The following is a 57,671-nucleotide window of genomic DNA, read 5'->3' as shown; positions in this document are numbered from 1 at the left end:
CTTAGACCAAAGGCGTCTAGGCACTCCCGAGCGGAGCAGACGCCGTGGGAGCGGACAGCCAGGTCTCGTAGGCCTGGAGGAACCGTGCGCCGGTCGCACCGTCGAGAGCCCGGTGATCCGCCGTCAGCGTGACGGCCGCTGTCTGCCGCCAGTCCAGCGCACCGCCGTCGGACGGCACGGGCACCCGTCGCGTGGTGCCGATGGCGATGATCGCCGCCTCTGGCGGGTTCACGATCGCGTCGAATCGGGTGACGCTCGTCATCCCGAGGTTCGAGATGGTGAACGTGCCTCCGGTCACGTCATCGATCGCGAGCTCGCCCCGACGGGCCCGCAGGACCAGCTCTCGTCGGCGATCGCTGATCTCCGTCAGGGTCAAGAGGTCGGCATCCCTGATCACCGGGACGATCAGCCCGGCGTCCGTGGCCACGGCGACGCCGATGTGCGCACGGTCGAACATGATCACGTGCCCATCGCCGACATGGACGTTGACGTCTGGAACCTGCCGGAGCGCGTGGGCAGCGGCAGCGATGAAGCAGTCGGTCAGCGTCACTCCCTCCCGTTCCGATGAGAACCGGAGCACCGCCGTCACATCGGGCTCGACGGTGAGGTGGAACATCGGCGCCTCCCAGGCCGCCACCATCCGCTTCGCCGCTGTCCGCCTGATGCCGCGCAGCCTGACCAGCGTGCCCTCGGGGTTCGGGGATTCGGCATTCTGGGTCTCCGTCATGACACTCCTTCGTCCGTGACGCCCTCGGTCGGGGCGATCGAATGAAGGCTCGCAGTCACGACCGCGTTCGCCGAGACTCAGACGTGTTTCGACTACCGGTCGCTGCTCGGACGCATGAACGGCCGTCGCCGGATGGGCGACTCAACGCGTCGGCGTTCCCATCCGCCACTCCATGGGCTCGGGCGCCGTCGCGCGGGAACGGTCATCGGCTCACCGCGGTCGGCTGCCGGGTGGCCGGGGCAGACCGAGGTTCTCTCGCAGGGTGGTGCCCTCGTACGCGGTCCGGTAGATTCCACGCCGTTGCAGTTCTGGGATCACCAGTCGCCCGAACGCCTCGATCGGTCCCCGGAGATAGGGGAACCCGATCGCGAAACCGTCCGCGGCACCCGCGTCGAGCCAGTTCTCGATGATGTCCGCGATGTCGGTGGCGGTGGCCGCGAGGATGCTGGGGCGCTGCTGCTCCGCCGGGCTCAGCAGGGCCGCGAACTCGCGTACCCGCGACTCGGCTTCAGCGCGGGTGTCTGCGACGAGGACGGCGGGGAACACGGCGAGCACGAGGAGGCTGTCGGGATCGCGGCCATGCGCTGCAGCACGCCTCCGGAGGTCCTCGCGAGTCTCCTTCGCCTGCCAGCCACCGCCGGGAGCGAGCGCCAGATCGGCCTCACGTGCAGTGAGCTCGCGACCTTCCTCGCTCATCCCCGCCTGGAGGATGACGGGGTGGCCTTGCGGTGGGCGGGTGATATCCAGCATCCCCGATACCTGGAAGTGCTTTCCGCGATGATCGAGGTGCCGGGCTTTGGCCAGGTCGACTGTCTGGCGGCCCTCCTGGTCGGTGGTGATCGCCTCATCGCCGACACTGTCCCACAGTTCCTTGACGATCGCGACGAACTCGTCGGCGATCTCGTACCGGATCGGTGAGCGCAGCATCCGCGGATCGATGCCGAAGTTGCGCGCTTCGGTCTCGAAGCGGGAGGTGACGACGTTCCAACCGGCGCGACCCGCGGAGAGATGGTCGAGCGATGCCAGCAGCCGTGCCAGCGAGGAGGGCTGGGTCAGGCTGGTCGAAGCGGTGGTGATGAGCCCGATGCGACTGGTCGCAGCCGCGACGGCGGCGAGGAGCAGTGTCGGGTCCGGCGAGTCGTTGACCATCGAGTCGTGCTGGTGCATCTCGTCCGGCCCCGGCATGACCCCGGTGGTCTCACCGATGAACACCGCGTCGAAAAGGGCGTTCTCCAACTCCCGGACGGCGTCGATGAACGCACGGGCGTCGGTTGCCGGTCGGGCCGGGGCGCTCGGGTGCCGCCATCCGCGCAGATGGGAGCCGGTCGAGTGGGTCGCGGCGATGAGGTGCGCCTGCTTCTTCGTGCTCACCTGGCATTCCTCTCAGGTCGGGACAGGCCGAGGACGTCGCGCAGGGTGGCGCCTTCGGTCGGGGCGAAGCGGCCCCGTCGGGCAAGCAGCGGCAGGACTTCGTTCAGGAAAGGGTCGGCGTCGGCGGGGCTGGACGGAAGACTCACAGCGAACCCGTCCGCGGCCCCGGCCTGATGCCACGCGCTGATCCGGTCGGCGACCTGTTCGGGTGTGCCGATGAGGAACGCCGCGCTCGCGTCTGCCGCGTCGCCGAGGGGCGATGCGCGCAGCTCGTCTCGCAGCGTCGTCGCCTCAGCCTCGGTGGAGGCGACGACGGGAGTGATCCTCGGCCACATCTGAACGTTCATCGGGCCCGTGCGAGCGGCGCGGAGTGAGTCGGCAAGCCGCGCCCGGGTCGCGAGCGCGGCATCGATCGATCGATCTTCGGTGAGGACGACGTCGGCGGATCGGTCTGCGAATGCTCGCGCCGCCGGGTTCCCGATCGTGTGGAAGATGACGGGGTGACCTTGGGGCGATCGTGACAGGTTCAGCGGGCCGGCGACCTGGAAGTGCGTGCCGGCGTGATCGAGCGGGCGTCGCCCGCCGGGCCGGAAGTACAGTCCAGAGGACTTGTCGGCGACGAGGGCGTCATCGGCGTAGCTGTCCCAGAGGCCGCGCACGACCGCCAGGAACTCGTCCGCGAGCTCATCGCTGTCGGGATGTGCAGCGTGCGCGCCTCGGGCGAAGCCGCCTGGGGCTTTCCACACGGCGTTGGCGTTGATGTTCCAGCCGGCTCTGCCGCCGGAGATGTGGTCGAGGGTGGCGAGGCGACGAGCGACGTGGAAGGGCTCGTTGACGTCCGTCGTCGTCGGCACGAGCCCGATCCTCTCGGTGAGTGCCGCGAGGGCGGACGCGAGAGTCAGGGGCTCGAAGGAGACCGCCTGCGTGGTCCGAGCCGGCGGGCCGAACCGGTCGCTCGTCGCGAAGCCGTCATCCCCGAGGATCAGCGCGGAGAACCCTGCATCCTCCAGCCGACGTGCGTATGCGGCGATTGCGGCAAGCCCCTGCTCATGCCTGAGCTGCGGCGACGGATCGCGCGAAGGTGCAGGGCCGACGCCGGGCGGGAGCACGATCGACGCGAACCTGAGTGTGCGCGCGGCGGTCATGCGACCGGCGTGAACTGTGCGGGCATCGGGTCTCCTCTTCGTGAAACGGGGAGTATCCCCACTTGTTGCCACTACACTAAACGGAGAAGTCCCCGTTTCACAAGAAGAAGGTGTCCGATGCCCGAGCGGACTCAGCGCGCCGACGCACGTCGCAACTACGACCTGCTCGTGAACGCGGCACGCGAGGCGATCGGTCAGAACGGCACGGACATCGCCATGGACGACATCGCCCGGCGGGCGGGCGTGGGCAGCGGCACGCTGTACCGCCATTTCCCGACCAGGCACGCACTCCTGGTGGCGGCCTATTCCGGTGTCGCGGAGGAGTATGCGGAAGTCGGGCGTCGGTTGCTCGCGGAGTATCGCGATGGTCGCGCGTTGCGCGCGTGGCTGAGCTTCCTGGCGTCGAGCATCGCCGAATGCCGAGGGCTTGCGATCGCCGCCCTGACCACCGGGACGGAGAGCACCACGCCCACGTGCGCGTTCCATGAGGAGCTCCAGAAGACAGCGGCCTTCCTGCTCGCCGATGCCCGAGAGCACGGGAAAGCTCGCCCGGACATCACCGCCGCGGACCTTCTGACGCTCGCGAATGCGATCGCCGGCGCCTGCGAGGCCGATCCGAAAGCAACCGAGCGTCTGCTCGACCTCGCGTATGCGGGAGTCGCTCCGCGCTGAGCACCTCGTCACGGGGAAACCGCTCCCCGCTTGGCGGCAGCAAAGAACCCGCCGCGGTTCACCCGACGAAATGACCGAAGAGCCGGACGGACCCCATATAAATGGGGATGATCCCCAACTATGGCCGGATAGACTGGCCTGCCCAGCGAGCCTCGGAGCACGGAGACACCATGACCACGGACGCGGGAACGGCAGTCCCGCATCGAGCGGACGCGCGCCGCAACCGAGAGCGATTGCTCGCCGCCGCGATCTCCGTGTTCTCCGCGGAGGGTGCGAACGCCCCTCTGGACAAGATCGCCCGCACTGCCGGCATCGGCAACGCCACCATGTACCGTCACTTCCCGACCCGAGAAGCGCTGCTGGAAGCGGTGCTGGGGGACGTATACCAAGAGCTCATCCTGCTCGCCGAACAACTCATGACAGAGACCCCCGCAGTCAATGCGGTCGAACGGTGGCTAAGGGCCTTCATCGACTTCTCGCAGTCCTACGTCCAGTTGCCCGAGCCGATCGTCGCAGCACTGTATGACGAGACATCGGCGCTCTATGAGTCGTGCGACGCCCTGCGAATCGTCGCCGGCCGCCTGATCAAACGGGCACAGGAGGACGGCTCTCTGCGAGCAGACATCAACATCGTCGACGTGACGGCGCAAGCCAGCGGAATCGCCTGGGTCACGCAGTTCTCACCGGACAAGCAACAGACCACACGCCTGCTGGGTGTCTTGATGGATGGACTGACCACCGGAACACGCGCCTGAGACTCGCGTCGATATGGCACGTTGACGACATCACATCGTGCAGGGTGTCCGATCCTCTGAGGCCGGAGATCAGCCGGGGGATGGCCGGGCGAATCCATCGAGAAGGCTGGCTGGGTGTTCCGCTCCGAGCCGGACCCTGCTCGCCGCGTCGCCGAGCGATCAACAAGGGCCTCACTCAGAAGACCGCGACCGGCGGAACCCCGGCGAAGCGCCGCTGGGCTGCCTCAACGTCCGGCGGCACACCCCGGAGGGACGCGAGCACCGCACCGTCGAGATCGACCCCGACTCGGTGATCCCCGCTCGCGCTACGGGCGACCACGCTCTTCACTTGGTGATGAGATGCGACTGCGTGATGAGGTCGTGCATCGCACGCCGGAACTCGTCTCGTCGGCGGGTGCTCCAGTCCGTCGTCAGAGCGTCGAAAACGCTTTCCTGCCAGGCGTGTGCCTGCGCCAGCACCTCTCGTCCGGCATCCGTCAACGACGCCTCACGCTTGCGTCGATCAACCGTCTGGCTGGTCATCATGAAATAGCCCGCTTCGGCGGCCTCCTTGATGAGCCTGGATGCTCCGCTCTGGTCGATCCCGATTTCAGCGGCGACCGCGTTCACCGTCGCACGCTCCTGGCGGGCATGCAGTGACGCCACCGCCTCAACTGCCTGCATCAGCCTTCCGTGACCATCCGTCATCGCATCCGAGGTCATTGGTCTGCGCGACCAGTGACGCACGAATGCGAACAGCAGTTGCCCGGTGCCCGACGTGCTCATTCCGTCGCGGCCATCTCTCGACAGATAAAGGCGAGATCAAGAGCGGCCCGCAGATCAGGGAGGCGCAGTGCGGCTGTGACCTTTCCTCCCGTTACCCGGAACACGGTGGCAACTCTGACGGGCTTCGGTGCATCTGGCCAGGTCGCGTCTTGCTCGACGACCATGAGACGGTCGCTCACCGGGTGCCATGAGCGCGGCACCAGTCGTATCCCCGACCGCTCCACCCAATCCGCGAACGATGGTGGCGTGATCGGGCCGGCCCCCTTCGGGCCGAGCACGACAACGGGGTCGCCCACTGCTGCCGCTGCCCGGCGGAGGTCACCCGTGTTCACGCTCTCGTGCCACTCATTGATCGCTGCTTCAAGGGTCGATTCCACGCCTCCAGTATATGCGAAACGCATACATATACGTGACGGCAGCACCTTGATCAGGTCAGAGTCCGAGCGTTGGGCCGTCGCGGCGCAAGGCGCTGTGCCCGAGGTCGTGGTCGAGTGGATCATGGGAACCGCTGAGCTTGCGGGCGCAAGCCTCACGCGCGAGACGCGCCCGTTCTGCCGCGTCGCGTTGTGTCTCGCGGCCTCCCGCACCGGCATACCTCGGAGCTGGGCGACTTCTTTGCACGCTTCCTCTGCGGTACGGCCAGCGGTGGCGGCTTCTACGGATGTCGCGTGTTCCCGTAAGACACTTTGGACGGAGCTTGCAGGAACTTACTCGAAACAACAGGGGTCGCGAAGCCGCACGGAATCAGTGGTCTTGCTACTTCAGGCGGCTGTGAGGTGTCGCGACGAGGCACTCGCTCGCCAGACACCTAGGTGCGTGGGTCAGATCCTTCCGTTAACGCGCCGGGGTGAATCCGGTGGATAGCGCGGGGTGCTGGGAGAATCGATTCATGACGGTGACTGCCAGCCTGGAGGGTCTGTTCGAGGTCGAGCCGGGTGAGGCGCGGGCGCCGGGCTCGGCTGCACCGGCGGGTGCGGGCAAGACGTTCCGTGGGTATGACCAGGGGCAGTGTTTCCTGCTCCCGCCGAGTCTGGATGACTGGCTGGACGAGGATGATGAGGCCCGGTTCATCTCCGAGGTCGTCGAAGAGCTCTTGGATCTGACGCCGGTCTACGCGTCGTACGCGTCCGCCTCGGGTGCGCCTCCGTATGACCCGCGGATGATGTTGAAGCTGCTGCTGTTCGCGTACGCGACGGGCGTGACCTCGTCTCGTGAGTTGGAGCGGCGCTGCAAGCGCGATATCGCCTTCCGGTGGCTGTCGGGCAACCAGGCGCCCGACTACCGGTCGCTGGCCCGGTTTCGTCGGCGTCACCTGGATGCCCTGCCGGGGTTGTTCCTGCAGGTGCTGCGGGTCTGCGCGGAGGCGGGGCTGGTGCGGTTGGGGCGTGTCGCGCTGGATGGCACGAAGCTGGCCGCGAACGCGTCGCGGCATAAGGCGATGAGCTACGACCGGATCGTGCCGAAGATCGATCAGCTCCAAGCCGAGGTCGCTGCGCTGCTCGCCGAGGCGGAGGCGGTCGATGAGGCCGAGGATCAGCAGTTCGGCCAGGACCGGCGCGGGGACGAGGTCGCCCCGGAGCTGGCCCGCCGTGAGGGGCGCCTGGCAAAACTACGTGCCGCGAAGGACGCGATCGAGGCCGACGCCGCCGAGAAGGCGGCAGCCGTAGCGCGGAAGAAGGCCGACGCCGCCGGTCAGCCCCCTGAACAGGCCGACGCGGCCGTCGCGACTGCAGTGGACACGGCGGCGCCGAAGCCGAAAGCGCAACGCAATTTCACCGATCCTGAGGCGCGGATGATGAAGACGGTCCGCGGCTTCGATTACGCGTTCAACGCGCAGGCCGTTGTCGATGAGGGCCACCAGATCGTGCTGAGCGCCGAGGTCACCCAGCAGGCCACCGATATCCAGCAGTTCGTCCCGATGGCCGAGCAGACCCTACGGAACCTCGACGCGGCAGGAATCGAGCGTTCCCCAGAGGTCGTCCTCGCTGACGCGGGCTACTGCTCGGAAGCCAACCTCGAAGCCGCCGACGATCTGGACGCACAGGTGTTGATCGCGACGGGACGGCAACGTCACGGCGAGAGCTTCCCTACCGCCGGCGCCCCGGACCCGGCCCCAGAGGACGCGAGCCGGCGGGAGCGGATGGCGCACGCGCTGCGCACCGAGCAGGGCCGCACCGACTACGCGCGCCGCAAAGCCATCGTTGAACCCGCGTTCGGGCAGATGAAGACCCGGCAAAACGCCGGACAGCTCCGGCTACGCGGACTCGCCGGCGCCCAAGGCGAATGGCTACTCCACACGATCTGCCACAACCTCCGCAAGCTCCGCGTCGCTACAGCCGCCGGGCTGGCGCCCGCATAGGCCTCCCCAGGGGTCCCGGGGCGTCACAGCACGCACCGACAGTCGCCACGAGCCCCTCGCCGTGCGATCCCGCACGCTCTCACACCGCAACGGCCCGCCCGTTCCCGTTCGCGACCGTCAGCGCGCGATGCCAGAGTCAACGCCGCGCGCCACGCCACCCGATTCTGACCCGCGCACCTAGCGAGAACAGAAACACGAGACCTGAAGAGAATAGAACCCCGGCGCGGCAACAAGTGCGTGCCCTGACGCCGGACGAGATCGATGAACTCGTCGCCATATACGAGGCCGATGACTCCACGCACACCCTCTCTCGGCGGTTCGGGATCCATCGCACCACGGTCCTGAAGCACCTGGAACGGCGCGGCGTCGCGATCCGCGTGAGGAGACGGACCGAGTCAGCTCCGCACCTCTGAGCACGGGCTGGTCACCTCGAGGAAGACGGCGAGTCTGTCTTGCGCATCACTAGGCAGCCCGGAGACTCACTCAAGGTGTGATGGCGCGAACGCTAGACGAAACAGCCAGAACGGCGCCGACTTGTTATGCGATCACCTGGCTAGGCGCGTCTCAGACTGACGTTGCCTCATATGCTGAGGCGATGCCGGCCCGTCCCACTCCCGAGTGGTTCCAGCACACCGACAGCGCCACGACGGAAGTCATGCATCGCGTCACTAAAGCCGTGACGGCGAACGAAATGTCACAGCAGGTGCAACACCTACCCACGCTCGCGCATTGGTTCGTCCTCGACTCGCTCTCGCTTGCCAACCAAGCGAACCGCGAAGGTATGCATGCGAACGCTCTCGCGCTGACCAGGCAATGCGTCGAGGCCATCAGCGTGATCGAGCTCGGGATCTGCGGACACCCCGGAGCAGAAGCAACGCTGCTGAAGTGGGAGGCAGACGAACTACCACCCGGGAAGCTCCGCGCATGGCTGCACGCCAATGTCTGGCCTCAGTACGGCACGGGGCTCTGGAGCGAACCCTGGTCCATCTTCATGCGAGAGTTCGCGGCAGCAGTCCAGCCTTACGCTCACTACAGCAGTCCGCTCGCACAGTGGCAGTACCGACTCCACCGTCTTTCACTCCCCGAAGCCCCTGCAGTAGACATAGCCACGGGCGACCTGCGAGCCGTTATCGAGATCGCCCCGCGCGCGTACGACGCGCAGAAGGAGACACGCATCACGCTCTTCAACACGCTCGTGGTCTATATCCTCGGCAGGATAACGATGGCGACCCGGCCCAACGACGCAGACCTCCAGCAGCTCATGGCACGTTTCGGCGATGCACTAGGCAAGTCCCGCTATCTCGATGGGCACAAAACCAACTGGAGCCAACAATTCTGGGCGATGGTCTGGGAACGAGACGGCAGCACGATCCTGGAGTAGCAGCTAGGCGCCAAGATTGCCGCAGAGCTCTGCCCGGATGAATACTGCTCCTATGCCTGTCACCCTCGTGCCTCTCGAAGCAGCAGACGCGCGCACAGAACTCGCCCCGGACGACTCGTACTCGCGTTTCAACTGGCCAGAACTCGCGTACAAGGCGCAGAACAAGGCACATTGGGTGCTCTATTCGATCCGCTCGGGTCGCGCTGAAGTCGGGCGGGCACGTACCCACCTCGCACTACCGACTACCCCGACGCTGATACCGCAGGCATGGTGCAGCTGGTCTACCTAGAGTTTCACCGCGATCAACATCGCAACGGATGGGGTCGGCAGGCACTCGGGGTGCTGCAAGACCAGTACGGAGCCTTCTTCACCTTCCCGAGCGAGATTGCCGAAGCGTTCCACACTAGGGCGGGCGGGACATTTTGTCCGCACGCAGAGGGTGCGCATCACACTCCACTCGTGGTGTTCAGATCGAAAAGAGGAGCACGAGATGCCGTGGGGCGCTGAGCACACAGCCAGTCTCTAGCACAGACCGGTGATCGGAGTGAAGTGAGTGTAAGCTACTCCTGTTCGGGGAAAGGTACGGACGCACGTATGGCCGAGGGCCACGTCCCGCTGAGTGGTGGTCTTTCGTTTCCACTCGATGATCAGCTGGTTGCAGTTTAGGCGGCCGTGATCTCGGGCAGCATCACCGCGTCCTCGACCGAGTTGGTGGCGGCGAGTTCGGCCATAGACGCTTCGGAGAAGTAGCGGCGGTCGCCGGCTTCCCATTCGTCGTGCTGCTCGATCAGAACGGCGCCGGTCAGGCGCAGCAGGCTGGCAGCGTTCGGGAACACTCCGACGACGTCGGTGCGACGTTTGATCTCCCGGTTCAGCCGTTCCAGCGGGTTCGTCGACCAGATCTGCCGCCAATGCCGGGCTGGGAAGTGCTTGAACGCCAGCACGTCGGCTCGGGCATCGTGGAGCATCTCAGCCGCCTTGGGGTGAACGCGGTCGATCATGCGTGCAACCTCATCGAACTGTGCATCAATGTGCTCAGCGTCGGGTTGGGCGAAGATCGTGCGGATGATCGAGGCGACCATCTCCTGCCGACCCTTGGGTAAGGCGGTGAGCACGTTGCGCATGAAGTGCACGCGACACCGCTGCCAACTGGCTCCCTGCAACACCACTGCGGCGGCTGCTTTCAAGCCAGCGTGTGCGTCGGAGATCACCAGCTTCACCCCGCCAAGGCCTCGGGCTTTCAGGGACCGTAAGAATGCTTTCCAGAACTCCTCGGTTTCGCTGTCGCCCACGTCGAAGCCGAGCACCTGACGGTGCCCGTCAGCGGTTATCCCGATCGCGACGACAACCGCTTGGGACACCACCCGACCGTCGATGCGAACCTTGCAGTAGGTGGCGTCCAGGAAGACGTAGGGGTAGGCGATCTGGGACAGGGAGCGGTCGCGGAATGCCGCAACCGTCGCGTCAAGGCCTTCGCAGATGCGCGACACCTCGGACTTCGAGATGCCGGTGTCGGCGCCGAGCGCTTTGACCAGGTCGTCGACTTTGCGGGTGGACACGCCGTGCAGGTAGGCCTCCATCACGACGGCGAACAGCGCCTGATCAACCCGACGGCGCCTCTCCAACAGCGACGGGAAGAAACTGCCGGCCCGTAGCTTCGGGATTCGTAACTCCAGATCTCCCGCAGTGGTCGACAGGGTGCGCAGCCTCGCCCCGTTGCGGGTAGCGGTGCGCTCGACGGTGCGCTCGTAGGGTCCGGCACCGATCACCGACGCGGCTTCAGCGTCGATGAGTTCTTGGTAGAGCCGTTCGGTCATCTGACGGATCCGGTCGGTGGTGTCGGTGAGTTTCAGCTCGGCGAGCAGCTCGAGCAGGGCAGACTGATTGAGGGCCATCGTGCGATCTCCTGTCGTGAGTAACTTGGTCGTTCTCACTGACCATCGCACGGTGGCCCCCCACGTCAATGACACGACGCTCAAGACCGGAAAGTCCACCACTCAACGGGACTCAGGCTGGCCGAGTCTCCGAGACCCGACCGGGCGCCGCTGTCACGAGACGAGATGATGCCCTGGATTGAGGCTGCGCAGGGTGTTCGCCTGAACGCTTACGCTCTTGAACTTCTTGGCCCGCCACTTGCCGGCTCGTTGCTGGGGCCCACTGACGACTCGGCGGGACTCCAGAACATGGCGGCGTGGTGTCGAGGTTATCTGGAGTCGGCTGCCGACCACATGATGTTGTGGTCCGATCACGTGGCGCCGCTCAAGTTCCACCTCGAAGCCACGATCGTGCACACGCTCCGCCCCTCGCTCACGCTCGCGCGCGCCGCGATGGAATCAGCGGCCCAAGCGATCTGGATCCTCAGCCCGGCGGAACCTATCGAGTCCGCCCGCCGCTATATCATGCTCGGACTCGCAGACCTCACCGAACAGATGAAGGCCGCTGATCAGCCTGATGAAAAGCTCCGGCTCAGACATACTCTCAACGAGTGCTTCGAAACTCTGGGACTGACTGCCCGCACGTTCAAAGCGCCCCGCTACATAGACATGGTGCGCGCCGCGTCGACCTTCCTGGGCCAGGACGCAGAAGAGCAGGCGCAGCAGCCGTGGATGGACCCTGATCGCGTAGAGCGTCTCTGGCGCTCCGCAGCGGGCGCCGCACATGGCAAGCAGTGGCCTGAGCAGGAGTACTCCAACGTCGAAGAGGAACCCGGCGGTATCGAGTACCTGGTGCCTAACCACATAGCGATGGCCGAGATCGTCGATGTTGCCGAGAAGTTCCTGTCCGCCGGCGTGATTCTCCTCGCTATTCGCTCTGGCCGGCGGGACGAATGGCAGAGCCTCTGGGACACTGCGACCGCGCGACTCGAGGCTGAGATCACACCTCGCACGGATCACGACAAGTGACACCTGACCGAGAAGAGACTCTATGAAGACTCAGACCGAGGCTCAGCTCAAGGGGCGATGGGGAGAGCTCGTGGCTGCCTTCGCCTTTCCTGCTCACTGGATAGTGCGCCCGCTCCCACATGATTTCGGTATTGACCTCCAGGTTGAAGTCTTCAAGGAGCTCCCACCCGACAGCAAAGAGCGGCAACGATACCGGGCTACCGGCGGCCACTTCTCTTGTCAGGTGAAGACCCAGGAGTCAGTCAGAACCAAGAGCGATACCGTCGTGTTTTCGGCATCGACCACGGATCTCCTACTCGCGGAGACGATGGGCGCCAGCGCACCGCTAGTTCTCCTGCTGGTCGACCGGGAGACCCGTGATCTCTACTACCTCTGCCTCACTGACTACATACCGTACGTGCTCGATGGCGCGGGGTCTGCATGGCGGTCGCAGGGGTCGGTGACCCTGGAGATCCCGACTAAAAAAGTAGTGCCCCTTAACGTGGTGTAGCGCGCGGTGGCTGCCGGTCCTGTCTTGGACGTGGGCGCGGTCACCGTGTGATCCTTCGAGGAAACTCTCACATCCCACTCGAAAGGCATCATCACGATGACCGCACCTCATATTGTCGACCCTGCCCGCCTGCTCGGTGAAGCCCTTGCCGACGGATCTCCCGATCTGATGCGGCAGTTGCTGCAGACGATGATCAACGCGCTGCTGTCCGCCGACGCGGACGCTGTTGTCGGCGCCGAATGGGGCAAGCCCAGCCCCGACCGCACCGCCCAACGCAACGGCTACCGGCACCGCGACCTGGACACTCGTGTCGGCACGATCGACGTTCAGATCCCGAAGCTGCGCACCGGAACCTACTTCCCGGAGTGGTTGCTGGAGCGCCGTAAGCGGGCCGAGACGGCGCTGATCACCGTGGTCGCGGACTGCTACCTCGCCGGCGTCTCCACCCGACGGATGGACAAGCTCGTGAAGACTCTCGGGATCCACTCGCTGTCGAAGTCGCAGGTCTCGCGGATGGCGGCGGACCTCGACGAGCACGTCGACCAGTTCCGTCACCGCCCGCTCGATGATGCAGGCCCGTTCACGTTCGTCGCCGCCGACGCGCTCACCATGAAGGTCCGCGAAGGCGGCCGCGTGATCAACGCGGTCGTGCTCATCGCGACCGGCGTGAATGGGGACGGGCATCGCGAAGTCCTCGGCCTGCGCGTGGCGACCAGCGAGACCGGGGCGGCCTGGAACTCGTTCTTCGCCGACCTCGTCGCCCGCGGCCTCGGCGGGGTCCGCCTGGTCACCTCCGACGCGCACGCCGGGCTGGTGGAAGCGATCTCGGCGAACCTGCCCGGAGCTGTCTGGCAGAGATGCAGAACCCACTACGCGGCGAACCTGATGAGCGTGACACCGAAGGCCATGTGGCCGGCGGTGAAAGCGATGCTGCACTCCGTCTACGACCAGCCCGACAAGGACGCCGTGCACGCCCAGTTCGACCGGCTGCTGGACTACGTCGACGGGAAACTCCCCGACGCGTTCGAGCACCTCGACGCCGCGAGGGCGGACATCCTCGCGTTCACCGGGTTCCCCGACGGGCTCTGGCAGCAGATTTGGTCGAACAATCCGAACGAGCGCCTCAACCGGGAGATCCGCCGCCGCACCGATTCCGTGGGCATCTTCCCCAATCGCGACGCGATCATCCGCCTCGTCGGCGCGGTCCTCGCCGAGCAGACTGACGAATGGGTCGAGGGCCGCCGCTACCTCGGCCTCGAGATCCTTGCCAAGTCCCGCCTCACCCTCGTCGCCGACACCGGAGAGGAGGTGAACACCGACACCGTCCTCGAGCTCAGCGCCTAACCGAAATCAACAACAGAAGGATCACCGTCCGCTACACCACGTCCCGGGGCTTGACCACTAAAAACCGTCTCGATGCCGATGCTCCTGCCAGGATGGAAGCACATTGGCAGTACTTCAAAGGGCTCGCTTTTCGCGCGAAGCTGTACAGCGTAAGCATCGCCTTCCAGCACACCGGCGTCGAACTCGACTACGCGCTGGATGGGTTTCGGGTATCAGCGGCCTCGGGCTCCGGACACGCACGTATCGCGTCCGATTTCGACCGATGCATGACAGCTTTCGATCAAGCGATTTCCGCTTGCTCCGCGGCAATAGCGCAGGAGCTGAGTGCATCTGATTCACCGTACTCTGGCCTTTTCCAACCGGTGGAGCGTTGGCTCGCCCATGCTCGCCCTCACCTGGATCGGGCACGGAACACGTTCAAGGACATCGATCCGACTCTTCTCTCTGCGGAGTGTCGACGGCGCTTGAGAACTGATCGATAGCGGCGCTCGAAAAGTGGACACTCAACGATTGGAGAGTGATCACTTTGGAAGACTGGGCGCTGATCAGGAGGCTGGCTTCGGACGGGGTTCCGAAAGCGCAGATCGCGGCGCGGTTGGGGATCTCGCGGACGACCGTGATCAAGGCGGTGAACTCCGACGGGCCGCCGAAGTATGAGCGGTCGCCGCGGCCGACGTCGTTCACGCCGTTCGAGGTGCGGGTGCGGGCGTTGCTCGCCGAGCATCCGCGGATGCCGGCGACGGTGCTCGCGGAGCGGGTTGGTTGGGAGGGCTCGATCCGCTGGTTCCGGGACAATGTCGTGAGACTGCGACCTGAGCATCACCCGGTCGACCCGGCGGATCGGCTCTCGTGGGCGGCGGGCGATGCGGCTCAATGTGATCTCTGGTTCCCGCCGCGGAAGATCCCGCTCGAGGACGGCACGACGGCGCTGTTGCCGGTGTTGGTGATCGTCGCGGCGCATTCGCGGTTCGTGACTGCGCGGATGATCCCGACCAGGAAGACGGAGGATCTGCTGCTCGGGCACTGGGATCTCATCCAACGGCTCGGCGCGGTCCCGCGGCGGCTGATCTGGGACAACGAGTCCGGCATCGGGCAGCGCGGCCGCCTCGCGCAAGGTGTTGCGGCGTTCGCGGGGACCCTCGCGACGAAGGTCGTGCAGCTGAGGCCCTACGACCCGGAATCGAAAGGGATCGTGGAGCGCCGCAACGGCTGGCTCGAGACCTCGTTCATGCCCGGCCGCACGTTCACTTCCCCGGCGGACTTCAACGCCCAGCTGGAGGGCTGGCTGGAGAGAGCGAACGCGAGGGTGGTGCGGACGATCAAGGCACGCCCGGTCGATCTGATCGGCCACGACCGTTCACGGATGCTCCCGTTGCCGCCGATCCCGCTGCAACTGGGCTGGCGAGAACGAGTCCGCCTCGGGCGGGACTACTACGTCCGCCTCGACGCGAGCGACTACTCCGTCGATCCCGCCGCGATAGGCCGGTTTGTCGACGTAATCGCCGATCTCGACCGTGTTCGGGTGCGCCTGGAGGACAGGCTGGTCGCTGACCACGCGCGGGTCTGGGCGCGCGGCTCCACGATCACCGATCCCGCACATCTGGAGGCCGCGAAACGGCTGCGGCAACAGTTCCAGACCCCACGTCCTGATCCCGTTGATGACCTGGCGCGTGATCTCGCGGACTACGACCGGGCGTTCGGGATCGAAGGAGTCGCCTGATGGCTACCTCGAAGACCAGCGAGTCGGTGAAGCAGATCACCTACCTCGCCGGCGCACTCAAGGCACCCCGGATCACGGAGGCCGCAGCCCGGATGGCGGACCAAGCACGCGACGCCGGGTGGTCGTTCGAGGACTACCTCGCCGCCGTCCTCGAACGCGAAGTGAGCGCTCGCAACGCTTCCGGCGCGGAGCTGCGGATCAAAGCGGCCGGGTTCCCGAGCCGGAAGACGCTCGAGGACTTCGACTGGGACGCGCAACCAGCCACTCGGCAGCAGATCGCGGCGCTCGCTTCGGGAGGGTTCCTCCTCGAAGCGCAGAACGTGGTCCTGCTCGGCCCTCCCGGAACCGGGAAGACCCACCTCGCGACCGCGCTCGGAATCGTCGCCGCCCGCCACGGGCACCGAGTGCTGTTCGCGACCGCGACCGACTGGGTCACCCGCCTCACCGACGCCCACCGGCAAGGCAACCTCCCGAAAGAGCTCGCCCGGCTGCGGCGTTACGGGCTGATCATCGTCGACGAAGTCGGCTACCTCCCGTTCGAACAAGACGCAGCGAACCTGTTCTTCCAACTCGTCTCCAGCCGCTACGAGCACGCGTCACTGATCCTGACCTCGAACCTGCCGTTCTCCAGCTGGGGAGGGGTCTTCGGCGACCAGGCCGTTGCCGCCGCGATGATCGACCGCATCGTTCACCACGCCGACGTCCTCACCCTCAAAGGCGCCAGCTACCGACTCCGCGGCCGCGGCATCGACAGCCTCCCCAGCATCCGCACCACCACCGACGAAACACCTAGCTAGACTGCCCGCAACCGTTCACTTTTCGAGCGCCGAAAGCGTCCAGAGTTCGAGCGCCGCCGACAGCGGAGAATGCGGAGCGACGTTATGCCGAGATGTCAAGAGAGCTCTTCTTCGCGCACGCGGGGTACTCGAGCTTGACTGCCATCCCACGGACCTACGAAGAACTACATCGGCGAGCGAGACTTACGAAGGCACCGCTCGAGTTCGAGTAAGCGTCAAGTCGGTCGCGCTGTGGACAGCGCGGCTTACCGCCCCGCCATGCCCTGCGCCAAACTAGGGGCTGGATGTTGCACGAGGTAGTGCACGCTGGGCCGAGGTGGACGATGTGCTCGTCTCGCTCGACGAGAGCGGCGCTGCGAGACGCACGTCACCGCCACGATGGCAGGGCAGGCTGTCATCGCGGCGTATCGCCCAAGCATTTACTGCCTCCGGTCGTGACCGTAAGGAGCTCTGTTGTGTAGCACCCGGTTCCCACGAGATCAGATGCCGACGCGCCGCTTGCGGGGCGGCTTGAGATGCTGAGCAAGTTCCGTGGGGAGCTGGAGCTCGTCCGACTTGCGGTCAAGGTCCGCCAGCAACGCCGTGTCATCAGTCAACCGTGCGAGCACCCATAGCGCCAACATGCAGGCGACCGCGCTGGCGTACGTGCACTGGAAGCGGTAGGCATACTCCTGCTCGTAGAGGATGTGGAGCTCGTCTTCACCGGGCTGCAGAAACGACGTCAGGCGCTGTGCGTAACGTGCACGTGCTGGGAGAGCACGTGGTAGGTCGTTTCGAGGAAGGTGCCCTGGTCAAAGTCGCGAACCATGGCCATGAACTTACCGAGGCGACTGCCGCCCGGGAGCGGTTCGAGTTCAGCGAGGGCATCGCGGAACTCGTCGTTGTCGAGCCACTCTGCGAGCTTTGTATAGTGCTCGACGCGGTCATGCGCGACGGAGTTCCGGTACTTGCTCACGCCACCGTCGACGACGAAGACCCACTGCAGCGTGACGGCGTGCTCCAGGGCGGCAGGCGCCAACGGCACCGCCTCTCCTTCCATCTCTGCCTCCACCAGCGTCAGGTAAGCGTTGCTGTAGCGGAACGTCCGCGCAATCAGACCATAGAGCAGCAGGAACTCGTCGGCGTGCGCCTTGTCGATGGTGAAGCCATCGACGTTGCGAAGGCTCGATACACAGGCGCGGATCCAGTCCTCGAGAGCTGCTTTTGGAACGTCGGACATAACCCCACCATAGGAGTGAATGCGGAAACCGGTCAATTGCACGAAGAAACCTGCGTGGCGCATACCAGCGGGTTTTTCAAGTTGATCGTTGGCTCAGCATGCCAGCGGGCCAACCATGGCCCCGGTGCCGAGCACCCAGACTGTTTCGAGCGCGTACTGCCAGAATCGCCGTGGGAATCGGATTGCTTGCATCTTCAGAGGGAATTGCTTCATCGGGAACCTCCAGTTCGCTGTCGTGCTGCCGGGCGTCAGCTCAGTGAGCATCCGGGTGACGGCAAGAGCCAGGAAAGCCGCAAGCACGCTTGACAGATGCAACGAATCGAACGTCGCACCGCTGGCCAAGCTCAACCAACGAGCACTATTGAATTTCGATACATCGATTCTACCGAAGATCTCCGACATTGAGCCGGTGACGCCGCGCGCTCGCAGGACAAAGCGGATGGCGTCGCAAGGACTAGGCTCAGGCGGCGCGGCTTCCGCCATCCGGTTCGTCTTCGGTCTGCGCGGCGTCCCAGTCCTTCTGGCGCTTCCTACGAGGCAGCATCCGCCGGGCTGCCGGACCCGGCAATCCAGGCAGCCTTCCAGGGCGCCTACACCACCAACACCGCCACAAAGCAGAAGGCCGCCCGAAAGGGCGGTCTTCCTGTTCCAACTGGCGCGACAGCGGCTTGGGCTTATCTCTTCACCACCTCTTCGTTGGATGGTGTTTCTAATAAGCCTCTCGGGGTGAGATGTTGGCGGACTCCAATCACATGCGCTGAAGCGGGTCGAGCGGCTGGAGGCCATGTGGGAACAGGCGAGACGGGGTAACGACGCGCCTGTGGAGACGCCTGCTGCGGAGCTTGTTGAGGCGGTGACGGAACCAACGAGACGAAGTCGAACTCCTTTGACGCCTCACCAGATAGACGCTATTCGCATGGCGCGCGACAACGGCGAGAGCGTCATGTCGATCGCCCGACGCTTCGGGCTCAGCCGGATGACGGTGTGGCAGAAGACTTCATTACCGGGTTAGCAAGACGACATATCCCAGTAACGCAGTCCGACAGCCAGGTGAGGTTGTTCGTTCTCTACTCAGCGGCAGTCAGGTTGTGTCTGACGGAACCTCTAACGCAGGAAACGACGACCTCCGCCCCGTAAGGCGCAGGTACTTGTGTTCAAGTCGATGCACTTGGCATGCAACATGCGCCTTGACGATGCTCCATTCGGAGAGACCGGAGGGCTCCCCTTCTCGCCTACAGCTGAGAGACGTTGTCATCTCCGAAAAGTCGTTTCGCGCCTGAGAGCGCGTCGGTGCTCAACGCCGATGTCGCGAGGACGACTAAGCCTCGATCCACCGATGTGGTGGGGTGAGGAACGGGCGTCGTGACACGGAAATGCCCCTCGGATCAGGGAAAATAGAGCTTGTCAAGGTTCTAAGTCCCAGAAACGAGAGGCATCTCGTAGATGCAATTCAAGCACGCTCCGGCCGCGGTGTCAGCGGTCTTCGATGACCCGAATCTCGTGTCCGCGGCCGGGCTGGTCCCGATGCTCCGGCTCGCGCAGCGCGCGGGGCTCGCGCAGCTGGCTCAAGTCCGGTTGAGCGTCCCGACGGACAGAGGCGCCAACGCCGGCTCGAAGGTGATGGCGCTGGTGGCGGGGATGCTCGCGGGGGCGGACTCGATTGACGACATGAACCTGATCCGCCATGGCGGGATGGGCCGCCTGTTCGACCGGACGTATGCCCCGTCGACACTCGGGTCGTTCCTGCGGGAGTTCCGGTTCGGGCACGTCCGACAGCTCGACGCGGTCGCCTCCCGGGTCCTCGCCAATCTCACTGTCGACACGCCGCTGCTCCGAGCGAACGATGACGCACGGGTGATGGTCGATCTGGACGACACCATCATCGAGGTCCACGGCTACCAGAAGCAGGGCGCCTCGTTCGGATACTCCGGCGTCCGCGGCCTGAACGCGCTGCTCGCGACCGCGTCGACGACCTCGTCGGCGCCGGTGGTCCTCGCCCAGCGGCTGCGGCAGGGGAAGACAGGATCCCCGAAAGGCGCCGCACGGATCGTCGGCGACGCCCTGGCGACTCTGCGCCGCACCGGCGTCGCCGCCGGGGCTCGGCCGTTACTTCGTGCGGACTCTGCCTTCTACGGGTACGCCACCATCGGCACCGCGATCACGGCCGGCGCCGACGTGTCGGTGACTGTCCGGATGGACCCTGCGGTGAGGGCCGCGATCGCGACGATCCCCGAGGATGCGTGGACGATGATCGAGTACACCGACTCGATCCGTGACGAGAGCACCGGGCAACTGATCTCCAAAGCCGAGGTCGCCGAGGTTCCGTTCACCGCGTTCCGATCGAGGCGCAAGGCTGAGCGCATCGAAGGGCGGCTGGTGGTGCGCCGTATCCCCGATCTGAACCCGAACAAGGTGGAGCAGCCGACACTGTTCGACGTCTACCGGCACCACGCGTTCTTCACCACCACCAGCAACGACGACATGGGCACCGTCGTCGCGGACAAGACTCACCGCGGTCACGCGATCATCGAACAGGTCCACGCCGACCTCAAGAACGGCCCGCTCGCGCACCTGCCCTCCGGGGTGTTCACCGCGAACAGCGCCTGGCTGGTCCTCGCCGTGATCGCCTTCAACCTCACCCGCGCCGCCGGCGTGATCGCCGACCACACGGGACGCCTTACGAGAGCCACGACCGCGACCATCCGCCGCACCCTCATCCACGTCCCCGCACGGCTGGCGCGGTCCGCGCGCCGGATCACGCTACACCTCCCGAAGGCCTGGCCATGGCAGACAGCGTTCGCGCGGCTCTTCGCGATCACGCACGCGCCGCCACCAGTCGCTCTCGCCTGACCACCGCCGCGACCGCGGCACGACCGAGGACCACGTGGACGACCGGGATGCGACGCCCGGAACTCACCCCTGCCCCCGACACATCACCGCCCGCCGACCACCCCGGCCCGGGCCGCCCGAGGCTCATCGGTGGATCGAGGATAAGTTCCGCATCGCTCGGGAGCACGACACGTAGAACAGATTCAGAGTCCGTCCATACTGGGACCTGCTGTTGTCGCCCACGAGCACAGCTTCAAACCTGTAGTTGTTCCAGAGCCGGTCGTCTAGCACCACGAGAACGTTCTCGTATTCCTCGCCCTTAACTCCGTGGTGAGTCGAGAAGGGAGTTTCGTCGTTGAGGAACTTCTCGAAGTTTGCGACTTGCTCGTAGGGCACGGCGTAGAGCGAGTCGAGGAAGGTCTGATCCCTGGCTGCTCGCTCTGGATCCTCTGCGATCCTGATGCGCTCTTCGAGATTGCTCACGCGACTTGGCTTCCGAAGAATACCGTCGCCCCAGACGAAGTCCAGCACCTCGCCAATCGTGGCCGTGTCACGCAATTCGTTAAGCCTCGTGATCTGTGCGACCGCCTTCTCCTTGTCGCTGTGGCTCTGGATCGGCCCGGTGCTCGTGGCGCGCTGCGCGAGGAAGTCGCCAAAGCGCCCTTCCTCGAATGCCTGAACCAAAGACTCGATGCCAGCGAACAGTTCTCCAAACTCATCGTCGCCTCGCCCAAAGTCTTCTGCGCTGAGCTGGCTTCGCGCTTGATATGCAGCAAGCAGGTCCGGCCACTTCTGGTCCGTCGCGATTCCACGGCGCGTGAGCATCAGCACCTTCTCATTGTCCTCAACCCAGCCTTCAGTTCGAAGCTGCGCGCGCAGCGTCGAGACTGCGCCGCTGTCGTTCGGATCGGCGTGGAAGAAACGCGCGGTCCCCGCGCTGTTGTCGCCACCTGGTATCTGTTGCAGCGTCGGGCGCAGCCTGTTCAGAACCTCGATTACCGCGACCGAGCAGCGATAGTTCTCTTCCTTCTGGATGACCACGAGTCCCTCGCGCTCAACCCTGCCGACTCCGGTGTTATAAATCTTCTGCATGTAGTCACCGAAGAGTCCGACCGTGATGCGGTGCGGATTGCCAGCGACGAGCACGTCAAGAAGTAGCCCAATGGTCTTCTCGTGGGTGTCCTGGTACTCATCCACGAAGATGATCGGAAACCTGTCCGCGATCAGTCGAGCCAGCTTCGGAAAGTTCTCGAACATCCATGCCGACAGCGCGATCACGTCGTCGTGGTTAATCTTGCCCTTCTCCCACTTGCGCGGGTATTGCCAATAGGTAATCGGCACGCCCGTGAGGTCGAGGTCAGGGATCTGCTTCCTCGCCTCGGCAGCAGCGTTCGCAGCGAGAATTGCAGCGCGAAGCTCCGACTGGAACGGCCCAATGACCGACCACAGGAAGTCGTGGATAGTGGCGACCTGGACAAGCGGGTCACGGTTGATGCGGGACATGATCTCGTTTGCGGCCACGTTCGTGTAGGTGATGCAGACGATCCGCTGCCCGCTTTGAAGGAGCTGTCGCGCTTTGGAGCCGAGAAGATAGCTAAGCGCGTCCACCAGGGTTGTCGTCTTACCTGAACCCGCACCGGCCTCGATGACGAAGCTCTGGTTCGCTTCCAGGCACTCGACTACTCGCTCGGAGGTGCTAGCCATTCCAGGCCTTCCTTGATGTAGTTCGGGATCTCCCATGTATTGAGCGTCAGGATGTCGAAGGCAAAGTCCGACTTGCTGTCGATCCGCCCGGCTACCGCGTAGGAGTCGGCTCGGATCGCCGCTGCATCGCGAGTCACGCCGCGCTCATCAACGAACGCATTTGCCGAAGCGAGATCCGAATCCGCGACAAGATGCTCGGCATTGGCGAGGATGAACGCTTCCTCAAAGCTCCGCCCAGTCCGCGCCCCTTCGGACTCCGGTACCTGGTAGGCGACCCGCACGTTGGTGTCAATCTTGTCCGTGTCGGCCTTGCCGAGGAGCTCGGAGATGGTGCTCGCCTGTGGCAGCCAGCTCTTGAGCGTCACGTTCGTCGTGACCGCTCCAGGTGTATCCGTGGGCGCCTTCTTGTGGTATCCGTTCGCTTCGGCAGAGTCGATGTCGGTCACAATGAGCGTCTGAACTTCGAGGAATTCGAGGAGTTTCCGGAACTTCACCGCATACGCTCCGCCGACCTCGATTACCGAGACGTACTGGAACTGAAGGTTGGAAGCCACCCGCCGAATCATCTCAGGCAAGAGCAGGCGCTCAACGGTGCCCTCGACCATGACGACCTTGTCAGCGAAGAACATGTCACAGCGGTGCAGCACCATGTATTGCTCTAAGAAGCGCAACGAGTCCTTCTCGGTACTCTCCAACTCATTGCGGAAGTGGTGCAGGTCCTTGACGGTGAGCTTTCCGTCTCGAACGTCGAAGTAGCGCAGCGCCCGGAAGCCGCTTTCCGCAACCACATGCGAAGAGTGGGTCGTCACGACAAGTTGGACGTTCCACTCCGGCTTCGACTTCAGATAGTCGTTAATATTCTTGATGAAGAGCGCCTGCATCTGAGGGTGCAGGTGCGCCTCCGGCTCTTCGAGAAAGAGTAGCTCCATGCCCGAGCGGGGCTCACGCTTTTGGTAACTCTCGAAGAAGGCGACGAACTGCAGGACGATGAAGATGAGCTTGCTGTAGCCGAGGCCGTTATGCGCCTCGGGCAGTTCGGCTCCGGAATCGTGCGCGTAGATGACCCGTGTACTGCCTTTGAGTAAGTCAGCGGCTCGGAACTCCGAGACCACCTTGACCTCTTGCAAGCTCGATCCGGTTCCGGCCCCGAATATCTTCAAGTCGCCGAAAACGGAAGCGAACAGGGTGGAGTACTCACCGTCCAAGTTCTCGGCAACTTTCGCGAGCGCTTCCTCGAGGCTAGCGACGGTTCCGTCGGTATTGGCAATTGCGCGGTAGTAGTTCTCGAAGCCTTTCGAGAGGCCGTGCCCGGTATCGAGAGAAGTGTCATCAAAGAGGTTCTGTGCATAGATGAAGTCGCAGAGAATCGCATCCTTGACCTCACCCGGTTTCAGTTCGTGGACGTTTTTTCGATCCGCCTTGTCGACCGCTCGAAACTTCCGCTCGAAGAAGCTCATGCGCTTTCGGGCAAAGGCCAGAATGTCCTCCATGCCGGACTTCTCGAAGGCTCGCATGAACTCCCGTGGCCGCTCCAGCGAGTAGTTGCAGACCAGCACCGCATCGTGCCGTGCGGGATCGAGGTCAAGGACGAGCTTCGAGATCGGAGCCAGCGATTCTGTCTCCTCGTAGCTGAACTCCAGTTCGAGCGAGATGCTCGGAAGCTTGTCGAGCGCTTCGGCTTCGAGGCGCTCGATCTCAGTCCTGTCGTCTCCCTTGGCTCGCTTGTCGACCATCTGCTTCCAGAGCAAGCCCGCCTCAGCGAAGTCAGTCAGGCGCGACAGCGTGAAGTCATCGATCGAGAACTGGTTCTTCTCCACCCCGAGGAACTTAACGAAGACCTCGACGAAGGAGGTCTTCCCGCTGTTGTTCCGCCCGACGACGATCGTGGTCGACTCCTCGAACGTGACCGTTTCGCCGTCCAGGAGGCGGAAACCGTGGACCGACGCCGATACGACACGCATCAGTGCGTCCTCTCCACTTGGAGCTCAATCGCTTCGGCCAGCCCCTCTCCGATTCTTGACGAATGGCCGTGAATTCTGCACATCGCATCACCAAGACAGGCTGCCATCAGCTGCTCCTTTGCGGTTCTCGCTCCGATCGGCGACCTGAGTCTGAGTCTTATGATTCTCCTCTGAAGCTCATACTGAGTCGAGCACAGTCGTGTCACACGTCTTTCAGAAGACGCGCGCGGCCACTCAGTGCCGCTGCTCCCTGCCGGTTCGCAACGCTTCGCTGCCGAAGACTGCGCCACTCCTGCGGCCTTCCGAGCAGGCCCGCTGTTGAGACGGCACGCCTCTTGCAGGTCGAGGTAGAGCCTCGGCTATCAGGCGGTGGCCAGGTCCGCTTGGATCTCGCGAATCGTCTGGGCGAGCACGCCAGACGCAAGGAGCCCCGCACCCAGTGGCCCGGATGAGTCTTTGCCCAAGAGCGGCAGGCGGGCCAACGCGGTACGAGTGGCTGGCGTCAGGTGATCCAGCTGCCAGCGAACCTCGCTGTAACGCGCGGTTTCCTGGTCGTCGGCAGCAAGTGACGCGGCCTTCGCTGCGTAGGCGGCGGCACCCAGCGCGTGAGCACCCATGGGCGCAACAGCAGACGCCTGGCCAGCAGCTCGGGCAGCCGCGATCGCCGCAGGAGACGTGACGGACTGAGCTGCGCGCCCCGCGAGGAGCCTTCGCTTGATCTCGCCAGCGGCATCGAGTTCACCACGCGCGTACGCGCGAGTCCGCTCGATGCCGTCTCGTGCTCGGTCATCGTCCGGAGCCTCCGCCTCGAAGAGCGGCAAGACTCGCTCGGCGCAGTCCGCTGCCCACAGGGCGACGAGACGGCGATCGGCGTCGTCGAGTGTCTGCGGAGAGGCCATGCATCAAAGCTCTCACGAAGCATTCATTCCTCGTTTGCAAGACGCGTGGCAGCCCTGGGGAGCGCTTCGTGGCAGCATCGACGAAACGCTCGGCTTGCGCCTCCGTGATTGTCTGCGCGGGACGGTTCACTTGGTGAACCGCAGGCTGCTGAGCAGTCTTCTGACGACGCGCTGGCGACGGGCGTTGTCCGGGTCGAGCCCCAGGGTTTCATCGGTGATGTCTATGGAGGCCATGAGCACCATGAGGTCGGCGGCGTCCACTGCTTTGTCGAGGTAGTTGCCGTCACGCAGTCGTTGCGTCAGGCGGGTGAAGGCAGCTCTGGTTCGTTCTTTGGCGGCAGACACCCCGCCGTCAAACTCCTCTTCGAGAGCGTGGGTGATGGAGCAGGTGATCTCTCGGATTCTCAGGTACTCGATCGCGAACGCCTCGAAGCCCTCCCACGAAGCACTGGTGTCGTGAGCATCGGCGGCCTCACAAACGTCATCGAGGAGGTCGATGACGGCAGCAGCGAGGAGTGCTTCCTTACTGAGCGCACGGCGGTACAGCGTCCCGACGCCCACACCCGCGGCACCCGCGATCTGCGCGGCCGACGGGTTGAGGTCTCCATCGATGACAAGTTCTCGAGTCGCTTCCAGCAGCGCACTGACGTTGCGCTCAGCGTCTGCCCTCGGAGGTCGCTCGCCGAGGAGGAGGGCGAGGGCGTGAGAGCTTCCGGTCATGGACCCATCGTAACGCAAGTGGACGATAATCTTCCGTTTGGAGTATGGCTGCAAGCGGAAGTCTATCGTCCGATTAGGAGTGGGAATGAGTGGAACTCGTCTGCGTTCCGTCGCAACCCTGGCCGCACTCGCGTCAGGGTTCGTGATGGCATCGATCGACTCGACAGTCGTCAACGTCGCGACAGTCTCGATCGGGCGCGATCTTGGCGGTTCGCTCAGCGAGCTGACTTGGGTCGTTGACGCCTACGTTCTGACCTTCGCCTCGCTACTCCTCCTCGGTGGCAGCCTCGCGACAAGTTTGGGGAGTCGCAGGCTCTACATCGCGGGCATGGTCGTATTCCTCGCCGCGTCGCTCGTCTGCGCGGTCGCTCCAACGGTTGCCGTGCTCATCGCCGCCCGCGCACTACAAGGAGCAGGTGCGGCGATGTTCATGCCAAGTTCGCTGGCGCTGTGAATCGCCCCGGGTTTTGTGGAGGCCCGGTTAGTTGGTTCCGGCCCCGGCGGGGACGTTCTCTTGAGCGTATCCGGCTGTGTTGGCTGATGCCCGGTGGAGGGCCTCGAGCTCGATGGGCGGGATGAGTCCGATCTCGCCGTGCAGGCGCCTGTGGTTGAACCAGTCGACGTATTCGGTGACGGTTATCTCGACGTCGCGGATCGACGCCCACCCGCCCTTGGGACGCATGACCGGGTTGCGGATGCACTCGGCCTTGAACAGCGAGTTGAACGCCTCGGTCATCGCGTTGTCGTAGCTGTCGCCCTTGGATCCGACGGATGCGACGACGTCGGCCTCAACGAGCCGCTCGGTGTAGCGAATCGCTCGATACTGCCTGCGTTCAACCGGTCGTTGCAACACCGGGTTGTTGAAGCGAGCGTAGCTGCTCTTCGAACACCTCGGCGGGTGTCTTCCAGTCGAGGGCCTTGCGTGGCCGGTTGTTCAGCGCGAGAGCGACTGCTTCGAGGTCTTCCGCGGACCACCGTGAGAGGTCGGTGCCCTTCGGGAAGTACTGTCGCAGCAACCCGTTGGTGTTCTCGTTCGTCGGGCGTTGCCAGGGCGAGTGGGGATCAGCGAAGAACACCTTCGTGCCCGTCTCGAGCGCGAACTGGGCATGCGCTGAGAGTTCCTTGCCGCGGTCCCACGTGAGCGTCTTCCGGAGCTGTTCGGGGAGCTTGGTCATCGTCGCGATGAGCGCGGCGTTCATCGCGACGGCGCCGTAGCCGCCCAGCGCAGGACCGTTCTTGACCGGTGGGATCTCGCCATAGCCTTCCAGCCGCGGCAGATGCACCAGCAGGGTCGAGCGGCTCTTGCGCTCGACGATCGTGCCGATCGCCGACCGGCCGGTGCCGATGATCAGGTCGCCTTCCCAGTGCCCAGGGACGGCGCGGTCCGCAGCCTCTGCGGGGCGTTCGGAGAACACGACATCGGCGGTGACGTGCCCTTGCGGGCGGTTCTGCGTTCGAGCCCGTGGCCGCCGGAGCGCACGGCCGGTTCGCAGGCAGGTGACGAGCTCGCGTTTGAGCGCGCCACGGCCTTGGATGAACAGCGACTGGTAGATCGCCTCGTGGCTGATGCGCATGGACTCATCATCCGGGAAGTCGATCTCCAACCGATGCGAGATCTGCTCCGGGCTCCACGCGATCGCCCACCGCCTGTCCTGCCGGTGCGGCTTGTTCCGCCCCTTCCATGCCAGCGGCTCCGGGCCAACGACGACGCTGCCATCAGGCCGGCGAACGTTGCCGGCGAGACGGTCCTGGACGTACTCGCGCAGCCTAGCGTTGGTCACCAATCTCGCCGCCTTCGGTCGTTTCGCCGCCTGCTGCGCCTTCCACTGCGCCACCAGCGCCCGGTATTCCTGCTTGCCGCTGCGCGTAGCGGCATTGCGGCGTAGCTCGCGGGAGATCGTTCCCGGGTCGCGGCCGATCCTGCGTGCGATCTCACGCACCCCGACATCCTTGGCGCGTAACAGCGCGATCTCCTCGCGCTCTTCGAAGGACAGGTAGCGGCCGGTGGGCTCGGCCAGTGAGATCGGTGGCATGCCGCCAGCGTGACGAAACCAACGGGTCCCGACCGGCACGGACACGCCCACCTTCAGCGCCGCCTCGGCCGAGGTGATGCCCGTCGCGATCAGACACCAGAACTGCCGCTGCACCGCCCGCGAGGGCTCAGGTCGTCCAGGCGAACGCATCGGCGGCCGCAACGCTCGATCCGCACGCCACTGCCGACGCGCACCCTCAGGAACCTCGCTCGTCTTCGCGAGCCAATCCTTTGTCGCCACTGCTGAACACCTCCACGATCAAGGTGTTGCGACGACCAGTTGAATTCGCCCAGGACTCCGCGGTCGCTGTGATGGATCAGCCCGGTGATGTCGTGGCCGGCGCGCTGGCGCTGCCAGAGGCCCATGTCCAGTGCGTCGAGGGCGAGGTCAGTGCGCAGGCTTGTGGAGGTCTGCCAGCCGACGACGTGGCGGGAGAACACGTCGATCACGAACGCGGCGTAGACCCAGCCAGAGTGGGTGCGGATGTAGGTCAGGTCCGCGACCCAGAGCTGGTTCGGAGCGGTCGCGGTGAACGCGCGCTTGACCAGATCGAGGGGCCGTTCGATCTCTGCGCCGTCGGCGATGGTCGTCTTGCGGGTCTTGTCGCGCCGGATGCCCTGCAGGCCGGCCTGGCGCATCAGCCGCTCGACGGTGCACCGCGCGACCGGGATGCCCTCCCGGTTCAGCTCGGCGTGGACCTTCCTGGCCCCGTAGACGCCGAGATTCGCTCTGTGAGCGGTGCGGATGTCCACGATCAGCGCGGCATCCCTGACCGCTCTCTCAGACGGCGGGCGCTTCTTGGCGGCGTAATAGGTGCTCGGGGCGACATGCAGGCCCCTCACGCAGGACAGCGCAGATCGGCTCGACCCCGAACCGGCCGCGGTGCCCGTCGATGTACTCGACGAGCACCGCGGTGGGCACCTCGGCTACTTCAGTTTGCGGTCGAGCTCCGCCGCGGCGAAAAACGCCGACGCGGTCTTCAGGATCTCGTTCGCGCGACGCAGCTCCCTGACCTCCCGCTCAAGCTCCGCGATTCGCGCAGCGTCCGCGGTCGTCACCCCCGGCGCCTCACCGGCGTCGACCTCAGCCTGGCGCACCCACGTGCGCAGCGCCTCCGGGTGAATGCCGAGCTGGTCCGCGATCCGCTTGATCGCCCCGACCTTGCTCGCCGGGTCGCGGCGCGCGTCCAACGCCAGCCGCGTCGCCCGCTCCTTTAGTTCCTCGCTGTACTTCCGTCGTGCTGCCATGACCCTCATCCTTCACAGGTTTGAGAGCCTCCATCAGACCCAGGGCGATTCAACAAGACCACCGATGCCCACGGGAAGCGCCTGGCGAACCAGACCATCACGAACGGCATCGAGATCGACGAAGACGAGGAGCACGCGATGCTCCGCCTTGCGGAGCCGTTCACCGTTGCGTCAAGCCGCCAAACCCATGTCAGGCATGTGACTACGTCTGAAATTGTGGAGCCTAGGAGATTCGAACTCCTGACATCCTGCTTGCAAAGCAGGCGCTCTACCAACTGAGCTAAGGCCCCGTCGCGCGGCAGCCCGCGCAGACAGACGTCAAGCTTAACAGGATCCGTACCTGCACGCGTGCGCAGCACAGCCCCGCACCACCCGTCCCCCGGACGCCGACAACACGCCGCGAACACCCCGCCGACACCCCGCCGACACCCCGACAGCCCCCACCCGCCCCCGTCCGATCGGGACGATAATCGGGGGATACGACGTGTCCTGCGAAGCGCACACAGTTGTTCACCCTGGGCTGCGACGATGCACGCGCAGGGCTCACAGGAAGGTGACGTCATGACCGACGCGACCGCACTCGCCTCACTCCGCGACGCGCTGGAGACCGTCGACCCGCCGCTCCGGCACGACATCGAGCGGCTGGTCAGACACGTCGACGCCGAGGAGATCGCCGCGCGCGAGCCCCGCGACGTCGTGGGCGCCCTGGCCTCCCTTCGCTCGCTGGCCACGCGGCGCGGCCGCGACGAGACGCTGATCAGCGTATTCACGCCCACGCTGCGCGAGCACGGCTGGACCTCGCGGCGCACGATCATCGACATCTGCACGGCCGACGCGCCCTTCCTCGTCGACTCCGTCACGGCGGCGATCGCCCGCCAGGGCCCCGCCGTGCACCTGCTGGTGCACCCCGTCGTCTCGGTGCTGCGCGACGACGACGGCATCCTGCTCGACATCGACGCGCACGGCGGCGACCTCGAGTCGTGGATCCACCTCGAGATCGACCGCGTGCCCACCGAGGAGGGCCGCGCCCAGCTCGAGGAGCGCCTGCAGCACGTGCTCGGCGACGTGCACGCCGCCGTGCACGACTGGCAGAAGATGCGCCGCGCCTGCCTCGACATCGTGACCGACCTGCGCACGGAGGCGCCCCCCACCGTCGACCGCGCCGAGATCGCCCGCACGGTCGAGTTCCTCAGCTGGCTCGCCGACGACCACTTCACGTTCCTCGGCTACCGCGAGCAGGCCCTCGTCACCGACGAGAACGGCGAAGACGTGCTGCGCGCGCTGCCGCACACCGGCCTCGGCATCCTGCGCGGCCTGCCCGAGGCGATCGCCCACCTCACCCCCGAGGCGCGGCGCACGGCCCGCGAGCCGCGCCTGCTCACGATCACGAAGGCGAACTCGCGCGCGACGGTGCACCGCGACGTCTACCTCGACTACATCGGCCTGCGCACGTTCGACGAGCAGGGCAACGTCACGGGCGAGCGCCGCTTCCTCGGCATGTTCACGTCGGCCGCGTACGCAGCATCCGTCCTCACGCTCCCCATCGTCGAGTCGAAGGTGCGAGCCATCCTCGACGCGTCGGGCTTCACGGCGACGTCGCACTCCGGCAAAGACCTGCTGCAGGTCCTCGAGCAGTACCCGCGCGACGAGCTCTTCCAGGACACGCCCGAGCACCTGCTCGAGGTCGCGAGCGAGGTCAGCCGGCTGCGCGAGCGCCGCCGCGCCCGCATCTACCTGCGTCGCGACGAGTTCGGCCGCTTCGCCTCCGCGATGGTCTTCCTCCCCCGCGACCGCTACAACACCACCGTGCGCCAGCGCATCGAGGCCCTGCTGCGCGAGGCGTTCGACGCCGACCAGATCGACTACACAACGCGCGTCGGCGACTCGCCGCTCGCGCAGCTGCACTACGTCATCCGCGCGCCGAAGGGCACCCCGTTGCCCGAGGTGTCGGAGGCCGAGCTGCAGCCACGCGTCGAAGAGGCGATCCGCGGCTGGGACGAGGCGCTCATCGACCTGCTGCACCACGAGCTGGGCGAGGACCGCGCCGCCCAGCTGCTCGCCCGCTACGGCGAGGCGTTCTCGGAGGCCTACAAGGAGAACGTCCCGCCCGCCGAGGCCGTGAGCGACATCACCCTGCTCGAGGCGCTCGAAGACGGCGGCGAGTTCGCCGTGCGCCTGAACGCGCCGGAGCGCGACAACCCTGCCAAGCGCGTGCTCACGATCGCATCGAACCGCCTCTACCCGCTCACCCAGGTGCTGCCGATCCTCACCGACCTCGGCGTCGACGTCGTCGACGAGCGCCCCTACACCGTGAAGACGGCCGGCGGCGAGGTGCACCACATCTCCGACTTCGGCCTCACCGCCGCCGGCACCGACGAGTGGGAGGATGCCGCGTGGGGCGCCGCGTTCGAGGCCGTGTTCCGCGCGGTGTGGACGGGCGAGGCCGAGAGCGACCAGCTCAACGCGCTCGTGCTGCTGGCCGGGCTCGACTGGCGGCGCATCGTCATCCTGCGCGCGATCGCGATGTACCTGCGCCAGATCGGATCGGCCTTCTCGGTCGAGTACATCGAGCAGGCGATCGTCGCGAACCCCGACATCGCCGCCGACCTCGTGCGGCTGTTCGAGCTGCACTTCGATCCCGCGTTCAGCGGAGACCGCGAGCCCGCGATCGCCGACCTCACCGCGGCGATCCTCGAGAAGCTCGAGCGGGTGTCGAGCCTCGACCACGACCGCATCCTGCGCTCGTTCGTCGGCGTGATCGAGGCGACCTGGCGCACCAACTTCTACCAGCGCACCGCCGACGGCACGCCCAAGCACTGGGTGTCGATGAAGCTCGACTGCGGTCGCGTGCCGGGACTGCCCAAGCCGCATCCCATGGCCGAGATCTGGGTCTACTCCCCCGAGGTCGAGGGCGTGCACCTGCGCTTCGGCAAGGTCGCACGCGGCGGCCTGCGCTGGAGCGACCGCCGCGAGGACTTCCGCACCGAGGTGCTGGGCCTCGTGAAGGCGCAGATGGTGAAGAACGCGGTGATCGTGCCGACGGGCTCCAAGGGCGGGTTCGTGGCCAAGCGTCTCCCCGCGCCGAGCGACCGCGCCGCCTGGCTGGATGCCGGAAAGTCCGCCTACCGCACCTTCATCCGCGGCCTGCTCGACATCACCGACAATCGCGACGGCACCGAGATCGTCCCGCCCGAGCACGTCGTGCGGCGCGACGGCGACGACTCCTACCTCGTGGTCGCCGCCGACAAGGGCACGGCGTCGTTCTCCGACATCGCCAACGGCATCTCGGAGCACTACGGGTTCTGGCTCGCCGACGCCTTCGCGTCGGGCGGATCGGCCGGCTACGACCACAAGGGCATGGGCATCACGGCCCGCGGCGCGTGGGAGTCGGTGAAGCGGCACTTCCGCGAGATGGGCCACGACACCCAGGCCGAGGACTTCACGGTCGTCGGCATCGGCGACATGTCGGGCGACGTGTTCGGCAACGGCATGCTGCGCTCCGAGCACATCCGCCTGGTCGCGGCGTTCGACCACCGGCACGTGTTCGTCGACCCCGATCCCGACCCGGCCACGACGTTCGCCGAGCGCCGCCGCCTGTTCGAGCTGCCCGGGTCGTCGTGGGACGACTTCGACCGCGCCGTCATCTCCGAGGGCGGCGGCGTGTTCCCGCTCGGCGCCAAGTCGATCGACGTCACCCCGCAGATGGCGCGCGCCCTCGGCCTCGACCCGGCCGTGACCAGGCTCACCCCGCTCGAGCTCAAGCGGGCCGTGCTGCTCGCCCCGGTCGACCTGCTGTGGAACGGCGCGATCGGCACGTACATCAAAGCCTCCGGCGAGACGCACGCCGAGATCGGCGACCGCGGCAACGACGCGATCCGCGTGAACGGCGACGAGCTGCGGCTCAAGGTCGTCGGCGAGGGCGGCAACCTCGGCGTCAGCCAGCGCGGCCGCATCGAGGCGGCGCTCGCGGGCGTGCGCATCAACACGGATGCCATCGACAACTCCGCCGGCGTCGGCACCTCCGACCGCGAGGTGAACATCAAGATCCTCCTCGGCGCGGTCGAGCGCTCGGGCCGGCTCGACCGGGAGGCCCGCAACGCGCTGCTGCACTCCATGACCGACGAGGTCGCGGTGCAGGTGCTGCGCGACAACTACGAGCAGAACGTGCTGCTCGGCAACTCCCGGTCGAACGCCGCCGAGATGCTGCCGTCGCACGAGCGACTCATCGAATGGCTCGAGCAGCGCGACGAGCTCGACCGCGAGCTGGAGTTCCTGCCGAGCGCGATCGAGATCCAGGAGCGCATCGCCGCCGGCCGCGGGCTTACCCGCCCCGAGTTCTCGGTGCTCGTCGCCTACGCGAGGCTGGCCCTCAAGGCCGACCTCGCGATCACCGACCTCGCCGACGACCCGTGGTTCGCGCGCACGCTCGCGGGCTACTTCCCCACGGCGATCCGCGACGCCTACGCCGACGATCTCGCCCAGCATCCGCTGCGCACCGAGATCATCGTCAACACCGTCGTCAACTCGATGGTCAACCGCGGCGGCATCACGTTCGCCTACCGCGCGGCCGACGAGACGGGCGCCTCGAGCGAGCAGATCGCCCGCGCCTTCGTCGTCGCACGCGAGATCTTCGACCTGCGCGGGCTCGTCGAGCAGATCGAGGCGACCGACAACATCGTGTCGACCGACGTGCAGACCGAGCTGTACCTCGCGTTCCGGCACCTGCTCGACCAGGCCACGCGCTGGTTCGTGCAGCGTCGCGTCGACGGCGTCGACATCGGCGCCGAGATCGACGCGTTCGCCGAGCCCGTCGCACGCTTCACCGCCCGGCTCGACGAACTGCTCCGCGACGCCGAGTGCGAGCGCTTCACCGCGCGGGTGCACGAGCTCGAGGCCGCGAACGTGCCGAACGCGCTCGCGCGCCGCGGCGCGGGACTGCTCCGGTCGCTGCCGCTGCTCGACATCGTCGAGCTGTCGCGCCAGAACGACGGGGATGCCGACGACGTCGCCGAGGTCTACTACGCGCTGTCGGTGCTCGTGCACTTCGACGAGATGCTCGCGAACGCGTCGGCGCTGCCCCAGGACGACCGGTGGGGATCCATGGCGCGCGCCGCGATGCGCGACGACCTGTACACCGTGATGATCGGGCTCACCGCATCCGTCATGCAGCGCACCTCGGCGGGCACGACCGACGCGCGCATCGCGGAATGGCTCGAGCAGGGCGGCGCGTCGGCGCAGCGGGCGCTCGACGAGGCCGTCGCGGCCGTGCGCGCCGACCAGGGCGAGGCCCTCGCGACCCTCTCCGTCGCGCTGCGCCGCCTCCGCTCGCTGGTGCGGTAGGGGTTCGGCGCCGCCTGCCGCCATCCTCGCCCCATACCTCCGTACCCCGCACCCCCGCCCCACACGCCCCGCTGGTTGAGTAGCCGCCGTAGGCGGCGTATCGAAACCCGTGTAACGGACCGATACATGGGTTTCGATACGCGCGCTGCGCGCGCTACTCAACCAGCGGGGATGGGGCGCGCAAAGTCAGCGCGGGGCGGGCGCTCGGGGTCAGCGGGAGGCAGGGCGCGCGGCGCCGACGGCGCTCGCGAGGCGGCGGATCGCCTCGTCGACGGTGCTGCGCGGGCAGCCGAGGTTGACGCGCATGTAGCCGTGGCCCTCGGGGCCGAACTTCGGGCCGTCGTCGAACCAGACCCGCGCCTCCGTGAGCAGGAAGCGCTCCAGCTCCGCCGGTGCGAGGCCGAGACCGCGGCAGTCCATCCAGGCGAGGTACAGCGCGTCGGCGGGCAGCACGTGCAGACCGGGGATGCCGGAGTTCACGGCATCCGCGAATCTCTCGTGGTTGCCGCGCAGATGTCCGAGCAGCCCGTCGAGCCACGGCTCCCCATGCGCGTAGGCGGCCTCGGCGGCGACCATGCCGAGCACGTTCACCAGCGGGAACGTGTTGCGCTCGTACTGGCGTGCGAAGGCCGCACGCACGCGGGCGTCGGGGATGAACACGTTCGCGCTCTGCAGCCCGGCCAGGTTGAACGTCTTGCTCGGCGCCGTGCACGTGATGCTGCCACGGGCGTACGCCGTGCCGAGCGACGCGAACGGCACGTGACGGCGCTCGGGATGCAGCACGAGATCCTGGTGGATCTCGTCGGCGACGACCAGGATGCCGTGGTGCGCGCAGATCTCGCCCATCGTGCGCAGCTCGTCCTCCGACCACGCGTTGCCGGTCGGATTGTGCGGGTTGCTGAGGATGAACAGCGTGGTGTCGGGCCGGATCGCCGCCTCGAACACCGCGGGGTCGAACACGTACCGGTCGCCCTCGCGGCGCAGCGGCGCCGCGACCGGGTGCCGGCCGTTGAGCAGCACGTCGTCGCGGAAGTGCGCGTACACGGGCGGCTGGATCAGCACCGAGTCGCCGGGCGACGTGAACGCCTGAACGATGGTCTTGAGCGCCGCGATGATGCCCGACGTCTGCACGATCCACTCGTGCGGCACGTCCCAGCCGTGCCGGCGCGCCTGCCACTCGGAGATCGCCCGGAGGTAGCTCGAGGGCGCGCCCGCGGGGTAGCCGAACACGCCCGCCGCGACGGCGTCGTGCAGCGCCTCGATCACGGGCTCGGGGGCGCGGACGTCCATGTCGGCGACCCACATCGGCAGCGGCTCGGCGGCCGCCGCCTCGGGCGGGAGCAGGTCGTACGACCACTTCATCGAGTTCGAGCCCCGGCGCTCGACGACCTCGTCGAACGGCGTCCGGGCCGGTGCGGCGTGCGTGCTCTGGAACATACCCAGGACACTAGGCCGACGCCGCGGCAAGGTGTTCCTGACATTCGCGCCGACGGCGGCATCCATGAATAGAATCCAACGCATGGATGCCGTTGACCGCAAGATTCTTGCTCAGCTGCAGGCAGAGGGGCGCATCACGCTCACCGAGCTGGCCACGCGCGTGCGCCTGAGCGTCTCGCGCTGCCAGCGCCGCGTGCGCGACCTCGAGGCGAGCGGCGTCATCCGCGGGTACCGTGCCGTTGTCGATCCCGCCGCCGCGGGCTTCGGGTTCGAGGTGATCGCCTTCGCGACCCTCGCCCGGCCCGACGTCGTCACGGAGTTCGACGCCGCCCTCGCCGCCGTGCCGGAGGTGATCGAGGCGCAGCGGCTGTTCGGCGAGCCCGACTACCTGCTGCGCATCGTCACGACCGACCGCGACGCCTACCAGCGCCTGTACGACGAGACCCTCACGCGGCTGCCGAGCCTGCGTTCCCTCAACTCCACGATCGTCATGAAGCAGGCCGTCGCCCCGCGCGGGCTCCCGCTGGGATGACGCGCGCCGCGCCGGCGGCTCAGGCGCCGGCGGCCTCCCGTGCGAAGCGCTCGAGCCGGCGGGCCGCCAGCTCCGCGTAGACCAGCGACGCCTTCGAGAGCATCGCCATGTCGAACAGCGCGTACGGCGAGTGGTTCATCGGCGCGGTCTTCGCATCGAGCCCCGGTTCCGAGGCCCCGTAGCCGATGTAGGCGCCCGGCACCTCGAGCAGCACGCGCGAGAAGTCCTCGGAGCCCGTGATGGGGTTGACCTGCGGCGTGTAGGCCTCGTCGCCGAGCACGGCGCGGATGGTCTCCTCCGCGAAGGCGGCCTCGTCGGCATCGTTGATGGTGGCCGGGTACTGGCGGATGAACCGATAGTCGACCTCGACGCCGTGCGCGGCGGCGATGCCGGTGAGGTACTGGTCGACGTACTTCTCGAGCTGGGGCGAGGTGTCGTTGGTCTGGCTGCGCACGGTGCAGCTGAACGTGACCTCCGGCGGGATCGTGTTGTTGGTGGAGCCGCCCTTGATCATGCCGACCGAGAGCACCACGGGGTCGAACAGCGTGAAGTTGCGGGTCACCATCACCTGGAGCGCCGTGATCATCTCGGCCGCCGCGACGACGGGATCCTTGCCGCGGTAGGGCATGGTGCCGTGCGTGCTCTCTCCCTTGACGGTCACGTGCAGGGCGTGGGACGCGAACATGAACGGACCCGGACGCGTCGAGAAGATGCCGGTCTGGTCGAAGGCGTGGGCGTGCATCGCGTAGGCGGCGTCCGGCTTGCGGCCCGAGACCTCGAGCAGGCCCTCCTCGAGCATGTGGCCCGCGCCGTCCCAGCCCTCCTCGCCCGGCTGGAACATGAACACCACGTCGCCCTTGAGCTCGTCCCGGATGCCGCACAGCAGGCGCGCCGCGCCGACGAGCCCGGCCGTGTGCATGTCGTGACCGCAGCCGTGCATGTTGCCGTTCGTCGACGCCCAGTCCAGCCCCGTCTCCTCGACGATCGGCAGGCCGTCCATGTCGCCGCGGAGCAGCACGGTGCGGGGGCTCGCGTCGTCGCGGGCACCGCCGCGGAGCACGGCGACGACCGACGTGAGGCTCTTGCCGGTCGTGATCTCGAGGGGCAGGCCCTCGAGGGCCTCCAGCACGAGCGCCTGCGTCTGCGGCAGGTCCAGCCCGACCTCGGGAACCTGGTGCAGCCTCTTCCTGAGGTCGGCGAGATCGTTCTGCATCGACTCTGCTGCGCTGGCAAGCGACATGGCGGGACTCCTCTGCTGCGTCACCGGATGGATGCGGCGGCCGGGCCGTCGTGGCGGGCGCCGCAAGGCCATTGTGCGCAACCGCGAGACCGTGGGAGCGCGCGGCGGGAGGACGTGCCGGGATTTGCGATCCAGGCCGTCACCGGCGCCGTTTTTTGCTGTCAGGCCGAGAGGCGGCGCGCCTTCGCGACTACGCTTGACGCACACGGCGGGAGGGAAGCGCGGGGTCGAGATGCGGCTGACCAGGCTCGATGCTCAGATCGTCCACGCCCTGCAGGTCTGGCCGCGCGCACCGTGGGCGCTCGTCGCGAGCCTGCTCTACGTCGACTCGAGAACCGTGGCCCGCCGGTGGGCGCGGCTCTCGAGCGCCGGGATCGCGTGGCTCAGCGCCTACCCGGCGGATCGCGCCTCGTCCACCGACGCCGTGGTCGAGCTGCGCGCCGCACCGGCCGCCGTGGCCCCGATCACCGATGCGCTGTGCGACATGGACGACGTGGCCATGGTGCAGAGCTGCATGGGGCACTGGAACCTGTCGCTGCACTGGCGGGGGAAGGACATCGCCGCGCTGGAGCGGTTCGTCAGCGAACGGCTCGCCGGCGTGGAGGGCATCGAAGCGCTCCGCTCGTTCCTCGTGCTCGACACGCCCCGCGAGGGCTCCACCTGGCGCATCGGCGCGCTCACCGCCGAACAGGAGAGCCTGCTGCAGCGCGAGGCGGACAGGTCGCTCGCCGACGCGGACGCGCAGGCGTGTCACCACGACATCGACGTCGAGCTCGTCGAGCTGCTCCGGGAGGACCCGCGGATGAGTCTGACGATGCTCGCGAAGCGCACCGCGACATCCGTCAACACCGTCAAGCGCCACCTCGGGCATCTGCTGCGCAGCGGGGGCCTCATCATCCGCTGCGAGCTCTCGAGACCCCTGTCGGACAACCCGGTGACCGTGCGGTTCTTCGGCTCGGTCGAACGCCGGCACGCGGAGCAGACCATCGCGACGATCGCCGGCCTTCCCGACGTCAGATCGTGCCTCGTGCTGCTCGGCGCGTACGACCTCACGTTCACCGCGTGGCTGGAGTCCGCGCGCGACGTCGGCGGCTTCGAGACCCGTCTCGAGCGCGCGGCTCCCGCGCTCTCGATCCGCGAACGGGATCTCGTGCTGAGATCCAGCAAGGTCGCCTGGAGGGTGATCGACGACGACGGACGCCGGCGCCGCTGAGCGCGGCCGGCTCGACCACCGGACGCCGGACGGAGGCGTCGTCCACCGGGATGGAGCTCTCGATCGTCTGCGCCGACATGCAGCGCTAGAAGCTCACGGATCGCCGGAAAGCTGCGTGATCCCGCCCCCGGCATCCAAAGTGTCGCGACTCTTCCGCCGGCCGTGTGGTGACCCGACGGGAAAAAGATAATGACATCACACCCCGCTTCTCGCCCAAGGAGACTCTCAATGACGACGAACGAGACCGACGTTCTGGGGCCGCTGGTGAACACCGCCGGCGTGCTCATCGAGGAGGAATGGGTGACGCCGGCCGACGGCGCGACCCTGACCGTCGAGGATCCCGGCACGGGTCGCACCATCGGCCGCGTCGGCGCCGCCGGCGAGGCCGAGGTCGATCGAGCGGTCGCCGCCGCACGGCGCGCGTTCGAGGACGATCGCTGGGGCGGCCTGTCGGGCCAGCAGCGCTCCGTGCTCATCTGGCGGCTCTCCGACATCATCGAGAAGAACGCCGAAGAGCTCGCGCGCCTCGAGAGCCTCGACGTCGGGATGCCGATCGCGCAGGCCCGGGGAATGATCGCGGGCGCCGTGACGATGTACCGCTACTACGCGGGCTTCGCCGACAAGCTGTACGGGGACAGCATCGAGATCGGCACCTCGCAGCTGCGCTACCAGGGCTTCACGCGCAAGGAGCCGGTGGGCGTCGCCGCCCTGATCACCTCATGGAACGCGCCCATGCTGGGCAACGCCATGAAGCTCCCCGCCGCCCTCGCCGCCGGCTGCACGTGCGTGCTCAAGCCCTCGGAGGAGGCCCCGCTCACGACCATCGCCCTGGGCCGGCTCGCGCTCGAGGCGGGCATCCCCGCGGGCGTCGTGAACGTGGTGCCCGGGCTCGGCGGCGTCGCAGGGGCCGCACTCGCCGCACACCGCGACGTCGACAAGGTGAGCTTCACCGGCTCCATCGGCGTCGGCAAGAAGATCCTCGACGCGGCGGGCGGCAACCTCAAGAAGGTGTGCCTCGAGCTCGGCGGCAAGTCGCCCATGGTCGTGCTGCCCGACGCCGATCTGGACACCGCGATCCCCGCGCTCGCGAACGCGAACTTCTGGAACACCGGCCAGATCTGCACGGCGGGCACGCGCCTGCTCGTGCACCGCTCGATCGCCGACGAGGTCGCGCAGGGCATCGCCGAGGTCGGCCGGTCGCTGCGGCTCGGGCACGGCAGCGACGCGGACACGCAGCTCGGCCCCCTCATCTCCCAGCGCCAGCTCGACCGCGTCGACGGCTACGTCGCCAGCGGCGTCCAGGACGGCGCGACGGTCGTCAGCGGCGGTGGTCGCGTCGGCGACGAGGGCTACTTCTACGCACCCACGGTGCTCACCGACGTGACCCCGTCGATGAAGGTGGTCAGCGAGGAGATCTTCGGACCGGTGCTGGGCGTCATGGCCTTCGACGACCTCGACGAGGCGATCCGCGTCGCCAACGACACCGAGTACGGCCTGGCGGCCAGCGTGTGGACGCGCGACGTCAACAACGCGCTCACCGTCGCGAAGCGGATCCGCGCCGGACAGGTGACCATCAACATCCACGGCGGAGGCGGCGTGCAGGTGCCCGTCGGCGGCTACAAGCAGTCGGGCTGGGGTCGCGAGCGCGGACCCGAGGGGCTCGAGGAGTTCCTCGAGACCAAGTCGGTGGTCACGCGCATCTGGGCCTGACCCGCTCGCGGGAGGCGATCCCGCACCGACCTCGGCCGGCGGCACACGGATGCCGCCGGCCGCCGGTCTCTGAGCCGCCCCGCACATTCCGATCCCGTATCGTGCTCGAATTGTGGGAGGGAGTGTGATGGACATCGAACTGGACATCCTCGATCAGCGGCTGCTGCATGCGCTGCAGATCTATCCGAGGGCGACCTGGCGGAGCCTGGCGCCCATCGTCGGCGTCGACCAGACCACGCTGGCGAGGCGCTGGGATCGGCTGACCGAGGAGGGCGTCGCCTACAGCACGGGATACCCCCAGACGCAGAGCTACACGATCATCGAGGTCCTGTGCGAGGCCAGCAAGCTGCCCGGCGTCGCCGCCGCGCTCACGATCGAGCCGGCCATCAAGCTGTTGGAGCACTGCACGGGAGACCGCTCGCTGCTGGCCCACGTGCTGCTCACCAACCGCAACGAGCTCTCCGACTTCCTCATGACGCGGCTCTCGGCGATCGACGGCATCGGCGCCACCCGCATCCACGCGGTCGACCACATCTACCTCAGAGGGGTCGAGTGGAAGCTGCAGGCGCTGACGCCGCACGAGGAGAGCATGGTCACGAAGCTGTCATCGTCACGACCCGGATCGTCCACCCACGTGTCCCCCGAGGTCGTCGACGCGATCCTGCGGGAGGTCTGGGTCGACGGCAGAGTGCCCGTGAACGTGATCGCCGAGCGCCACGGCATCTCGCCGCATCGCATCTCACGGGGTCTGGGGCGCATGCGCGAGGCCGGGATGCTCGAGTTCCGCATCGACGTCGCGAGGCCCGCGACCAACCGCCCGGTCACCGCCTGGTACTTCATCGAGGCGCCCCCGCAGGTGGCCGCCAACATCAACGAGTCGATCATCAAGCGGCCCGAGTCGCGCGTCGTGATGTCGGCGACCGACCGGCACAACATCCTCATCTGCGCGTGGCTGAAGACGTACGAGGAGAGCCACCTCTTCGAGGCCGTGCTCGAGCGGGGCCTGCCCGGTGCGCGGGTGACCGATCGGGCCACGGCGCTGCGCAGGTTCAAGCACCTCGACTATCTCATCGGTGCCGATGGGAGGGCGATCGGGCACGTCCCTCCGCAGGCGGGCCCGACGGTATGAGGGCCGGCTCCCCGCGAGGGCGGAGGATCGCGCCGCAGGGCCCGCCCCGTCAGACGAGGCGGGCCCTGCGGCGCGAAGGACCGGATGCCGGTTCCCGGACTCAGGACTCGAGGTACTCGGCGAAGACCTGCGGGATGGTCAGCCGCTCGGAGGTGACCCCGGTGCGATGGGCGATGTCCATGAACGCCTCGATCGTCCTCTCGTTCGTCTCGATGCCGTGCGTGTGGAAGTCGCCGCCGAGCAGTGCGAGCGAGTCGAAGATGTCGAAGCGGGCCCAGCATCCGCCGCCGAGGAAGGTGGGCAGGATCGCGCGATAGTCCTCGTCGGACTTCTTGAACGTCTCGGTCACCGTGCGGGCGAGCCACGGATGGCGCTCCCACACCTCACGACGCACGACGAGCAGATGGTTGATCGGCACGATGCCGGTCGAGCGGTGGTACGCGGACTCCACGGCCTTCACGTCGTCGAAGAAGTCGACGATCGGGCCGTTCTCCGCGTCGTAGCGCTCGCTGGGCGGATAGCACAGCAGCGCTTCGATCTCGCCCTCGAGCAGCAGGTCGGAGAGGCTCTTGTCGTCGGGGGCGACCTCGACCCCGTCGGGGAGCACGCCGAACTGCGGACCGCCCTTCACGTCGACGCCGCCGACCACCCACGTGATCTTCGAGGTGTCGACGCCCTGGCTCTCCAGGAAGTGGCGGTACCACAGGGTGCCGCTCGTCTGATAGGCGAGCATCCCGACCCGGGCGCCCTCCAGCTGCGACAGGCTGCGCAACGCACTGCCCGTGCGCACGTAGACGTCGCGCGCCGAGAACTCGCGCATGAAGAAGACCGGCAGCGCGACCAGGCTGCGGTCGCCCTGGCTGATCCGCGCGAGATGCGAGGAGAACGACGTCTCACCGCCCGCGATGGTCGGATCGTCCATCACACGCCTCGAGATGCTGATCCATTCCTGCGACGCGGCGCGCTGCTCCATGATCAGGTTGATGCCCAGGTTCTCCGCCTCCAGCCTGGCGCGGCGACGCGGCCCGACATCGGGCAGACTGCCCGTCGCGAGGGTGAGTTCGACATGCTCGTTCGACATGATGATTCGAGTTCCTTTCCGGGTTTCCGGGGTTCGGGGTTGCCGCGAGCGCAGAGGATCGCGGCGTACGCGTTGCCGTCGTACGTCTGCTGGGGCGTGGCGCTACTCGACCGTCAGCGACGGCAGCCACAGTGCGATGTCGGGGAAGACCATGATCAGCACCACGACGACGAACGCCGGGATCATGAAGGGGATCACGCCCCGGTAGACGGTGGCGAGCGGGACCTTCGCCACCGACGAGATCACGAAGCAGTTCATGCCGACCGGCGGTGCGACCAGGCCGATCTGCAGCAGGATCACGAAGAGCACGGCGAACCAGACGCCGCTGAAGCCGAGATCCGTGACGATCGGGTGCACGAGGGGGACGACGATGATCATCACGGAGAGCTCGTCGAGGAACATGCCGAGCGGGATCAGGATGAGCAGGATCAGGATGATGATCACCATCGGCGGCATATCGAGGTCGGCGACGAACTCCGACATCTTGAACGGGATGCGCGACAGCACCAGGAACGTCGAGAACACCGTCGCGCCCACCATGAGGATCATGGTCATCGTCGACGTGGCCGCGGTCTCCCGGGCCGACATCACGATGAGCTTCCAGATCGCCTTGATGCCGCTGCGGAAGTTCTCGAAGAACAGCATCAGCAGGGCGATCAGGGCACCGATCGCGGAGGACTCGATCACCGTGAAGATACCGGTGAACATGCCGACCATGATCGCCGTGAAGATGGCCGCGAGCCAGAGAACGGCCCGGAAGCTGCCCTTCGGCAGCCGGCTGCGAGGCGCCGCGTCGCCGTGCGCGTCCGCCAGCGCCTCCTCGAGGCTCAGCTCGGGCTTCTGCACGAGCTTGCGCGCCCGAAGGGAGGCGAAGACGGCGTAGGCGACGGCGCTCATGACGCCCGGGATGATGCCCGCGACGAGCAGCTGCGAGATGGACTCACCCGTCATGATGCCGTAGAGCACCATCGCCACGCTCGGCGGGATGAGGATGCCGAGAGTGCCGCCCATCGCGACGATGCCGGTCGCGAACGCGGCGGGGTACCCGTTTCGGCGCATCTCCTCGATCGAGATGCGGCCGACCGTGGCGGCCGTGGCGACGCTCGAGCCCGACACGGCGGAGAACCCGGCGCAGGCCGCGACGGTGGCGATGCCGAGTCCGCCCGGCAACGACCGGAGCGCGACGGCGCCGACGGCGTAGACCCGCTCCGCGAGCCGGCCGTGCACCGCGAACATGCCGAGGAGCACGTACAACGGGATGATGGCGAGGCTGTACGCCGCGATCGAGGAGTAGGGCGTGCCGGCCATCGCGGCGTTGGCCTGGGTCCAGTTGCCGAGGAGGAGGATGCCGAGTCCGCCGGAGCCGGCGAGCGCCAGGGCGACGGGCATCTCCAGCGCGAGCATGACGAGGAAGGCCCCCGTGACGAGGAGGACGATGATGTCGGTGCTCACGACCGCTTCTCCTTGACGAGCTCGGCGACGGAGTTCATCAGCAGGCTGACGAAGTACACGGAGAGGAGGACGAACCCGAGCGCCAGCACGATCTTGGTCGGCCAGACGGGAAAGACGACGAGACCCTGGATGACCTGGCCGCGCTGGGTCGACTTGATGGCTTCGAGCACCGTTCCGTACGCGAACCAGACGACCACCACGGTCGAGAGGATCTGGCCGAGGAACCGCACCCGGCGCGCCTTGAACGGAGAGAGGGCGTCGGTGAGCAGCGTGACGCGCGGGTTGGCCTGCAAGCGCTCGGCGCTCATGAGGCCGAACGCCATCACGAGCACGACGAGCGTCTCGGTCAGCTCGTACGAGCCGGGCACCGATCGGTGGGTGAAGACGTTCCTGGCGAGCACCTCGGCCACCATGAGCACCATGATGATGACGACCGCGATCGCCGAGAGCACGGCGGTGACGTCGGAGACCTTTGCCAGGACCTTGTTGAGAGTGTCCATTGGTGTGAAACCCTGCGTAGAGAGGCGAGAAGGATGGGATGTCTGGAACGGGGCGTCCTCACGGCCCGTCCCCGTTCCAGACGAAAAGCGGAGCGGCGGCGACGCTCAGACTCCTGCGGCCTCGCAGTGCTGCTCCAGGGACAGGGCGTCAGGATCCTTGTACTCGGCGACGAGCTCCATGTAGCGGGCGACGAAGGCGTCCACGTCGCTGATCTTGCCCGTCGCGTTCTCCTTGAAGCGCTCGACGATCACCTTCAGCGAGTCCTCCTTCCACTGCTCGCCGGTCGCGTCGCCGCCAAGAGTGCCGACGGTGCCGCCGAGGTCGGCGACGGCCTGGCACGACGTCACGAGCGCCGCGTCGATCTCGCTGCCGAGGATGTCGTCGTCGTGCATCGCCCGACTCGCATCGTCCATCGCCTTGCGCGCGCTCTCCGGCAGGCGCTCGTACGTGTCGAGGTTGATGTTGAAGTTGTTCGCGGCCTGGATGCCCGCGTCGTTGAGGCCGTAGACGTTGGGCGCGACCTCGAGGATGCCCTGCGCGGCGACGGTGGACAGCGTGTACACCTGGCCCTGGATGAGGTTGCGCTCCAGGCTGTCGTAGATGTCCTCGGGAGCGACGGCGACCGGCGAGGCGCCGAGCTGGTCCATCGCGATGCCGATGAGCGAGCTCGCCCCGATCTGCATGCCGGCCAGATCGCTGAGCTTCTCGGGCGTCGTCTGCTTGTTCATCGCGACGATCACGGGGTCGCCGCTCGTGAAGAACAGGCGCTTCTGGTTGCGCTGCGCGTACTCCTCGTCCATCTCGGGGTACTCCTCGGCGAGCTGCGTCAGCGCGACGGGGATGGCCCGATAGTCGAGGGTCTGGAACGGGATGAACCCGACGTTGTTGGCCGCCAGCTCCTGGTGCTGGTTGGCGGCCACGAAGACGATGTCGGCGGTGCCCGACTCGGCGCAGTCGACGGCGTCCGCCTGGCTGCAGAGCGAGGCGTTGTAGAAGGCCTCGAACTGCACCTGGCCGTCGGTCGCCTCCGTCACCCGATCCATCCACTTCTGGAAGGCCTTCGAGTAGAAGTGGTTCTCGTTGAGCACGGTGCTGTACTTGAGCGTGAAGGTCTCGCCCTCACCGCCTTCGGAGCCCTCCGAGCCGCCGCTGCAGCCGGCGAGGAGGAGCACGGAAGCGGTCGCGCCCACGGCCGCGAGCTTCCAGGTGCGGAAGCGGGTCTTGTTCGTAAACGGAGTCATTGTCCACCTGCAATGTGTCGGTTTTCCGGAAGGGAAGCGGGAACCGCGATACGCTGGGCGTCTCTCGTGCCGTGCGCGTTCGCAGCATGTTGAAGGATCAGGTCGCGCAGTTCTGCGTCGGCTTCGTCGCGCTGGCACTTAGTTTGCTGTCGGGAAGATGACGGTGCGGTTACGTGCCACAAAACCCGAGAAGTGCTCGAGAACGCGCCGGAGAACGACGTTTCGTCCGCATCGTTGCAGGAGGTCGTTCGTTCCGCCCCGCGTCGCTCCGAGCGACGCGGGGGAAATGACGAAGGCCAAGCGATGTCTCGCTTGGCCTTGTTCGGGGTGGGGCTACCAGGACTTGAACCTGGGACCTCTTCATTATCAGTGAAGCGCTCTAACCGCCTGAGCTATAGCCCCGTGCCAGCCATGCGGCTGTCAACCTCCAAGACTGTACAGGATTCGTCGGCCAAATCGAAATCGCGGCCGCCGCAACCCCCGCTGGTTGAGTAACAACCCCTGCTGGTTGAGTAGCCGCCGCAGGCGGCGTATCGAAACCCGTGTAACGGACCGATACACGGGTTTCGATACGCGCGCTGCGCGCGCTACTCAACCAGCGGGGTTGGTCTTGCTCAACCAGCGGGGGACGTGCCGGGGCGATCAGTTGGAGGTGAAGCCGACGAGGAGGCCGCCGGTCACCTTGACCATGAGGTTGTAGATGCCGGCGACCACGGCGCCGAGCACCGTGACGACGACGAGGTTGAGGATCGCGACGATCGCCGCGAACGCCATCACCTGCGGCAGGCTGATGACGTTGGAGAGCACGAAGTTCTCGTTGAACGCCGTGAGCAGCTCGTCGAGCTGCGCGAGCAGCGTCGTGGCCTGCAGGATCATGTAGACGAGGAACATCGACACGACCGTCACGATCGCCAGCGCCACGCCGGCCAGGAACGACAGCTTCACCGCCGACCAGAAGTCGACGTAGACGAGGCGCAGGCGCACCTGCTTGGCGTTCGTGCGGCTCGACGACTTCTTCGCGAGCTTGTCGGCTACCGTGCTCATGCGTCTGTACTACTCTCCTCGGGGCTCGCGGCCCCGGTCTCTGGGTCGGCGGGGGCATCCTCTGCGGATGCCGCATCTTCAGCGGCCTCGGCGAGCCCGCGCTCACCGTTTCGAGCGATCGCGATGATCCGGTCGTCGTCATCCGGACGGGCGAACACGACACCCATCGTGTCGCGGCCCTTCGCAGGCACCTCGGCCACGGCAGAGCGTACCACCTTGCCGCTGGCAAGAACCACCAAGACCTCGTCGTCCTCGCCGACGATCAGACCGCCTGCCAGATCGCCGCGATCCTCGTTGAGCTTGGCCACCTTGATGCCCAGTCCGCCGCGTCCCTGACGCCGGTACTGGTCGACCGACGTGCGCTTCGCGTAGCCGCCCTCGGTCACGACGAACACGAACTCGTCGTCGCGCGCGACCGACGCCGACAGCAGCGTGTCGCCCTCGCGGAACTCCATCGCCTTCACGCCCTCGGTCGAGCGTCCCATCGGCCGCAGCGTGTCATCGTTCGCGGTGAACCGCAACGACATGCCGTGCCGCGAGATGAGCAGGATGTCGTCATCCTCGTCCACGAGCATGGCGCTGACCAGCTCGTCGCCGCCGGCATCCTCGTCCCCCGCGTCGTCGTCGCTCGCACCGCCGCGCAGCTTGATCGCGATGATGCCGCCCTGACGGTTGGTGTCGTACTCGCTCAGCGCGGTCTTCTTGATCTTGCCGTCGCGCGTCGCGAGCACGAGATACGTCGCGACCTCGTAGTCGCGGATGTCGAGCATCTGCGCGATCTGCTCCCCCGGCTGCAGGGCGAGCAGGTTCGCGACGTGCTGCCCCTTCGCGTCGCGCCCGGCCTCGGGGACCTCGTACGCCTTCGCCCGGTAGACACGGCCCTTGTTCGTGAAGAACAGCAGCCAGTGGTGCGTCGTCGTCACGAAGAAGTGCTCGACCACGTCGTCGGCGCGCAGCTGCGCGCCCTTCACTCCCTTGCCGCCGCGGTGCTGCGAACGGTAGTTGTCGCTGCGCGTGCGCTTGATGTAGCCGTCGCGCGTGACGGTGACGACCATCTCCTCCTGCGGGATGAGGTCTTCCATCGACATGTCGCCGTCGAAGCCGTGCAGGATGTGCGTGCGCCGCTCGTCGCCGAACTTGGTGACGATCTCGGAGAGCTCCTCCGAGATGATCGTGCGCTGACGACCCGGCTTGGCGAGGATGTCGCCCAGGTCGGCGATCTTCGCCTCGAGCTCCGTCGCCTCGTCGACGATCTTCTGCCGCTCGAGGGCCGCGAGGCGGCGCAGCTGCATCGACAGGATCGCGTCGGCCTGGTCGTCATCGATGTCGAGCAGCGTCTTCAGGCCCTCGCGCGCCTCCTCGACCGTCGGCGAGCGGCGGATGAGCGCGATGACCTCGTCGAGCGCGTCGAGCGCCTTCAGATAGCCGCGCAGGATGTGCATGCGCTTCTCGGCGACGCCGAGACGGTAGCGCGTGCGGCGGACGATGACCTCGACCTGGTGCTCGATCCAGTACGAGATGAACCCGTCGAGCGCGAGCGTGCGCGGCACCCCGTCGACGATCGCGAGCATGTTCGCGCCGAAGTTCTCCTGCAGCTGCGTGTGCTTGTACAGGTTGTTCAGCACGACCTTCGCGACGGCGTCGCGCTTGAGCACGATGACCAGGCGCTGACCCGTGCGGTCGCTCGTCTCGTCGCGGATGTCGGCGATGCCCGTGATGCGGCCGTCGCGCGCCAGGTCACGGATCTTGATCGCGACGTTGTCGGGGTTCACCTGGTAGGGCAGCTCGGTCACGACGAGGCACGTGCGACCCTGGATCTCCTCGACGTTCACGACGGCGCGCATCGTGATCGAGCCACGACCCGTGCGGTACGCCGACTGGATGCCCTTGGTGCCGAGGATCTGCGCTCCCGTCGGGAAGTCGGGCCCGTGGACGCGCGACATCAGCGCCTCGAGCAGCTCCTCGCGCGACGCGTCGGGATGCTCGAGCGACCAGAGCGCACCCTCGGCCACCTCGCGCAGGTTGTGCGGCGGGATGTTCGTCGCCATGCCGACCGCGATGCCGACGGAGCCGTTGACGAGCAGGTTCGGGAACCGCGCGGGCAGCACCGTCGGCTCCTGCGTGCGGCCGTCGTAGTTCTCCTCGAAATCGACGGTGTCCTCGTCGATGTCGCGCACCATCTCGAGGGCGAGCTGCGCCATCTTCGTCTCGGTGTACCGCGGGGCCGCGGCGCCCTGGTTGCCCGGCGAGCCGAAGTTGCCCTGCCCGTCGGCGAGCGGATAGCGCAGCGACCACGGCTGCACGAGGCGCACGAGCGCGTCGTAGATCGGCGCATCGCCGTGCGGGTGGTACTGGCCCATGACCTCGCCGACGACGCGCGCGCACTTCGAGAACGCCTTGTCGGGACGGAACCCGCCGTCGTACATGCCGTAGATCACGCGGCGGTGCACGGGCTTCAGGCCGTCGCGCACGTCGGGCAGCGCGCGGCCGACGATCACGCTCATCGCATAGTCGAGATAGCTGCGCTGCATCTCGGCCTGCAGATCGACCTGGTCGATCTTGCCATGATTGTGCTCGGATGCCGGGTCGGGGCGCTCTTCGGTCATGTTCTTCGTTTCTTGTGGGCCGGCTGGGGGTTTTCGGGCTGCGGGATGCTCCGTTCAGGACAAGAGCGGGGACCCCGCCGCTTCGCGGCACCCCGATTGTCCTGAACGGAGCATCCCTTCGCCCTTCGCCTCGGCCGATGTGCGGTGCCTCACCGGCAGCCTTCGCTTGTGTAGTGGTGTGGTGTGTATCAGATGTCGAGGAAGCGGACGTCTTTGGCGTTGCGCTGGATGAAGGTGCGGCGCGACTCGACGTCTTCGCCCATGAGCACGGAGAAGATCTCGTCGGCCGCGGCCGCGTCGTCGATCGTCACCTGCTTGAGCGTGCGGGTGTTGTGGTCCATCGTGGTCTCCCACAGCTCCTTCGGGTTCATCTCGCCGAGACCCTTGTAGCGCTGGATGCCGCTGTCCTTCGGCATCCGCCTGCCGTTCGCGAGCCCGTGCTCGAGCAGCGCGTCGCGTTCGCGGTCGCTGAACACGTACTCGTGCTCCGCGTTCGACCACTTCAGCCGGTACAGCGGAGGCTGCGCGAGATAGACGAAGCCAGCCTCGATGAGCCCCCGCATGTAACGGAACAGCAGCGTGAGCAGCAGCGTCGTGATGTGCTGGCCGTCGACGTCGGCATCCGCCATCAGCACGATCTTGTGGTAGCGCGCCTTCTCGACGTCGAAGTCCTCGCCGATGCCGGTGCCGAAGGCCTGGATGATCGCCTGGATCTCGTTGTTGCCGAGCGCACGGTCGAGTCGCGCCTTCTCGACGTTGAGCACCTTGCCGCGCAGCGACAGGATCGCCTGCGTCTCGGGGTCGCGGCCGCGCACGGCCGAGCCGCCGGCCGAGTCTCCCTCGACGAGGAAGATCTCGCTGATCGACGGATCCTTGCTCGTGCAGTCCTTGAGCTTGTCGGGCATCGACGCCGACTCGAACACGCTCTTGCGCCGCGCCGTCTCGCGCGCCTTGCGCGCCGCGAGCCGCGCCGTCGCCGCCTCGATCGCCTTCGTGATCACGCGCTTGGCCTGCGCGGGATTGCGGTCCAGCCAGTCGGCGAGCTGATCGCCGACGATCTTCTGCACGAACGCCTTCGCCTCGGTGTTGCCGAGCTTCGTCTTGGTCTGGCCCTCGAACTGCGGCTCGCTGAGCTTGACGGAGATGACGGCGGTAAGCCCTTCGCGGATGTCGTCGCCCGTGAGGTTGTCGTCCTTCTCCTTGAGCAGGTTGTTCGCGCGCGCATACGTGTTGATGCGGGTCGTGAGCGCGGCGCGGAAGCCCTCTTCGTGCGTGCCGCCCTCGTGCGTGTTGATCGTGTTCGCGAAAGTGAAGACGTTCTCGGTGTAGCCCGTCGTCCACTGCATCGCGAGCTCGAGGGCGATGTGCCGCACGGTGTCCTCGGCCTCGAGCTCGATGATCTCGTCGTTGACGACCTCCGCCTTGCGCACCCGGTTGAGGTACTCGACGTAGTCGACCAGGCCGCGCTCGTAGAGGAAGTCGTTGTGCGGCTGCCGCTCGACGGTCGTGCCGTCGGGGCCGTCCTCCGCATAGGCCGAGTCGGCGCGCTCGTCGCGCAGCCGGATGCGCAGGCCCTTGTTCAGGAACGCCTGCTGCTGGAAGCGCGTGCGCAGGGTGTCGTACTCGAACTGCACGGTCTCGAAGATCGTGTCATCGGGCCAGAACGTGATGATCGTGCCGGTCTCGTCCGTCGCCTCGCCGCGCTCGAGCGGGCCCTGCGGCTTGCCGCCGTCGGCGAACGCCTGCCGCCACACGTATCCCTGCCGCCGGATCTCCACCTCGAAGCGCGCCGACAGGGCGTTCACGACCGACGAGCCGACGCCGTGCAGACCGCCCGACACCGCGTACCCGCCGCCGCCGAACTTGCCGCCCGCGTGCAGCACGGTGAGCACGACCTCGACGGTCGACTTGCTCGGATCGGAGGCATGCGGGTCGACGGGGATGCCGCGGCCGTTGTCGATGACGCGGATCGCGCCGTCGGGGAGGATCGTGACGTCGATCGTGTCGCAGTGGCCGGCGAGCGCCTCGTCGACGGAGTTGTCGACGATCTCGTAGACGAGGTGGTGCAGGCCGCGCTCGCCCGTCGATCCGATGTACATGCCGGGCCGCTTGCGCACGGCCTCGAGGCCTTCGAGCACCTGGATGGCGTCGGCCCCGTATTCGTTCGTCTCTTCTTCCGCGGAGGCTGCAGCCGATTCGTCGCGAACGCTGTCAGGGGATTCAGACGTCATAGATCTCGAGCGCTCCACATCGGTTTCAGGGACATTCGATTCTATCGTGAACGCGCCCTGAAAGGCTCGTAATCGGCCCTGTGGGGCCCGAAAAACTTTCCCGATACCCCCGCACGTACCTCATCCGTAGGTATCGCGAGGGCCCCGCCCTGGAACGGCTCTCGGCCCCCATTTCCAGGAGGGGACGTCCGGCCCGATGAAACGGATGCCGGTGACGCCCGCCTCCGGAAAGCGCCGCATGATCTCGGTGAGGATCACGGCGCGCATGAGATGCAGGTTCTTCGCCCACGCCGTCGAGTCGCAGCGCACCGTGAGCATGCCGTCGGTGAGGCCGACCGGCGACGAGTGCTGCGCCGTCTCGGCGCCGGCGACCTCGGACCACTGCCGCACGAGATCCTCGCGCGCCAGCTGCGACTCCCAGCCCGCGCTGCGGGTGAGGTCGGAGAGCACGTCGCCGACGCCCTTCGGGTCGCGACCGGCCGTGAACGGCTGGTTCTCGTCATCGGGATCGCTGCGGCGCCGGCGGCGGCGCGACGACCGTGACGACGGCTCGAGGCCGCGCAGCCGCAGATAGGTCGCGACGGTCTCCGGAACGCGCTCGGCGCCGGATGCGGGCATCCCGTCAGTCATCGGACGGCTCCCGGATCGTGCCCGCCTCGACCCACACCGTGCGGGCGCGCAGCGCCGGCGGCACGTCATTCTCGACGGCGGCCGTGACGATGACCTGCTCGAAGTCGGCGACGATGCCCGCCAGCCGGTCGCGGCGATCGGCGTCGAGCTCGGCGAAGACGTCGTCGAGGATGACGATCGGATCGCCGAGCACCGACTGCTCCCGCAGCAGCCGGGCGGATGCCAGGCGCAGCGCGAGGGCGACCGACCACGACTCGCCGTGCGACGCATAGCCCTTCACCGGCAGACCGCGCACCCGCAGCTGCAGGTCGTCGCGGTGCGGGCCGACGAGCGTCACCCCGCGCTCGAGCTCGCTCGAGCGCCGCGCCGCGAGAGCGGTGCGGAACTGCGCCGCGATGTCGTCGGCCGACGGGAGCGGCGATCTCGATACGCCGTCGCTCCACGACGGCACTCGATCAGCGAATTCCCCCGCGAACCCCAACCCCGATCCGGCAGCATCCCCCAGTGATCGAGCAGGCCCCCCGGCTGGCTGGACAGGAACCTCGGAGGACTGGGCAGGAACCCCTGGTGGTTGGGCAAGAACCCCGGAGGGGTGAGCAGCATCCCCGGGGCGGTGAGCAACATCCCCGGAGGGGTGAGCGGCATCCCCCGCTGATCGGGCAGGAACCCCCGCTGGTTGGGCAGGACCCCCGGGGGACTGGGTAGGACCCCCGGAGGGGTGAGCAGCATCCCCCGTTGATCGAACAGACCCCCCCGATGGTTGGGCAGGAACCCCCGCTGGTTGAGTAGCGGCCGCAGGCCGCGTATCGAAACCCGCCTCGTCGTCCTCGGCGTCCACGCCCGCGATGCTCAGCGCCCATTCGAGCTCGGGTCGGTGGTCCGCGCCGGCGATCGACGCGTAGGCCTCCGCCACCGGCACCGCGAGGGCGTCGGCCAGCGCGAGCCGCGCGCGGACGACATCCGTGCCGAGCTGCACGAGCTTGTCGTCCCACACCTCGAGCGTCGACAGTCCCTCACCGCGGACGCCGCGCGCCCGCGCCGACTTGAGCAGCGCATTGCGCTGCTTCACGACGCGGTCGTAGTCGGCGAGCACGCCCGCCATGCGCGGCGCGCGCTGCACCAGCAGCTGATCGGCGAACCGGCGACGCGACGACGGGTCTCCGCGCACGATCTGCAGATCCTCCGGTGCGAAGAGCACGACCTGCGCATAGCGCGGCAGCTCCGCCGTGCGCACCGGCGATCCGTTGACGCGGGCCTTGTTCGAGCCGGCGCGATTGATCTGCACCTCGAGCAGCACGCGACGCTCGCCGTGCGCGAGACGCGCACGCACGAACGCGGCATCCGTCGTGTCGCGCACGAGGGGCGCGTCGGTCGCGGAGCGATGCGATCCGAGCGTCGCGAGGAACGCGATCGCCTCGGCGAGGTTCGTCTTGCCCTGACCGTTGCGGCCGACGAACACGTTCGCCCCCGCCACCAGCGCCACGTCGACGGCCGCATAGTTGCGGAAGTCGGCGAGACTCAGCTGCTCCACGATCACCGCATCAGCCTATGCTCTGCCCCCGACACCCCGCCCGCCGGTCCGTGGGACGGGTTTCGATACGCCGCCTCCGGCGGCTACTCAACCAGCGGGGTTCGTGGGTGCTTGTCCACACCCCGCCGGCCGAAGGCCCGCCTCCCCCTCCGCTGGTCGAGTGCTCGCGGCGAAGCCGCGAGCGTATCGAGACCCTTCCCACGGACCGCTACATGGGTTTCGATACGCCGCCTGCGGCGGCTACTCAACCAGCGGGGGTGGGGGTGATGTGGGTGAGCACCCCGCAGACCGACTGCTTCCCACCCCGCAGACCGACCGCATCACACCCCGCTGGTCGAGTGCCGTCGGCGGAGCCGGCGGTGTATCGAGACCCTTGCCACGGTCCGTTACCTGGGTTTCGATACGCCGCCTCCGGCGGCTACTCAACCAGCAGGGGTGTGTGCGGGTGGCGGTGGCGGTGCGGTCAGCGGAGGAGCAGGTTGGGCTGCAGCAGGTAGCGGAAGCTCTCGGGGGTGCCGGAGGTCTGCGGGGTGATGAGCACGGGGCTCAGCTTGTTGGAGTTCTCGCTCGAGGTGAACGTGATGCGCGTGAACTCGCTCTTCACGGCCGTGAGCGCCTCGAGCAGGTACTGCGGGTTGAGGCCGAGCGTGACCTCCTCGCCCGTGAGGGTCGCGTCCACCGACTCCGTCGCGCGGGCGTGCTCGGTGCCCGAGGCATCCATCGACACGCCCTCGCCCGTGAACGTGAAGCGCAGCGGCGCCGACCGGTCGAGCACGAGCGACACACGACGCACCGCCTCGGCCAGCTCGGCCGTGTTCACGACCGCGTAGTGGTCGGTCTGCTCGGGGAACAGCCGGCGCACAGGCGGGAAGTTGCCCTTGATGAGCAGCGACGTCACCGTGCGGTTGCCCGCCGTGAACGCGATGATCTCGCGATCGCCCGATCCCGAGAACGTCACCTGGATGTCGCCCGAGTGCGCGAACGTCTTGCCGACCTCGGTGAGCGTGCGCGCCGGCACGAGCGCGGTCGCGGTCTCATCGCCGGCCACGCCTCCGCCGTCCCACTGCACGTCGCGCAGCGCCACGCGGTAGCGGTCGGTCGCGACGAGGCTCAGCTCGGTGCCCTTGACCTCGAGCTGCACGCCCGTGAGCACGGGGGTGACGTCGTCGCGCGACGCGGCGAAGGCCACTTGCGAGATCGCGGTCGAGAAGTCGTCGCCGGGAACGAGGCCCGCGTCGCCCGAGACCTCGGGGATCGCGGGGTACTCCTGCACCGGCATGGATGCCAGGGTGAACCGTGCGGAACCGCACGTGAGCACGATGCCGTCGTCGTCCTGCTGGATCTGGATCGGTGCGTTCGGCAGCCGGCTCGCGATGTCGGAGAGCAGCCGGCCGTGCACGAGGATCGTGCCGGGCTCGTCGACCGTCGCCTCGATGAGCGTGCGGGCCGAGGCCTCGTAGTCGAACGCGGCGAGCGACAGCCCCTCATCGGATGCCTCGATCAGCACACCGGCCAGGATCGGCTGCGGGTTGCGCTGCGGCAGGAGCTTGACGACGAATGACACGGCCTCGCTGAACACATCGCGATTCACGTGGAACTTCACTGGCGCTCCCTTGACGTCGGGGTTGGCTTCCCATGCTAGTGCCCTTGTCAGCGAAGGCTGCAGGGGCACCGGCATCCACAGATGTTCACCCACAGGGTGATCGGATGTCAGAGAGAAGAGAGATATCTGTCATCTTCATCTCTCCTGTGGAAACTGTGGATAACTCCGTGGATGCCAGTCGGGACACCGAAACCACACGCGTGTAAGTTGTGGGCCGGCTGGGGATGTCTCGAGAGCCGCGGATTCTCGCGGACGGATCGCCGCGGCGATCATCCACAGCGCCACCGGCATCCGTTCACAGAAACCCGCGCCCGCTGAGGATTTATCCACAGGTTGTCCACACTGTGCAGAACGTACGAGAGCAGCCCCGCCACGTCGGTGGCGAGGCTGTGGAAAGCGACAATCGTCAGCGGCCGTTGCGTCCCAGCTGCGTCGTGATCTCGGTGACCTGGTTGTAGATCGAGCGCCGCTCCTTCATGAGCTCGCTGATCTTCTTGTAGGCGTACATGACCGTCGTGTGGTCGCGGTTGCCGAAGAGCTGGCCGATCTTGGGCAGCGAGAGGTTCGTGCGCTCGCGGCACAGGTACATCGCGATCTGCCGTGCCGTGGCGACCGCCTGCGAACGGCTGGAGCCGTAGAGGTCGTCGACCGTGAGCCGGAAGTACTGCGCCGTCGCGGTGATGATGTCGGTCGGCGAGATGATGTTCGTCTCGTCTTGGTCCACGATGTCGCGCAGCACCGTCTGGGCGAGCGAGATGTCGAGCGTCGAACGGTTGAGGCTCGAGAACGCCGAGACGCGGATGAGGGCGCCCTCGAGCTCGCGGATGTTGCTCGACACCTTCGTCGCGATGTACTCGAGCACGTCGTCGGGCACCTGCAGCCGCTCGGACTGCGCCTTCTTGCGGAGGATCGCGATGCGCGTCTCGAGGTCGGGCGCCTGCACGTCGGTGATGAGACCCCACTCGAAGCGGCTGCGCATGCGGTCCTCGAAGCCCGTGAGGTGACGCGGCGGCACGTCGCTCGTGATCACGACCTGCTTGTCGTGATCGTGCAGCTGGTTGAACGTGTGGAAGAACGCCTCCTGCGTCTCGGCGCGTCCCTGCAGGAACTGGATGTCGTCGATCAGCAGGATGTCCACGTCGCGGTAGCGCGCCTGGAATGCGGCGCCGCGGTTGTTCGCGATGGAGTTGATGAAGTCGTTCGTGAACTCCTCGCTCGACACGTACCGCACGGTGATGCCGGCGTACATGGTCATCGCGTAGTCGCCGATCGCATGCAGCAGGTGCGTCTTGCCGAGACCGGAGTCGCCGTAGATGAACAGCGGGTTGTACGCCTTGGCGGGAGCCTCGGCGACGGCGACCGCCGCGGCGTGCGCGAAGCGGTTCGACTGGCCGATGACGAAGTTGTCGAAGCTGTAGCGCGGGTTCAGGCGGGTGTCGCCGCGGCCGGCGTGCGCGATCGGCTCGACGTACGTCTCGGTCGGACGCGGCGGCGGTGAGGCCGGCGGAGCGGAGGCGACGCCGAAGGCGTCGTCTCCCAGCTCGGGGTTGACGACGACCTTGAACGACGTGGCAGCCGGCTCGGCGGTGACCTGCGACAGCGCCTCCATGATCGGCATCCGCAGTCTCTTCGTGAACTGCCCCGCCGTGAACTCGTTCGGGACGTCGAGATAGAGCGTGCCCGCCATCACCCCCTGCGCGATCGCGAGATTCAGGAAGCCGTGCAGCTGCGGCGTGACGCGATCGTCGGTCTGGAGCACCTCGAGCGCGGCGCGCCAGACGGGCACGTCTGGAATATCCTGTGGTGTCATCGGCCCCCCCGGCTCGGTCGTGCGGGCACCCACCCCATCCGACCCGTACCGCGAAGCCTGTGGATAACCATCGCAGACACGCTAATCAGGTCGGGTGGCAAGAGCAAGCCGCACCCTCGTGATGACCCGCGTGTCGTCGCGGTCGACGATGTAGCGGCTGTGGATAATGATCGGTCAGGCACACGCGGTTTGGCAATAGGGGTCTACTCGACGTAACCTGTATCGGTTGACGTCTGCCCACACCGGGCAGACTCCCCTTGTACCCCTGTGTCCCCGGTCTAGAGCGTTCGGGTGACCCG

Annotated in this window: 45 protein-coding genes, 2 tRNA genes and 1 pseudogene; 17 read left to right on the top strand and 31 right to left on the bottom strand. The window is 66.8% G+C overall.

The features are described from left to right. Positions 1 to 16: 16 nt before the first annotated feature. From AOA12_RS00240 to AOA12_RS00230, 3 genes are all read right to left on the bottom strand, one after another. Complete coding sequence (locus tag AOA12_RS00240) at positions 17 to 727, bottom strand: 2-oxo acid dehydrogenase subunit E2 (protein WP_054678525.1); 711 nt, start codon at positions 725 to 727, stop codon at positions 17 to 19. Between the two features lie 210 nt (positions 728 to 937). Further along, positions 938 to 2,098: an NtaA/DmoA family FMN-dependent monooxygenase gene (locus AOA12_RS00235; protein ID WP_054678519.1), complete on the bottom strand. Its 1,161-nt coding sequence runs from the start codon at positions 2,096 to 2,098 to the stop codon at positions 938 to 940. Continuing rightward, positions 2,095 to 3,243, bottom strand: coding sequence for an LLM class flavin-dependent oxidoreductase (locus AOA12_RS00230; RefSeq protein WP_054678516.1), 1,149 nt, complete (start codon positions 3,241 to 3,243; stop codon positions 2,095 to 2,097). The genes AOA12_RS00235 and AOA12_RS00230 overlap by 4 nt, the downstream gene beginning before the upstream one ends. Positions 3,244 to 3,360: 117 nt before the next feature. Here AOA12_RS00230 and AOA12_RS23455 point away from each other — a divergent pair, with 117 nt between their 5' ends. Beyond that, positions 3,361 to 3,915 carry a TetR/AcrR family transcriptional regulator gene (locus AOA12_RS23455; protein WP_054678513.1) on the top strand — a complete coding sequence of 185 codons (555 nt, stop codon included), beginning with the start codon at positions 3,361 to 3,363 and terminating at the stop codon, positions 3,913 to 3,915. Positions 3,916 to 4,085: 170 nt separating this feature from the next. Continuing rightward, on the top strand, positions 4,086 to 4,670 hold the full coding sequence (locus tag AOA12_RS00220; protein ID WP_197281016.1) for a TetR/AcrR family transcriptional regulator: 585 nt from the start codon (positions 4,086 to 4,088) through the stop codon (positions 4,668 to 4,670). Between the two features lie 324 nt (positions 4,671 to 4,994). On the opposite strand, the gene AOA12_RS00215 is transcribed toward AOA12_RS00220, so the two are convergent. Then, complete coding sequence (locus AOA12_RS00215; protein ID WP_054678507.1) at positions 4,995 to 5,435, bottom strand: MarR family winged helix-turn-helix transcriptional regulator; 441 nt, start codon at positions 5,433 to 5,435, stop codon at positions 4,995 to 4,997. Then, on the bottom strand, positions 5,432 to 5,812 hold the full coding sequence (locus tag AOA12_RS22420) for a hypothetical protein (RefSeq protein ID WP_156366324.1): 381 nt from the start codon (positions 5,810 to 5,812) through the stop codon (positions 5,432 to 5,434). Before AOA12_RS22420 ends, AOA12_RS00215 begins: the two co-directional genes overlap by 4 nt. Positions 5,813 to 6,282: 470 nt before the next feature. Between AOA12_RS22420 and AOA12_RS00210 the strand changes: the two genes are divergently transcribed. Both AOA12_RS00210 and AOA12_RS00200 read left to right on the top strand, forming a co-directional pair. Further along, entirely contained in the window at positions 6,283 to 7,794 is a 1,512-nt protein-coding gene (locus AOA12_RS00210) for an IS1182 family transposase (protein ID WP_442922247.1), read from the top strand. A gap of 595 nt (positions 7,795 to 8,389) precedes the next feature. Next, a complete protein-coding gene (locus AOA12_RS00200) occupies positions 8,390 to 9,175 on the top strand; it encodes a hypothetical protein (RefSeq protein WP_054678502.1) in 786 nt (261 codons plus the stop codon). 662 nt (positions 9,176 to 9,837) lie between these two features. On the opposite strand, the gene AOA12_RS00195 is transcribed toward AOA12_RS00200, so the two are convergent. Then, positions 9,838 to 11,070, bottom strand: coding sequence for an IS256 family transposase (locus AOA12_RS00195; RefSeq protein ID WP_054678500.1), 1,233 nt, complete (start codon positions 11,068 to 11,070; stop codon positions 9,838 to 9,840). A 165-nt stretch (positions 11,071 to 11,235) separates the two neighbouring features. Between AOA12_RS00195 and AOA12_RS00190 the strand changes: the two genes are divergently transcribed. The 5 genes from AOA12_RS00190 (at position 11,236) to istB (ending at position 16,429) form a co-directional block, all read left to right on the top strand. Then, entirely contained in the window at positions 11,236 to 12,078 is an 843-nt protein-coding gene (locus tag AOA12_RS00190; RefSeq protein WP_054678497.1) for a hypothetical protein, read from the top strand. Between the two features lie 22 nt (positions 12,079 to 12,100). After that, entirely contained in the window at positions 12,101 to 12,568 is a 468-nt protein-coding gene (locus AOA12_RS00185; RefSeq protein WP_054678494.1) for a DUF4365 domain-containing protein, read from the top strand. Between the two features lie 96 nt (positions 12,569 to 12,664). Continuing rightward, complete coding sequence (locus AOA12_RS00180) at positions 12,665 to 13,912, top strand: IS256 family transposase (protein WP_054678492.1); 1,248 nt, start codon at positions 12,665 to 12,667, stop codon at positions 13,910 to 13,912. A 517-nt stretch (positions 13,913 to 14,429) separates the two neighbouring features. Then, positions 14,430 to 15,632, top strand: a complete 1,203-nt coding sequence (istA, locus tag AOA12_RS00175) for an IS21 family transposase (protein WP_082405821.1) — start codon at positions 14,430 to 14,432, stop codon at positions 15,630 to 15,632. Then, a complete protein-coding gene (gene istB / locus AOA12_RS00170) occupies positions 15,632 to 16,429 on the top strand; it encodes an IS21-like element helper ATPase IstB (RefSeq protein WP_054678490.1) in 798 nt (265 codons plus the stop codon). The genes istA and istB overlap by 1 nt, the downstream gene beginning before the upstream one ends. Before the next feature lie 721 nt (positions 16,430 to 17,150). Here istB and AOA12_RS00165 read toward each other — a convergent pair. Then, positions 17,151 to 17,648 (bottom strand): DUF5677 domain-containing protein, encoded by a 498-nt coding sequence (locus tag AOA12_RS00165; protein WP_156366323.1) that lies wholly within the window; start codon positions 17,646 to 17,648, stop codon positions 17,151 to 17,153. A 93-nt stretch (positions 17,649 to 17,741) separates the two neighbouring features. Next, on the bottom strand, positions 17,742 to 18,131 hold the full coding sequence (locus tag AOA12_RS00160) for a hypothetical protein (RefSeq protein ID WP_156366322.1): 390 nt from the start codon (positions 18,129 to 18,131) through the stop codon (positions 17,742 to 17,744). Positions 18,132 to 18,432: 301 nt separating this feature from the next. Between AOA12_RS00160 and AOA12_RS24135 the strand changes: the two genes are divergently transcribed. Beyond that, positions 18,433 to 18,660 (top strand): helix-turn-helix domain-containing protein, encoded by a 228-nt coding sequence (locus AOA12_RS24135; RefSeq protein WP_082405820.1) that lies wholly within the window; start codon positions 18,433 to 18,435, stop codon positions 18,658 to 18,660. 431 nt (positions 18,661 to 19,091) lie between these two features. Further along, positions 19,092 to 20,498: an IS1380 family transposase gene (locus tag AOA12_RS00155; protein ID WP_054678479.1), complete on the top strand. Its 1,407-nt coding sequence runs from the start codon at positions 19,092 to 19,094 to the stop codon at positions 20,496 to 20,498. A 123-nt stretch (positions 20,499 to 20,621) separates the two neighbouring features. Here the strand turns inward: AOA12_RS00155 and AOA12_RS00150 are convergent, their stop codons facing one another. From AOA12_RS00150 to AOA12_RS00135, 4 genes are all read right to left on the bottom strand, one after another. Continuing rightward, entirely contained in the window at positions 20,622 to 22,181 is a 1,560-nt protein-coding gene (locus AOA12_RS00150) for a UvrD-helicase domain-containing protein (protein WP_054678470.1), read from the bottom strand. Next, complete coding sequence (locus tag AOA12_RS00145) at positions 22,157 to 24,142, bottom strand: ATP-dependent nuclease (RefSeq protein WP_054678468.1); 1,986 nt, start codon at positions 24,140 to 24,142, stop codon at positions 22,157 to 22,159. The genes AOA12_RS00150 and AOA12_RS00145 overlap by 25 nt, the downstream gene beginning before the upstream one ends. Before the next feature lie 362 nt (positions 24,143 to 24,504). Further along, complete coding sequence (locus tag AOA12_RS00140) at positions 24,505 to 25,041, bottom strand: putative immunity protein (RefSeq protein ID WP_054678465.1); 537 nt, start codon at positions 25,039 to 25,041, stop codon at positions 24,505 to 24,507. 126 nt (positions 25,042 to 25,167) lie between these two features. Continuing rightward, a complete protein-coding gene (locus AOA12_RS00135) occupies positions 25,168 to 25,761 on the bottom strand; it encodes a TetR/AcrR family transcriptional regulator (protein ID WP_054678462.1) in 594 nt (197 codons plus the stop codon). Positions 25,762 to 25,846: 85 nt separating this feature from the next. On the opposite strand from AOA12_RS00135, the gene AOA12_RS00130 reads away from it, so the two are divergent. Then, positions 25,847 to 26,215, top strand: coding sequence for an MFS transporter (locus tag AOA12_RS00130; protein WP_054678459.1), 369 nt, complete (start codon positions 25,847 to 25,849; stop codon positions 26,213 to 26,215). A gap of 27 nt (positions 26,216 to 26,242) precedes the next feature. Here AOA12_RS00130 and AOA12_RS00125 read toward each other — a convergent pair. From AOA12_RS00125 to AOA12_RS00105, 5 genes and pseudogenes are all read right to left on the bottom strand, one after another. After that, positions 26,243 to 26,587, bottom strand: a pseudogene (locus tag AOA12_RS00125) (integrase core domain-containing protein); the annotation flags it as partial. A gap of 7 nt (positions 26,588 to 26,594) precedes the next feature. After that, positions 26,595 to 27,944 carry an IS30 family transposase gene (locus AOA12_RS00120; protein ID WP_442922258.1) on the bottom strand — a complete coding sequence of 450 codons (1,350 nt, stop codon included), beginning with the start codon at positions 27,942 to 27,944 and terminating at the stop codon, positions 26,595 to 26,597. Next, on the bottom strand, positions 27,884 to 28,636 hold the full coding sequence (locus tag AOA12_RS00115; protein WP_082405817.1) for an IS3 family transposase: 753 nt from the start codon (positions 28,634 to 28,636) through the stop codon (positions 27,884 to 27,886). The genes AOA12_RS00120 and AOA12_RS00115 overlap by 61 nt, the downstream gene beginning before the upstream one ends. Before the next feature lie 84 nt (positions 28,637 to 28,720). Further along, on the bottom strand, positions 28,721 to 29,041 hold the full coding sequence (locus tag AOA12_RS00110; RefSeq protein ID WP_054678448.1) for a transposase: 321 nt from the start codon (positions 29,039 to 29,041) through the stop codon (positions 28,721 to 28,723). A gap of 217 nt (positions 29,042 to 29,258) precedes the next feature. Further along, positions 29,259 to 29,331 (bottom strand) — tRNA-Ala (locus AOA12_RS00105). Between the two features lie 271 nt (positions 29,332 to 29,602). Between AOA12_RS00105 and AOA12_RS00100 the strand changes: the two genes are divergently transcribed. Beyond that, positions 29,603 to 34,381 carry an NAD-glutamate dehydrogenase gene (locus tag AOA12_RS00100; RefSeq protein WP_156366318.1) on the top strand — a complete coding sequence of 1,593 codons (4,779 nt, stop codon included), beginning with the start codon at positions 29,603 to 29,605 and terminating at the stop codon, positions 34,379 to 34,381. 210 nt (positions 34,382 to 34,591) lie between these two features. Here the strand turns inward: AOA12_RS00100 and AOA12_RS00095 are convergent, their stop codons facing one another. Further along, positions 34,592 to 35,818 (bottom strand): MalY/PatB family protein, encoded by a 1,227-nt coding sequence (locus AOA12_RS00095; protein ID WP_054678444.1) that lies wholly within the window; start codon positions 35,816 to 35,818, stop codon positions 34,592 to 34,594. An 82-nt stretch (positions 35,819 to 35,900) separates the two neighbouring features. Between AOA12_RS00095 and AOA12_RS00090 the strand changes: the two genes are divergently transcribed. Continuing rightward, positions 35,901 to 36,350, top strand: coding sequence for an Lrp/AsnC family transcriptional regulator (locus tag AOA12_RS00090; protein WP_054678441.1), 450 nt, complete (start codon positions 35,901 to 35,903; stop codon positions 36,348 to 36,350). Positions 36,351 to 36,369: 19 nt separating this feature from the next. Here AOA12_RS00090 and AOA12_RS00085 read toward each other — a convergent pair whose 3' ends face one another. Then, entirely contained in the window at positions 36,370 to 37,590 is a 1,221-nt protein-coding gene (locus AOA12_RS00085; RefSeq protein ID WP_054678438.1) for a M20 metallopeptidase family protein, read from the bottom strand. A 232-nt stretch (positions 37,591 to 37,822) separates the two neighbouring features. On the opposite strand from AOA12_RS00085, the gene AOA12_RS00080 reads away from it, so the two are divergent. From AOA12_RS00080 to AOA12_RS00070, 3 genes are all read left to right on the top strand, one after another. Continuing rightward, positions 37,823 to 38,803, top strand: coding sequence for an Lrp/AsnC family transcriptional regulator (locus AOA12_RS00080; protein WP_054678435.1), 981 nt, complete (start codon positions 37,823 to 37,825; stop codon positions 38,801 to 38,803). A 228-nt stretch (positions 38,804 to 39,031) separates the two neighbouring features. After that, a complete protein-coding gene (locus AOA12_RS00075) occupies positions 39,032 to 40,513 on the top strand; it encodes an aldehyde dehydrogenase family protein (RefSeq protein WP_054678434.1) in 1,482 nt (493 codons plus the stop codon). A gap of 127 nt (positions 40,514 to 40,640) precedes the next feature. Continuing rightward, positions 40,641 to 41,642 carry an AsnC family transcriptional regulator gene (locus tag AOA12_RS00070; protein ID WP_054678431.1) on the top strand — a complete coding sequence of 334 codons (1,002 nt, stop codon included), beginning with the start codon at positions 40,641 to 40,643 and terminating at the stop codon, positions 41,640 to 41,642. Positions 41,643 to 41,742: 100 nt separating this feature from the next. Here the strand turns inward: AOA12_RS00070 and AOA12_RS00065 are convergent, their stop codons facing one another. The 12 genes from AOA12_RS00065 to dnaA all read right to left on the bottom strand — a co-directional run bounded on the left by AOA12_RS00065 (position 41,743) and on the right by dnaA (position 57,249). Then, positions 41,743 to 42,723, bottom strand: coding sequence for a hypothetical protein (locus tag AOA12_RS00065; RefSeq protein WP_054678428.1), 981 nt, complete (start codon positions 42,721 to 42,723; stop codon positions 41,743 to 41,745). A gap of 102 nt (positions 42,724 to 42,825) precedes the next feature. Continuing rightward, the gene (locus AOA12_RS00060) at positions 42,826 to 44,175 is read right to left on the bottom strand and encodes a TRAP transporter large permease (protein WP_054678425.1); all 1,350 of its coding nucleotides are present in this window, start codon (positions 44,173 to 44,175) and stop codon (positions 42,826 to 42,828) included. Then, positions 44,172 to 44,675, bottom strand: coding sequence for a TRAP transporter small permease (locus AOA12_RS00055; protein WP_054678422.1), 504 nt, complete (start codon positions 44,673 to 44,675; stop codon positions 44,172 to 44,174). Before AOA12_RS00055 ends, AOA12_RS00060 begins: the two co-directional genes overlap by 4 nt. A 105-nt stretch (positions 44,676 to 44,780) precedes the next feature. Continuing rightward, complete coding sequence (dctP, locus tag AOA12_RS00050) at positions 44,781 to 45,917, bottom strand: TRAP transporter substrate-binding protein DctP (RefSeq protein ID WP_054678419.1); 1,137 nt, start codon at positions 45,915 to 45,917, stop codon at positions 44,781 to 44,783. Between the two features lie 328 nt (positions 45,918 to 46,245). After that, a tRNA-Ile gene (locus AOA12_RS00045) sits at positions 46,246 to 46,319 on the bottom strand. 240 nt (positions 46,320 to 46,559) lie between these two features. Then, positions 46,560 to 46,961: a DUF3566 domain-containing protein gene (locus AOA12_RS00040; protein ID WP_054678416.1), complete on the bottom strand. Its 402-nt coding sequence runs from the start codon at positions 46,959 to 46,961 to the stop codon at positions 46,560 to 46,562. Further along, the gene (gyrA, locus tag AOA12_RS00035; RefSeq protein WP_054678413.1) at positions 46,958 to 49,567 is read right to left on the bottom strand and encodes a DNA gyrase subunit A; all 2,610 of its coding nucleotides are present in this window, start codon (positions 49,565 to 49,567) and stop codon (positions 46,958 to 46,960) included. The genes AOA12_RS00040 and gyrA overlap by 4 nt, the downstream gene beginning before the upstream one ends. A gap of 188 nt (positions 49,568 to 49,755) precedes the next feature. After that, entirely contained in the window at positions 49,756 to 51,798 is a 2,043-nt protein-coding gene (gene gyrB / locus AOA12_RS00030; RefSeq protein ID WP_054678410.1) for a DNA topoisomerase (ATP-hydrolyzing) subunit B, read from the bottom strand. Between the two features lie 120 nt (positions 51,799 to 51,918). Continuing rightward, positions 51,919 to 52,428, bottom strand: coding sequence for a DUF721 domain-containing protein (locus AOA12_RS00025; protein WP_054678407.1), 510 nt, complete (start codon positions 52,426 to 52,428; stop codon positions 51,919 to 51,921). Then, positions 52,421 to 53,965 (bottom strand): DNA replication/repair protein RecF, encoded by a 1,545-nt coding sequence (gene recF / locus AOA12_RS22410; protein WP_082405812.1) that lies wholly within the window; start codon positions 53,963 to 53,965, stop codon positions 52,421 to 52,423. Before recF ends, AOA12_RS00025 begins: the two co-directional genes overlap by 8 nt. Positions 53,966 to 54,422: 457 nt before the next feature. Beyond that, entirely contained in the window at positions 54,423 to 55,562 is a 1,140-nt protein-coding gene (gene dnaN / locus AOA12_RS00010) for a DNA polymerase III subunit beta (RefSeq protein ID WP_054678404.1), read from the bottom strand. Positions 55,563 to 55,968: 406 nt separating this feature from the next. Next, the gene (gene dnaA / locus AOA12_RS00005; RefSeq protein ID WP_442922294.1) at positions 55,969 to 57,249 is read right to left on the bottom strand and encodes a chromosomal replication initiator protein DnaA; all 1,281 of its coding nucleotides are present in this window, start codon (positions 57,247 to 57,249) and stop codon (positions 55,969 to 55,971) included. Between the last annotated feature and the right edge of the window lie 422 nt (positions 57,250 to 57,671).

Source organism: Microbacterium sp. No. 7 (genome assembly GCF_001314225.1).
Lineage (GTDB): Bacteria > Actinomycetota > Actinomycetes > Actinomycetales > Microbacteriaceae > Microbacterium.
The sequence above is the reverse complement of the archived record's forward strand: the minus strand, read 5'-3'. Positions and strand labels throughout refer to the sequence as shown.

Coding starts and splice junctions, on each gene's coding strand:
- AOA12_RS00240 (WP_054678525.1), bottom strand. CDS start 727: ATGACGGAGACCCAGAATGCCGAATCCCCGAACCCCGAGGGCACGCTG.
- AOA12_RS00230 (WP_054678516.1), bottom strand. CDS start 3,243: ATGACCGCCGCGCGCACACTCAGGTTCGCGTCGATCGTGCTCCCGCCC.
- AOA12_RS23455 (WP_054678513.1), top strand. CDS start 3,361: ATGCCCGAGCGGACTCAGCGCGCCGACGCACGTCGCAACTACGACCTG.
- AOA12_RS00220 (WP_197281016.1), top strand. CDS start 4,086: ATGACCACGGACGCGGGAACGGCAGTCCCGCATCGAGCGGACGCGCGC.
- AOA12_RS00215 (WP_054678507.1), bottom strand. CDS start 5,435: ATGAGCACGTCGGGCACCGGGCAACTGCTGTTCGCATTCGTGCGTCAC.
- AOA12_RS00200 (WP_054678502.1), top strand. CDS start 8,390: ATGCCGGCCCGTCCCACTCCCGAGTGGTTCCAGCACACCGACAGCGCC.
- AOA12_RS00195 (WP_054678500.1), bottom strand. CDS start 11,070: ATGGCCCTCAATCAGTCTGCCCTGCTCGAGCTGCTCGCCGAGCTGAAA.
- AOA12_RS00190 (WP_054678497.1), top strand. CDS start 11,236: ATGATGCCCTGGATTGAGGCTGCGCAGGGTGTTCGCCTGAACGCTTAC.
- AOA12_RS00185 (WP_054678494.1), top strand. CDS start 12,101: ATGAAGACTCAGACCGAGGCTCAGCTCAAGGGGCGATGGGGAGAGCTC.
- AOA12_RS00180 (WP_054678492.1), top strand. CDS start 12,665: ATGACCGCACCTCATATTGTCGACCCTGCCCGCCTGCTCGGTGAAGCC.
- istB (WP_054678490.1), top strand. CDS start 15,632: ATGGCTACCTCGAAGACCAGCGAGTCGGTGAAGCAGATCACCTACCTC.
- AOA12_RS00165 (WP_156366323.1), bottom strand. CDS start 17,648: ATGTCCGACGTTCCAAAAGCAGCTCTCGAGGACTGGATCCGCGCCTGT.
- AOA12_RS00160 (WP_156366322.1), bottom strand. CDS start 18,131: ATGGCGGAAGCCGCGCCGCCTGAGCCTAGTCCTTGCGACGCCATCCGC.
- AOA12_RS24135 (WP_082405820.1), top strand. CDS start 18,433: ATGTGGGAACAGGCGAGACGGGGTAACGACGCGCCTGTGGAGACGCCT.
- AOA12_RS00155 (WP_054678479.1), top strand. CDS start 19,092: ATGCAATTCAAGCACGCTCCGGCCGCGGTGTCAGCGGTCTTCGATGAC.
- AOA12_RS00150 (WP_054678470.1), bottom strand. CDS start 22,181: ATGGCTAGCACCTCCGAGCGAGTAGTCGAGTGCCTGGAAGCGAACCAG.
- AOA12_RS00145 (WP_054678468.1), bottom strand. CDS start 24,142: ATGCGTGTCGTATCGGCGTCGGTCCACGGTTTCCGCCTCCTGGACGGC.
- AOA12_RS00140 (WP_054678465.1), bottom strand. CDS start 25,041: ATGGCCTCTCCGCAGACACTCGACGACGCCGATCGCCGTCTCGTCGCC.
- AOA12_RS00135 (WP_054678462.1), bottom strand. CDS start 25,761: ATGACCGGAAGCTCTCACGCCCTCGCCCTCCTCCTCGGCGAGCGACCT.
- AOA12_RS00130 (WP_054678459.1), top strand. CDS start 25,847: ATGAGTGGAACTCGTCTGCGTTCCGTCGCAACCCTGGCCGCACTCGCG.
- AOA12_RS00120 (WP_442922258.1), bottom strand. CDS start 27,944: ATGCGTTCGCCTGGACGACCTGAGCCCTCGCGGGCGGTGCAGCGGCAG.
- AOA12_RS00110 (WP_054678448.1), bottom strand. CDS start 29,041: ATGGCAGCACGACGGAAGTACAGCGAGGAACTAAAGGAGCGGGCGACG.
- AOA12_RS00100 (WP_156366318.1), top strand. CDS start 29,603: ATGACCGACGCGACCGCACTCGCCTCACTCCGCGACGCGCTGGAGACC.
- AOA12_RS00095 (WP_054678444.1), bottom strand. CDS start 35,818: ATGTTCCAGAGCACGCACGCCGCACCGGCCCGGACGCCGTTCGACGAG.
- AOA12_RS00090 (WP_054678441.1), top strand. CDS start 35,901: ATGGATGCCGTTGACCGCAAGATTCTTGCTCAGCTGCAGGCAGAGGGG.
- AOA12_RS00085 (WP_054678438.1), bottom strand. CDS start 37,590: ATGTCGCTTGCCAGCGCAGCAGAGTCGATGCAGAACGATCTCGCCGAC.
- AOA12_RS00080 (WP_054678435.1), top strand. CDS start 37,823: ATGCGGCTGACCAGGCTCGATGCTCAGATCGTCCACGCCCTGCAGGTC.
- AOA12_RS00075 (WP_054678434.1), top strand. CDS start 39,032: ATGACGACGAACGAGACCGACGTTCTGGGGCCGCTGGTGAACACCGCC.
- AOA12_RS00070 (WP_054678431.1), top strand. CDS start 40,641: ATGGACATCGAACTGGACATCCTCGATCAGCGGCTGCTGCATGCGCTG.
- AOA12_RS00065 (WP_054678428.1), bottom strand. CDS start 42,723: ATGTCGAACGAGCATGTCGAACTCACCCTCGCGACGGGCAGTCTGCCC.
- AOA12_RS00055 (WP_054678422.1), bottom strand. CDS start 44,675: ATGGACACTCTCAACAAGGTCCTGGCAAAGGTCTCCGACGTCACCGCC.
- dctP (WP_054678419.1), bottom strand. CDS start 45,917: ATGACTCCGTTTACGAACAAGACCCGCTTCCGCACCTGGAAGCTCGCG.
- AOA12_RS00040 (WP_054678416.1), bottom strand. CDS start 46,961: ATGAGCACGGTAGCCGACAAGCTCGCGAAGAAGTCGTCGAGCCGCACG.
- gyrA (WP_054678413.1), bottom strand. CDS start 49,567: ATGACCGAAGAGCGCCCCGACCCGGCATCCGAGCACAATCATGGCAAG.
- gyrB (WP_054678410.1), bottom strand. CDS start 51,798: ATGACGTCTGAATCCCCTGACAGCGTTCGCGACGAATCGGCTGCAGCC.
- AOA12_RS00025 (WP_054678407.1), bottom strand. CDS start 52,428: ATGACTGACGGGATGCCCGCATCCGGCGCCGAGCGCGTTCCGGAGACC.
- dnaA (WP_442922294.1), bottom strand. CDS start 57,249: ATGGCGGGCACGCTCTATCTCGACGTCCCGAACGAGTTCACGGCGGGG.